The 57,671-nt window shown below is 33.8% G+C and carries 39 protein-coding genes and 1 tRNA gene (2 of these 40 only partly in view); 30 read left to right on the forward strand and 10 right to left on the reverse strand.

The window, feature by feature from the left end; all coding sequences use genetic code 11:
- On the reverse strand, positions 1 to 867 hold the beginning of the coding sequence (locus DMZ43_RS12950) for a T9SS type A sorting domain-containing protein (protein WP_131508797.1). Its footprint begins 1,722 nt before the window's first position; the window shows 867 of its 2,589 coding nt (coding positions 1-867); the start codon lies at positions 865 to 867; the stop codon falls past the left edge of the window.
- A gap of 126 nt (positions 868 to 993) precedes the next feature.
- On the opposite strand from DMZ43_RS12950, the gene DMZ43_RS12955 reads away from it, so the two are divergent.
- Positions 994 to 2,940 carry a histidine kinase dimerization/phosphoacceptor domain -containing protein gene (locus tag DMZ43_RS12955; RefSeq protein WP_131508798.1) on the forward strand — a complete coding sequence of 649 codons (1,947 nt, stop codon included), beginning with the start codon at positions 994 to 996 and terminating at the stop codon, positions 2,938 to 2,940.
- Here the strand turns inward: DMZ43_RS12955 and DMZ43_RS12960 are convergent.
- The 4 genes from DMZ43_RS12960 to DMZ43_RS12975 form a co-directional block, all read right to left on the reverse strand.
- Complete coding sequence (locus DMZ43_RS12960; RefSeq protein WP_131508799.1) at positions 2,921 to 3,535, reverse strand: response regulator; 615 nt, start codon at positions 3,533 to 3,535, stop codon at positions 2,921 to 2,923. The genes DMZ43_RS12955 and DMZ43_RS12960 overlap by 20 nt on opposite strands.
- 70 nt (positions 3,536 to 3,605) lie before the next feature.
- Positions 3,606 to 4,613, reverse strand: coding sequence for an isoaspartyl peptidase/L-asparaginase family protein (locus DMZ43_RS12965; RefSeq protein ID WP_131508800.1), 1,008 nt, complete (start codon positions 4,611 to 4,613; stop codon positions 3,606 to 3,608).
- Entirely contained in the window at positions 4,610 to 5,920 is a 1,311-nt protein-coding gene (locus tag DMZ43_RS12970) for a sugar MFS transporter (protein WP_131508801.1), read from the reverse strand. The genes DMZ43_RS12965 and DMZ43_RS12970 overlap by 4 nt, the downstream gene beginning before the upstream one ends.
- 19 nt (positions 5,921 to 5,939) lie before the next feature.
- A complete protein-coding gene (locus DMZ43_RS12975) occupies positions 5,940 to 8,888 on the reverse strand; it encodes a GH92 family glycosyl hydrolase (protein WP_131508802.1) in 2,949 nt (982 codons plus the stop codon).
- Positions 8,889 to 9,000: 112 nt separating this feature from the next.
- On the opposite strand from DMZ43_RS12975, the gene DMZ43_RS12980 reads away from it, so the two are divergent.
- Positions 9,001 to 10,236, forward strand: a complete 1,236-nt coding sequence (locus tag DMZ43_RS12980; RefSeq protein ID WP_131508803.1) for a metallophosphoesterase — start codon at positions 9,001 to 9,003, stop codon at positions 10,234 to 10,236.
- 140 nt (positions 10,237 to 10,376) lie between these two features.
- On the forward strand, positions 10,377 to 10,673 hold the full coding sequence (locus DMZ43_RS12985; protein WP_129760948.1) for a co-chaperone YbbN: 297 nt from the start codon (positions 10,377 to 10,379) through the stop codon (positions 10,671 to 10,673).
- Here DMZ43_RS12985 and DMZ43_RS12990 read toward each other — a convergent pair.
- Both DMZ43_RS12990 and DMZ43_RS12995 read right to left on the reverse strand, forming a co-directional pair.
- On the reverse strand, positions 10,670 to 11,311 hold the full coding sequence (locus DMZ43_RS12990; protein WP_131508804.1) for a polysaccharide deacetylase family protein: 642 nt from the start codon (positions 11,309 to 11,311) through the stop codon (positions 10,670 to 10,672). The genes DMZ43_RS12985 and DMZ43_RS12990 overlap by 4 nt on opposite strands.
- 17 nt (positions 11,312 to 11,328) lie before the next feature.
- Positions 11,329 to 14,691, reverse strand: a complete 3,363-nt coding sequence (locus DMZ43_RS12995; RefSeq protein WP_131508805.1) for a DUF2723 domain-containing protein — start codon at positions 14,689 to 14,691, stop codon at positions 11,329 to 11,331.
- 150 nt (positions 14,692 to 14,841) lie between these two features.
- On the opposite strand from DMZ43_RS12995, the gene DMZ43_RS13000 reads away from it, so the two are divergent.
- Positions 14,842 to 14,914: transfer RNA gene (locus DMZ43_RS13000), tRNA-Gln, on the forward strand.
- Between the two features lie 51 nt (positions 14,915 to 14,965).
- Here DMZ43_RS13000 and DMZ43_RS13005 read toward each other — a convergent pair.
- A complete protein-coding gene (locus DMZ43_RS13005) occupies positions 14,966 to 15,790 on the reverse strand; it encodes a universal stress protein (protein ID WP_129760951.1) in 825 nt (274 codons plus the stop codon).
- A gap of 151 nt (positions 15,791 to 15,941) precedes the next feature.
- On the opposite strand from DMZ43_RS13005, the gene rimP reads away from it, so the two are divergent.
- From rimP to infB, 3 genes are read left to right on the forward strand one after another with little or no spacing between them, the layout of a single operon-like run.
- Complete coding sequence (gene rimP, locus DMZ43_RS13010; RefSeq protein ID WP_129760952.1) at positions 15,942 to 16,406, forward strand: ribosome assembly cofactor RimP; 465 nt, start codon at positions 15,942 to 15,944, stop codon at positions 16,404 to 16,406.
- A gap of 12 nt (positions 16,407 to 16,418) precedes the next feature.
- The gene (gene nusA, locus DMZ43_RS13015) at positions 16,419 to 17,657 is read left to right on the forward strand and encodes a transcription termination factor NusA (protein ID WP_129760953.1); all 1,239 of its coding nucleotides are present in this window, start codon (positions 16,419 to 16,421) and stop codon (positions 17,655 to 17,657) included.
- A gap of 30 nt (positions 17,658 to 17,687) precedes the next feature.
- On the forward strand, positions 17,688 to 20,429 hold the full coding sequence (gene infB, locus DMZ43_RS13020) for a translation initiation factor IF-2 (protein WP_131508806.1): 2,742 nt from the start codon (positions 17,688 to 17,690) through the stop codon (positions 20,427 to 20,429).
- Between the two features lie 71 nt (positions 20,430 to 20,500).
- On the opposite strand, the gene DMZ43_RS13025 is transcribed toward infB, so the two are convergent.
- Complete coding sequence (locus DMZ43_RS13025; RefSeq protein WP_129760955.1) at positions 20,501 to 20,875, reverse strand: SPOR domain-containing protein; 375 nt, start codon at positions 20,873 to 20,875, stop codon at positions 20,501 to 20,503.
- 310 nt (positions 20,876 to 21,185) lie between these two features.
- On the opposite strand from DMZ43_RS13025, the gene DMZ43_RS13030 reads away from it, so the two are divergent.
- The 11 genes from DMZ43_RS13030 to queG all read left to right on the forward strand — a co-directional run bounded on the left by DMZ43_RS13030 (position 21,186) and on the right by queG (position 36,202).
- Complete coding sequence (locus tag DMZ43_RS13030; RefSeq protein WP_131508807.1) at positions 21,186 to 22,475, forward strand: cytochrome c3 family protein; 1,290 nt, start codon at positions 21,186 to 21,188, stop codon at positions 22,473 to 22,475.
- Between the two features lie 35 nt (positions 22,476 to 22,510).
- Positions 22,511 to 25,624, forward strand: coding sequence for a TAT-variant-translocated molybdopterin oxidoreductase (locus tag DMZ43_RS13035; protein ID WP_131508808.1), 3,114 nt, complete (start codon positions 22,511 to 22,513; stop codon positions 25,622 to 25,624).
- A gap of 35 nt (positions 25,625 to 25,659) precedes the next feature.
- The gene (nrfD, locus tag DMZ43_RS13040; protein WP_131508809.1) at positions 25,660 to 27,390 is read left to right on the forward strand and encodes an NrfD/PsrC family molybdoenzyme membrane anchor subunit; all 1,731 of its coding nucleotides are present in this window, start codon (positions 25,660 to 25,662) and stop codon (positions 27,388 to 27,390) included.
- Positions 27,391 to 27,399: 9 nt separating this feature from the next.
- The gene (locus DMZ43_RS13045) at positions 27,400 to 27,936 is read left to right on the forward strand and encodes a DUF3341 domain-containing protein (RefSeq protein ID WP_129760959.1); all 537 of its coding nucleotides are present in this window, start codon (positions 27,400 to 27,402) and stop codon (positions 27,934 to 27,936) included.
- Between the two features lies 1 nt (position 27,937).
- Positions 27,938 to 28,495: a cytochrome c gene (locus DMZ43_RS13050; protein WP_129760960.1), complete on the forward strand. Its 558-nt coding sequence runs from the start codon at positions 27,938 to 27,940 to the stop codon at positions 28,493 to 28,495.
- A gap of 24 nt (positions 28,496 to 28,519) precedes the next feature.
- A complete protein-coding gene (locus DMZ43_RS13055; RefSeq protein WP_131508810.1) occupies positions 28,520 to 29,917 on the forward strand; it encodes a quinol:cytochrome C oxidoreductase in 1,398 nt (465 codons plus the stop codon).
- Positions 29,918 to 29,945: 28 nt separating this feature from the next.
- Positions 29,946 to 31,001, forward strand: a complete 1,056-nt coding sequence (locus tag DMZ43_RS13060; protein ID WP_129760962.1) for a cytochrome c oxidase subunit II — start codon at positions 29,946 to 29,948, stop codon at positions 30,999 to 31,001.
- A gap of 36 nt (positions 31,002 to 31,037) precedes the next feature.
- A complete protein-coding gene (locus DMZ43_RS13065; protein WP_131508811.1) occupies positions 31,038 to 32,831 on the forward strand; it encodes a cbb3-type cytochrome c oxidase subunit I in 1,794 nt (597 codons plus the stop codon).
- Between the two features lie 84 nt (positions 32,832 to 32,915).
- On the forward strand, positions 32,916 to 33,938 hold the full coding sequence (ruvB, locus tag DMZ43_RS13070; RefSeq protein WP_129760964.1) for a Holliday junction branch migration DNA helicase RuvB: 1,023 nt from the start codon (positions 32,916 to 32,918) through the stop codon (positions 33,936 to 33,938).
- The gene (locus tag DMZ43_RS13075; RefSeq protein ID WP_131508812.1) at positions 33,939 to 35,279 is read left to right on the forward strand and encodes a cytochrome P450; all 1,341 of its coding nucleotides are present in this window, start codon (positions 33,939 to 33,941) and stop codon (positions 35,277 to 35,279) included.
- Complete coding sequence (gene queG / locus DMZ43_RS13080) at positions 35,279 to 36,202, forward strand: tRNA epoxyqueuosine(34) reductase QueG (protein ID WP_131508813.1); 924 nt, start codon at positions 35,279 to 35,281, stop codon at positions 36,200 to 36,202. Before DMZ43_RS13075 ends, queG begins: the two co-directional genes overlap by 1 nt.
- Positions 36,203 to 36,212: 10 nt before the next feature.
- On the opposite strand, the gene DMZ43_RS13085 is transcribed toward queG, so the two are convergent.
- Positions 36,213 to 37,241: a LacI family DNA-binding transcriptional regulator gene (locus DMZ43_RS13085; RefSeq protein WP_131508814.1), complete on the reverse strand. Its 1,029-nt coding sequence runs from the start codon at positions 37,239 to 37,241 to the stop codon at positions 36,213 to 36,215.
- A gap of 229 nt (positions 37,242 to 37,470) precedes the next feature.
- Between DMZ43_RS13085 and DMZ43_RS13090 the strand changes: the two genes are divergently transcribed.
- From DMZ43_RS13090 to DMZ43_RS13145, 12 genes are all read left to right on the forward strand, one after another.
- Positions 37,471 to 40,041 carry a TonB-dependent receptor gene (locus DMZ43_RS13090; protein WP_238155821.1) on the forward strand — a complete coding sequence of 857 codons (2,571 nt, stop codon included), beginning with the start codon at positions 37,471 to 37,473 and terminating at the stop codon, positions 40,039 to 40,041.
- A 130-nt stretch (positions 40,042 to 40,171) separates the two neighbouring features.
- A complete protein-coding gene (locus tag DMZ43_RS13095) occupies positions 40,172 to 41,473 on the forward strand; it encodes an MFS transporter (protein ID WP_131508816.1) in 1,302 nt (433 codons plus the stop codon).
- Between the two features lie 3 nt (positions 41,474 to 41,476).
- Positions 41,477 to 42,640 (forward strand): amylo-alpha-1,6-glucosidase, encoded by a 1,164-nt coding sequence (locus DMZ43_RS13100; protein ID WP_131508817.1) that lies wholly within the window; start codon positions 41,477 to 41,479, stop codon positions 42,638 to 42,640.
- A 1-nt stretch (position 42,641) separates the two neighbouring features.
- Complete coding sequence (locus DMZ43_RS13105) at positions 42,642 to 43,553, forward strand: carbohydrate kinase family protein (protein ID WP_131508818.1); 912 nt, start codon at positions 42,642 to 42,644, stop codon at positions 43,551 to 43,553.
- Positions 43,554 to 43,706: 153 nt separating this feature from the next.
- The gene (locus DMZ43_RS13110) at positions 43,707 to 46,004 is read left to right on the forward strand and encodes an NADP-dependent malic enzyme (RefSeq protein ID WP_131508819.1); all 2,298 of its coding nucleotides are present in this window, start codon (positions 43,707 to 43,709) and stop codon (positions 46,002 to 46,004) included.
- Positions 46,005 to 46,058: 54 nt separating this feature from the next.
- On the forward strand, positions 46,059 to 46,640 hold the full coding sequence (gene ruvA, locus DMZ43_RS13115) for a Holliday junction branch migration protein RuvA (protein WP_129760968.1): 582 nt from the start codon (positions 46,059 to 46,061) through the stop codon (positions 46,638 to 46,640).
- 5 nt (positions 46,641 to 46,645) lie between these two features.
- On the forward strand, positions 46,646 to 53,869 hold the full coding sequence (gene sprA / locus DMZ43_RS13120) for a cell surface protein SprA (RefSeq protein ID WP_370450277.1): 7,224 nt from the start codon (positions 46,646 to 46,648) through the stop codon (positions 53,867 to 53,869).
- Positions 53,870 to 53,962: 93 nt separating this feature from the next.
- Positions 53,963 to 54,343: a glycine cleavage system protein GcvH gene (gene gcvH / locus DMZ43_RS13125; RefSeq protein WP_129760969.1), complete on the forward strand. Its 381-nt coding sequence runs from the start codon at positions 53,963 to 53,965 to the stop codon at positions 54,341 to 54,343.
- Complete coding sequence (locus DMZ43_RS13130) at positions 54,336 to 54,698, forward strand: VanZ family protein (RefSeq protein WP_131508821.1); 363 nt, start codon at positions 54,336 to 54,338, stop codon at positions 54,696 to 54,698. The genes gcvH and DMZ43_RS13130 overlap by 8 nt, the downstream gene beginning before the upstream one ends.
- A gap of 65 nt (positions 54,699 to 54,763) precedes the next feature.
- Positions 54,764 to 55,486 (forward strand): energy transducer TonB, encoded by a 723-nt coding sequence (locus DMZ43_RS13135; protein WP_129760971.1) that lies wholly within the window; start codon positions 54,764 to 54,766, stop codon positions 55,484 to 55,486.
- Positions 55,487 to 55,757: 271 nt separating this feature from the next.
- Positions 55,758 to 56,396, forward strand: a complete 639-nt coding sequence (locus tag DMZ43_RS13140; RefSeq protein WP_161566757.1) for an energy transducer TonB — start codon at positions 55,758 to 55,760, stop codon at positions 56,394 to 56,396.
- A gap of 164 nt (positions 56,397 to 56,560) precedes the next feature.
- Positions 56,561 to 57,671, forward strand: the 5' portion of a protein-coding gene (locus tag DMZ43_RS13145; protein ID WP_131508823.1) for a gliding motility protein RemB. The gene runs 1,004 nt beyond the window's last position; only the first 1,111 of its 2,115 coding nucleotides appear in the window; it begins with the start codon at positions 56,561 to 56,563; its stop codon lies beyond the right edge, outside the window.

Below are 57,671 nucleotides of genomic sequence, written 5' to 3' on the forward strand. Positions count from 1 at the left end.
TTGAGTGTTTGTTGTAAGGTTGATGTTTTCTGCATTTAAACAATTGTCATTAAGGCTAAACTCATAAGCTTGAACAGTAAAACTTAAACCGAGATGCGAAAGGGTTGCTGTTTCACTTCTAAAAATGCGTAGTTTATAGTTTTGCCCTTGTGTTAAAGTTGTTAGTGTTTGTGATTGGTTAAAGCATACTATTTCATTGCCACCACAAGCATCATATAATACAAAGTTGTTAAATGAAGAGTTACTTTCAATGTTGAAATAACCAGTAACAGGCATTGTAAAATCAAACCATACATCAGTATAATCGTCAGGAGAGTCTCCATTACAGGCAGCCTCATTGTTTATTACAGCACCTCCTATATTAAAGTCTACTGATTGAACAGTGTTATCAACAATAATCGTTTCAGAATTATTACAGGTGTCATTTGCTGGAGTTTCGTAGGCTCTTATTAAAAAAGATTGATTATTACCATCGTTGTGTGGCAGCCATCTACGAACTCTTAATATATAGGAGCTTCCTTGTATAAGGTCATCAATAAGCTTGTTGCTGGTAAAACAGTGCAATTCTGTACCATTACAGCTATTATAAATATTAAATCTGTTTTTAGTAACTGAACCATTAATGTAAAGTTTACCTGTAACAGGCATTATAAATTGATACCAAACATCTACATAGTCATCTGCCGGATCTCCAGAGCAACCAGATTCATTATTGACAGTTGCGTTAGTTAAATCAAAATCAATATTTTGAAATGATGTGTTTATAGTAATAAATTGTGCGCTAGTACAGGCATCATTACTCGGTTGTGCAAATACTGCTATTCCAAAAAGAACATAAAAAGCCAAAAAAGTAAATCTTGTTTTCATAAGTAATAAAGTTGTGATTAATATAGCGTTGCTAAATTCTTATAATACAGGCAACTCTATTTCATACTTTTGGGTGATTTTTTGAAGAAATGGTTTTGTAAATTTGTTTCACTAACTTGAAAATCAATGTGTAAATTTTTTAGTTTTTGCCTTTTCGTAACCTTAAGCGGTTTGTGTTCGTATGCTCAAGATGCCAAACCAGACGCTTATCAGGATAGTTTGCAAACAATTATTGATAGCAACGTCTCTAAAACTTTAAAAAAGGACGCGCTTTTTTTGCTAGGTGAGCATTTGGTACAGCGTGATCCTGATAGAGCTGAAAACATAGCAAGTAAACTTCAGGAGGCTTATATTAAATCAACTGATAGTAGTGCTGTAATACGCAATAACTACATTTTTGCCGCTAGTCATCGTTGGCAAGGTGATTATAAAACGGCTTTAGATTATTATCAGTCTATTTACAATTATTCCAAACGAAAAAAAGATTCTATTGACATGGCTAAAAGCGGTCATTTTATAGGAACTATAAATATGTTTTTGGGTAATAATGTTATTTCTCAAAACCACTTGATTGAGGTTGCTAGCATTTATGATAAGCTTGGAACTGCCGAACAAAAAGCTGATATCAATAACTCTTTGGCTGGGTTTTACCTTAATATGGATCAAATTGAAAAAGGTAAAGACAAATACCTTTTAGCTTTAGAACAATATGAGAAGCTCAATGACAGTGCTGGTATGGCAAGTGCTAATGCCAATTTAGGGATGCTTTATACTGAATTGGGTGAGTTTGATAAAGCTGAAATGCATCTAATGAAACAAAAAGCGCTGAATGCAGTGTTTCCTACGTTGCGAGAAATGGGCTTTCATTATGATTTTTTAGGTGTGTTAAGGCAAGAACAAGGTAGGTTAAACGACGCTTACCAAGAACATTTAAAAGCTTTAAAAATTCGAGAAAACTTAAGTAGCACCTATAATTTGTGCGAATCAAAGCTAAATATGGGTGAAGTACTCATTAAGCTGAAACGTTATCCTGAAGCTATTTCACATTTAAAAGATGTATTTAGCTATGATGAGCATCAATCATTGTATCAGCAACAAGCGGCTTATCAATTACTATCTGAGGCTTATGAAAAAAATGGCGATTATAAATCGTCTTTAACCAATTTTAAAGCCTTTAAAAGGTTGAGTGATTCAATTTATTCGGAAGAATCTATCGAGATTATAGCCGAAAAAGATGCGCGCTACAATCAGCAAAAAAAGGATGCTGAAATTACATTGCTCAATAAAGAAAAAGAGCTTTCTGAAACTAAATTATCACGATCAAAATCTATTCAACTCATATCGCTTGTAGCCTTGCTATTGTTGAGTATTGCAGCCATTGCTTTATATCAACTTTATCGAAAAATTAAAAGTAAAAACAACACCATTTCCAAGGCGTTAAGTGATAGAGAATTGTTGCTTCATGAAACACATCATCGTGTAAAGAATAATTTACAGATGATATCTAGCTTACTCAATTTACAGTCTAAATATGTAGAAGACCCGAAAGCGCTTGAGGCACTTCAAAATGGAAGAAATCGCGTTCAGTCTATGGCAATTCTTCATAAAAATTTATACACTGGCGAAGATTTAACAACAGTTAATATTCAAAGCTATTTTGAAGGATTGGTTGATAGCATTTTTAGTTCGTATCACAAAACAGGAAAAGAAATTACTGCGACAGTAAAAGCAAAAGATATCGTGCTAGATATTGAAAAGGTAATTCATATTGGGCTTATTGTGAATGAGTTGGTGACCAATTCTTTAAAACACGCTTTTAATAATGTAGAAGCAAATTTAGAACCAAAAATTCAGATTGAAATGACTGAAACAGCAATGAACTATAACCTTGTTGTTTTTGATAATGGTGTTGGTATTTCAGAAAAAATAATAAAAAGAGGTAAAGAAGAAACCTTCGGACAACGATTAATACGCTCGTTAACGCAAAAGTTGAAAGCAACTATTGAGACTAATAATACTCACGGAACGCATATAAGTATAACAATTCCTAAAACTAATAAAGCAGCTCGTTAAGAAGTGTAATAGTTTCTGACCGTGTATGTGTATTCAGTTTTTCGTAAATATTTTTAATGTGGGTTTTAATAGTATTGACACTTACAAATTGCTCATCGGCTAGTTGCTGATTTGTTTTTCCGCTGTAAAGTCCTTTTAGCACATCAAATTCTTTTTGCGTTAAAGGTGTTGTTATTAAATTATTTATTGTGTCGCGATTAAGTGCTACAGGAAGTACAAACTTTGAAAAATTATGTAAGGCAATTTCAATGCTAGAAAATAGTTCACGCTCATTAAAAGGTTTAACAATATATCCCATAGGGAATGTGTTTTTTGCGCGCTCAATAATGTTTTTACTAGAGTACGAAGTCAGATATAAAAACGGGATTTTACGTGTTTTATTTATATGTTCAGCAATTTCAAAACCTTCATATTCACCTTCTAAATTTATATCTAAAAGTATTAAGTCAGGTTGCAATTCATCTACTGCTTGTAAAGCGTCATTTTTATCATAGGCAATACCAACCACAAAATAATCTGCACTAGTAAGCATATCTTTTATGTCATCAGAAATGATTGGGTCGTCCTCAATAATAAGTACACGAATGGCTGACATAAGGCATTGTTTTATAATTTAAAGATAGCAATACCTATTTTAATTAAAGGTTAAGTTGTTAAAAAAGTGCTTATTCTGTTTTAATAAAATGATTAGATGTTTGATTGGTATTCTCTCCATCTTGAAATTTTGTCATACTAAAACCGTTATGAATAGAGTAACTTCCTGTTTCTCCTTGTTTGTTTACTGCAATGTACCCAACCTGAAAATCCTTGTAATTACTATTAGGTTTACTAACAATACGATTTATAGCTTCTTCACAAGCTTCTTGCGGCGATTTGCCTTGACGCATCAATTCAACCACCAGAAAGCTGCCAACTGTTTTTACAACTTCTTCACCCAATCCAGTAGCCACACAAGCACCAATTTCGTTATCTACAAATAAACCAGAACCAATTATTGGGCTATCACCAACACGACCAGCCATTTTATAAGCAAGACCACTTGTTGTACAGGCACCAGAAATATCACCATTTTCATCAATAGCAAGCATACCAATAGTATCGTGGTTTTCAATGTTAATGATAGGCTTATACTCGCTTTTTACTTTCCATTCCTCCCAAGCTTTTTTTGATGATTCCGTTAGTAAGTTGTCCTTTGGCATTCCTAATTCATAGGCATATTGTTCAGCGCCTTTTCCAGCAAGCATAACATGTGGTGTGTCTTCCATAACTTTACGGGCTACTGAAACAGCATGTACAATATTTTCAAGATATACTACCGATCCACAATTACCATGCTTGTCCATAATGCAAGCGTCTAACGTTACGTGACCATCACGATCTGGTAAACCACCTTTTCCTACGGAAGTATTATTGACATCAGCTTCTTCAACCATGCAGCCTTTTTCAACGGCATCTAATGCAGAACCTCCATTTTTTAGAGTTTCCCAAGCTTTTGAAGTAGCATTAGGTACATTCCAAGTAGCAATAACCAATGGAAGTGATGCTTTCGGGTTTGCAACAACTGAAGTTTTTTCGGTTTTTGAATTCTCTTGAGCACATGCAATTAATGATGAACCAACGGTTAATCCAACTCCAGTAAGTGAAGCGTTTTTTATAAAGTGTCTGCGTTTCATAAATTAAAAGTTTTTTTAGAGTTTCTGTAGCCATAATACAAGATGTATGCATAAGCACAAATCACTAAAAATAAAGCAGGTTTAAATCCGATGTTATCTGTTAGAAATCCGTATGCAGGCGGAATAATAGCACCACCAACAATAGCAGTACATAAAAGCCCTGAACCTTTTGGTTTTAATGACCCAATACCATCAATAGCCAATGTGAAAATGGTAGGGAACATAATAGAATTGAATAATCCTACCGCTAAAATACTCCACATTGAAACCAATCCTGTTGTACTAATAGATATCAAGATTAAAGCAACAGCACAAGTAGCAAATATACCAAGTACTTTTCCTGGGTTAATGATTTTAGTTAAGTACGAACCTATAAAACGACCAATCATAGCACCTGACCAATAAAAGGTAACAAATACACCAACAACTGCTTTGTCATCTTTTTCAGCTAAACCAGAATTTAATAGCGATTCAGCGATTGATTTCATAAACCCTTCTTCTTTGATGAGTGATACTAAATTCATATCCATGAAATAATTTACCAAGTAACTACCTATAGCAACTTCGGCTCCTACATAACAGAAAATGCCAAATACACCAAGCATAAGGTTTTTCTGTTTTAAGGCATTTTTATAAGTTCCTGTTTCGGTTTCGCTAATAAGTTTTGGGAGTTTAGCAAAAAAGAAATAGATAGCAATAAGCACGATAAACAATGCTAGACCAATAAAAGGTGTTTGAACAGCTGAAGCTTCAGCAATTAAATATTGTTCTTTAGCAGTGCCAACCAAAGCATCTATTTCGTCTTTAGTTTTAATTTTATCACTTAAAATGAATAATGCGCCAATGGCAGGAGCAATTGCAGTTCCTAATGAATTGAAGGCTTGCGATAAATTTAATCGACTAGATGCACCATCTTCAGAACCCAAAACTGCAACATACGGGTTTGCTGCTACCTGTAAAATGGTAATGCCTCCAGCTAAAATAAAATAAGCCAACATAAATATTCCGAATACACGATAGGATGCTGCAGGATAAAACAACAAGCAACCTAATGCCATAGTAACCAAGCCTAGAATAATTCCTTTTTTATAACCAATTTTTGAGAGGATATAACTCGCAGGAATTGACAGTAAGAAAAAGGCACCAAAAAATGCAAATTGAACCATGCCTGCTTGGAAGTAGGTGAGCGTGAAAAGCTCTCTTAGTCGAGGTATAAGTGAATCGACTAAAACTGTTATAAATCCCCAAAGGAAAAATAATACAGTAAGTAGAATGAATGATGAGCGATAGGATTTTTGTTGGGTCATGATTAAATGTTAGTTAGTTTTATTTAATTGTAATTTCATCAGCAAATAGCCAGCTTCTTCCGTCGTGTTCGTAACCTAAATGCCATTCAGGAAGTTCACCTAGTGTTTTGGCTTTTATTTTTATATAACGGTATTTTTTTGGCACTTGTTTAAAGTGAAATTGTTTGATTTCTACGTTTTCATTTGGAGAAATGTTTTCTGATACGCGAGGTGAATCAATAGGTGTAAATGTTTTACCATCATTGGAACCAAAACAAGTAACTTCAGTAGGATAAAATATCCAAGAGCGTTGATCTTCCAGAAAGTTTATGGTAACCAGATTAACAAGGGTTTCTTTTCCTAAATCTACTGTTGCTATTAAATCAGTGTTATGATACCCTTGCCAAGTACCAGTTCTGAAATCTTGGGTTCCAAGAATACCATCAATTAAGGCATCGTTACCACCACCATTGTATTGGTTGGCGTATTCGGTTTCAAGAGTAATAGAAAGGTTAGGGTCTATTTTATAAAACTTGGTTTCAACCGTTGCGCTTTTGATTTTGTTTTTTTCTGAATACACTTTTAAGTTTGTAGCTTCTGAAATTTTAAAAGGCGCATCGTATAATTTGAAATCTTCATCATTCAAACTATAAAAAATGGAAGCGCTTTCATCTACATTTTCTAGAACAACTTCGGTTTCACCTTTAAAAGCGACATCGCCTTCTGCAATGAAAGGCACAGGAACAACGAGGTGTTCGTCAATGCTTTTTTTAGGCTCTTGTCCTTCTCGACTTCCCCAAACAGCAGGATTGTCGGTCATTTTAAATTCCAATGTGCCACCTTCTGCAATTTCGTGATGATAAATAAATGTTCTGTCAAGCGATTTTCCGTTGAGGTAAACATGCTCAATGTAAATGTTTTTATCATTTAGATTGGTAGCAATAACATTAAATTGCTTGCCATTTTCCATATTGATTGTGGCTTTGTCAAATAAAGGTGTGCCAATAATATACTCATTACTTGCTGGAGTCACAGGATAGAATCCCATTGATGAAAACACATACCATGCGCTCATTTGTCCACAATCCTCATTACCCGAAATACCATTAGGTGTGTTAGTGTACAATTCGGTTAAAATTTGGTGTACGCGTTCTTGAGTTTTATGTGGCCTATTTACAAAATTATAAAGGTAAGCCATGTGGTGACTTGGCTCATTACCATGTGCATATTGTCCAATTAAACCTGTAATATCTACTTGATGACGTCCAGAAGTTTTGTCATTGGCAGTAAATAAGGTGTCTAATTGGGTTTCGAGTTTATCTTTTCCGCCTAATAAATTCATAAACCCAGAAATGTCTTGAGGCACATAAAAACTGTATTGCCAAGAATTGGCTTCAGTATAATTGAAGTTCACTTCATAAGGATCAAAAGGCGCAAACCATGTATTTCTAAAACGACCACGCATAAATTTGGTTTCTGGGTCGTAACTGTTTTTATAATATTGCGCACGTTCCGTATAAGTTTTGTAGTCTTCGGTTTTGTTCATGGCTTTTGCCATTTGGGCAATGGTCCAGTCGTCATAAGCATATTCCAAAGTTTTTGAAACCGATTCGCTTTCTTCTTCTACAGGAATAAATCCAAATTCTTTGTAGCTTTTCAATCCTAATTTATCTCTTGTTGCACTGTGTTTCATGGCTTCAAAAGCTTTTTCGGTGTTGTACTCACGAATCCCTTTTAAGTAAGCGTCAGTAATTACAGGAACTGCGTGATAACCAATCATGCAACCCGTGTAATTAGCGCTTAAATCCCAAATTGGCATGATGCCGCCTTCATCATATTTTGCTAAAAATGTATTGATGAAATCGTTTGTTCGGTCTTCTTCAATAATGGTGTAAAGCGGATGCGCTGCACGATAGGTATCCCAAAGTGAGAACACTGTGTAATACTCAAAATCTTTGGTTTCATGAATTTCCAAATCCATACCACGATATCTTCCATCAACATCTTGATATAAGTTTGGCGCAATCATGGTGTGATATAATGCTGTGTAAAAGTTTGCTTTGTAATCGTCGTTTTGGCTTTCAACCACAATTTTTTCTAGTTGCTGCTCCCAAGTGTTTTGAGCTTCGGTTTTAATATCGTCAAAAGTTTTGTCTCCTATTTCAGTTTCCCAATTATGTTTTGCGCCAGCTTCATCAACTGCTGAAATACCTATTTTAATATAAATAGGATCATTGTTTGGGTTTTTGAATTTTATTGCTGCCTTTTTGCTTTGGTATTTGTAGTTTTTTGAAACTTCAGTGTCATTTTCAACATAAGAAATACTTTCAATAGGTTTTGAAAAATACATGTCAAAAAACAAACGTTGGTCTGTTGCCCAAGCTTTGGAATGTCTGTAACCTTTAATCGATTGACTATCGACCATCTGAATTTTATAGTCCAAAAGTTGGTCGCGATGGTCTAAATCTAAAATCACATATTGATTTTCAGAAGAAGGAAATTGGTATTTATGTATACCACTTCGTTTGGAAACAGTGAGTTCTACATCAATTTCTGTAGAATCTAAATGTACTTTATAATAACCAGGTTCAGCAATTTCGTTGTCATGAGAAAAATGTGCTCTGTAACCTGATTTTCCGTTAGCTCCATTATTAAAAGCAACCTTGTTTGTTGGCATTAATAAAATGTCACCATAGTCAGAAACTCCTGTTCCGCTTAAATGTGTATGCGAAAAGCCATAGATATATTCATCTGAATAATGATATCCAGAGCAACCATCCCAACCATCAAGTCGCGTATCTGGAGACAGTTGCATCATACCAAAAGGTATAGTTGCTCCAGGATAGGTATGGCCATGACCACCAGTACCAATAAACGGATTAACATAAGAAATTAAAGATTTGTCTTTTTGAGCAGGTTCAAATGGTTTGTTTTCAGTGCATCCGAAAAAAAAGGATGTCAATAAAACAATAAAAAAGCAACGTTTCATGCTGAGGTATTAAATTGGAGGCAAAAGATACTAAATCTTAACATATAGTTAAATATAAAATGATTGAAGATAAAAGATTTTAAATTCGGTTATCTTTGATTAAATTTAGTTTATGTCGAGATGGATTATTAGGCTTGTGATACTTTCAGCTATTATTTTGGTAGCTGAAATTTATACTTTTCAAGCCTTAAAAACGGTTACTAAAAGTCGTGTTGTTAAATGGAGTTGGCTAGGTGTTTCTGCATTAGTTTATGCCAACTTAATATATGTAATGTTTTCTACTCCAAGAAGTTTAGGGCAAACCATGCAATTTCAGTATGCAGTTGGCTTTATGCTTACAATTCTTATCCCAAAAGCAATATTAATTATAATGATGTTTGGCGAAGATATTGTACGAGTTATTCTAAAACTTGTTTCAGTATTTTCAAGTGGAGAAACGCAATCTTTTGTTGGTAGGCGTGTTTTTGTTTCTAAGCTGGCTTTAGGGTTGGCAGCCATCCCATTTGCTTCATTTTTATACGGAATTATTCAGGGAAGATATAACTACAAGGTTTTAAAATATCAATTGTCTTTTGAAGATTTACCTGAGGCTTTTGATGGTTTAACCATTACACAGATTTCCGATATACATTCAGGGAGTTTTACCAATAAGAACAAAATACAGTATGGTGTTGATTTAATTAACGAACAAAAATCAGACATTATTCTTTTTACTGGTGATATTGTAAATAATAAGGCTGATGAAATGGATACTTGGGTTGATGTTTTTAAACAGCTAGATGCACCAATGGGTAAGTTTTCAGTATTAGGAAATCATGATTATGGCGACTATGTTGATTGGTTAACAAAAGAAGATAAGGTTAACAATTTTAAAGCGGTAAAAGACATTCATCCAAAAATAGGATTTGAATTATTACTGAATGAGAACCGTTACATAGAAAAAGACGGTCAGAAAATTGCTATTGTAGGTGTTGAAAACTGGGGAAAAGGGTTTAATCAATCAGGTGATTTGGTTAAAGCTTCCGAAGGAATAAATAAAGACGATTTTAAAATATTGCTATCTCACGATCCATCTCACTGGGAGTACAAGGTAAAGAAAGACGATTTTAATTATCAACTTACGCTTAGTGGTCACACTCATGGATTGCAGATGGGAATTGAAATTCCAGGGATTTTCAAATGGAGTCCTTCTCAGTATGTTTATAAACAATGGGCAGGTTTATATGAAGAGTTTGGAAGATATATAAATGTTAATAGGGGTTTTGGTTATCATGCCTTTCCAGGACGAGTTGGTATATGGCCAGAAGTAACCGTTATAGAGCTCAAAAAAGGAACAAAAAACGCTTAATTGCAAGGAAATGTTATATTTACTCTTAAAATTGCTTATTTTTATAAATAAGTAAGAGTGAATCTACTAGATGATATTAGTTAAATCATACCTAAAATCATCTAGGTTTAATAACAACATTTGACTAAAAACTTTAAAGTATGTCAAAATTTGGGGAATTAATAGATGTTAACATTCCTGTTCTGTTAGACTTTTTTACAGAATGGAATGAGCAATCCAAGGCAATGCATGCTGTATTAAGAGACGTTGCAGCTGCTCTTGGTGATAAGGCTAAGGTCATTAAAATTGACGTTGATAAAAACAAAGAGCTTGCTGAAGCTTTAAGAGTTAAAGGCTTACCAACGCTAATTATCTACAAAGGTGGTGAAATGAAATGGCGTCACAGTGGTGAGCAAGACGCTAATACTTTAATAGGTATTATTCAAGAGTATATCTAATCAGATATAACTATATTCTTAAAAGAAAATCCAAGATTGCTATAGTGTTCTAAAACTTTAGGTAAAGCATATTGCAGATTTGAAGCAGCTTTGAGGCTATCATGAAAAACAATAACGCTCCCTTTTTTTGTTTTGGAGATTACATTTTCTAAACAAGCTGCATTAGATATTGTAGCATCCCAATCAAAAGACAATACATCCCACATTATAATTTTATAACCCATTTGAATTAACTCGTTAGCTTGCTTGGGTTTTATTTTTCCATAAGGAGGACGAAATAACTTAGATGTTTGTTGTTGTTCTATTAAAGATTGGGTTTTTAAAACATCGTCTATATATTCTTTTTTTTGGGTTTTCCAGCCTTTTAAATGGTTGTAGGTATGGTTACCAATGCTATGACCTTCATTGATTATATCCTGAAAAATATCAGGATGCTTTTCAATATTACTACCAATACAAAAGAACGTCGCTTTTGCATTGTATTGTTTTAATGTGTTTAGAGTCCAATGCGTTATTTCAGGTGTTGGACCATCATCAAAAGTGAGATAAATTGTTTTTTGTTCAGTAGGAATGTCCCAAATGTAATTTGGAAACATCTTCTTTACCACCAAAGGTGTTTTAGTAGGAGTTATTTTCATACGAAAACCCTAACAATTTATTCCATATTAAAAAGACTATCAACCGAGTCGTTTGATATAATATCTAAGTCATCCATTAAAGGCTGCTCATCATCTTCTGGTTCGTCTCCAGCAAAGTGATTGAAAAGCTTAAGATAATTGTTAAACCTTTCAGTTTCTTCTAAAGCAAAATCACCATCTTTATAAATCACTAATATATCTACTAAAGCACGGTAGCGTTCAATATCAGTAACAATTTCGTCAAGATAACGTGTTTGATTTTCTATAGATAATCCACTGTAATAGGTTAAACTTTCCTGGTATTTTTTACTTACCTTTTTAAATAGGTCTCTACCTTTTTCAACTTTGTCTACTTCGTAGTAAGCACTAATGTATGGTTCTAAAAGTGTGTAATACCCAAAAATATCAACAGGCATTTTTTCCATAGCTAAATCAGCTACTTTTTCAGCTTTATCGTACTCCTCTTCATTAATTAGTTGCTCCACCAAACGCGCAAGATTACCTCTGTAAGTTATCCCATTCTTTCTAGATTCGGTATCGTGGTATACGTTTTCGTTACCACTATTTCCCCAATCCCAAGCCATAACTTTTTCGTACATTAATTCGCTATCTACACGTCCCATATCAAAAGGGTTTGCTCTGTCAACAGGTGTTTTTATTGGCACAAGTTTGTAGCATAAACCGTCTAGTTGCAGGTAGTCTTTCATCCAGATATAATCATCGTCACCAAATGCACCTCCAGTAAAATAAATTGGACGTTTCCAATTGTTGTTAGCTACTATATCTAACATCAGTAATCTGTTTTTATATAAAGCGCCTCCTTTTATTTCAACGTCTAAATAAGGTAGTATTTTATCAGCATCTTTAGGTTTTACGATACCATGTTCTAAAACAGAAGCCTTGTCAACAGGAACTCTAATGTGAGATGTTGGAAAATAGTTAGAGTTTAATAAATTACTTGGGTAGTAGCTAAGGTCTTCACCTTCTCGTTGAAGAATATATTTTAGCTTGTATCTAGGATCGTCACTACTTACAAAGTTCATAAAGTCTTTTATCATCAGCGTGTCTTTGGTAATTTCCCTTCTCATGATATAGTCTCTTGTTCCAAACTTATATTGGTCATGCGTTAGTTGAGAAGGAATTGGGTCGCTCTCATACGCTTTTCGTTTCATTTGATCGATATACCAATCGGTTTGGAATAAACTAGTATTTACAACTCTTACGTCAGTTCGTATTCCTTCAATTTCTTGAGCATACCAAAGCGGGAATGTATCATTATCACCAATAGTAAATAAAATGGCATTTGGCGCACAAGATTGTAAATACTTAATAGCCATTGCATGGGCTGTTTCTCTTTCAGACCTGTCATGGTCATCCCAATTGTTTGCCGCAAGAATTCCTGGTACAAGAATTAAACATACAAGGGTTATTGATGGCGCTAAGAATTTTGAAGACGAATACTTTTTTAAGCCTTCAAAAATAGAGTATACTCCAAAACCAATCCAAATGGCAAACACATAAAACGAACCAACAACCGAATAGTCTCTTTCTCTAGGCTCAAAAGGTCGAATATTTGTATAGAATTGAATTGCTAAACCTGTAAACAAAAAGAAAACTAGCATAGTCCAAAACAGTTTTTTGTCTTTACTGAGTAAAAATAAAAACCCTATAAGCCCTAAGATAAGCGGTAAGAAATAGTAGGTGTTTCGTGCTTTATTGTTTTCTACATCGCTTGGTAAGTTTTTTTGCGACATGCCTAAATGCATTTCGTCAATAAAATCAATGCCACTTATCCAGTTACCGTGTAAATCGTCATACTTTCCTTGAATATCGTCTTGCCTTCCTACAAAGTTCCACATAAAATAACGCCAATACATATAACCTAATTGGTACTCTAACATGTATCCAGCATTTTGAAGTAATGACGGTTTTTCAATGTCTAAAAACTCTTGACCGTATCTTTTAAGGAATAAATGGTAATCTTCATAATCAATTCTACCTTCAGCAACTTGCTGTCTAAAATCATTAACCAAAGCTCTTACTTGGTTTTCCATTTGATATTCTGGCTTGATTTTAAAATCTAGTAGGCCAGTAAACATCATATAGTTTTCGGCATGCTCTGTACTCCACATTCTTGGTAAAATAGAAGCTTGCTCAGAATTGTAGTTTTGTTTGGCGTTTTTCCAATCGTTTACAACAATATACTTTCCAGACTTTTCGTCTTTTTCGTATTTAGGTTTATCATCAATAAAAGGTTGATTGGCATCATAACCAGTGTATTGCTCTGTAAACAATGGTCCATAGAACAAATGAGTTTCTGGGTATTGCTCTAAGTTATAATATGCTAAAAGTTCTCTGGCACTAGAAGGGTTGTTTTCGTTAATAACAACTTGAGCATTGGCTCTAATTGGTAGCATCAACCATGAAGAAAAACCAATGATAATAAACGTTAAACAAAGAATTCCTGTGTTTAAATGCTTGTAGTTTTTTTGACGTGTGTATTTTAATCCGAAATAAATAATAGCAATTAAAACAATACCAGCAATAATTGAACCTGAGTTAAAAGGTAATCCTATGCTATTTACAAAAAACAATTCCGAAGCACTAAACGCTCTCATAATGTTTGGAGCTAATAGTTTAAACACAAAAAGTAATATAGCTACTGCTACTACATTGGCAATAATGAAGTTTTTAACCGTTATTTCTTTGTAGTTTTTAAAGTAATAGATAAGTCCTATAGCAGGTATGGTCAATAATCCCATAAAGTGAACACCAAAAGACATACCTATAACAAAAGCTATTAAAATTAACCATCTGTTACCTCTAGGAGTATTCATGTCTTGTTCCCAACGTAACCCTAACCAGAACATAATAGACATAATTAAGGCAGCCATTGCATATACTTCTGTTTCAACAGCATTAAACCAAAATGAATCGGTAAAAGTAAAAGCTAAACTCCCTACAAGAGCACTTCCTAAGATGGCAACGTTTTGTTGTTTAGACAATAAAGTAGTGTCATATTCATCATTGATAGCCTCTTTTTTAGGTAGTGAAGCAACTGCTAGTTTCCTTAAAAGTAGGCTTATGGTCCAAAACATAAACAAGATTGTAAATGCACTTGCTACAGCACTCATCATATTTAACATCATGCCAACTTGAGAAGGTTCAAGAGCAAACATTGAGAAAAATGCACCCATCATTTGAAAAAATGGAGCTCCAGGAGGATGCCCAACTTGTAGCTTAGAAGAAGTTAAAATATACTCTCCAGCATCCCAAAAGCTAACTGTTGGTTCTATGGTTAGCGCATATGTAATAAGGGCTACGGTAAAAGCAAACCATCCTAAAATGGTATTCCATTTCTTGAAGTTGAAATGTGTCATATGTGTTAAGTATTGTTGCGGGCGAATTTAATAATAAATATGATAAACACTAAGGTTTTTAAGTAAACGTTAAGGTTTTTAAATTATTTTCTTGATTTTTTTTTGTGCAAATGAAACTTTGTTATAAATTTGCATCCTCATTTGAAATGATGGCCTATGGTGTAACTGGCAACACGTCTGGTTTTGGTCCAGAAGAGTCTAGGTTCGAGCCCTAGTAGGCCAACAAAAAAAGTCTTCCACAATTGGAAGACTTTTTTGTTTTAGGGTTTTGAGATTATATCTTAAACGTAATCACAGGTCTTTTAGCATGATTCACAAGGTCTTCACTTATACTGCCGTTAAAAAAATGAGCAATTCCTTGTCTCCCATGAGTGCTTATTCCTATTAGGTCTGCGTCAATATCTTTAGAGAAGTTTAAAATGCCACTTTCCACAGTGGTGTCGTTGTATATGTTTAGCGTGTAATTGTCAAATTCATAATCTTTTATAAAATCTAATATTCGTTCTTTAGCTTTTGCTGTAGTTGTAAACGTATTTGCGGTATTTACCATGAGTAAATGTATTTTTGAACCAAATGCACTGGCAAAATCGGTTGCTTGCTTATAGGTTTCTTTGTTGTCGTTTTTAAAATCAGAAGCAAACACAAAATTTTTAACATTAAAGCTAGTGTGCTCGTTTTTAATCACCAATACAGGAATATCAGACGTTCTTACAACCTTTTCAGCATTTGAACCAACAAACATTTCTTTAAAACCACTAGCACCATGTGAGCCCATAACAATTAGGTCTATGTTTAACTCATGACACTTGTCAATGATGTTGCCAAAATTGGTGTCAGATTTTACAGTTTCGTGTACAGTAATCCCTTCTAAATAATCACTAGCCATAAGGTTTTCAAATTTTTGATGCGCTAATTTCATGAAGAACATTGCTTCGGGTAATGCGCTATGAGAACTCATGGCATCAACTTCCTGTAATGGAAGTTCTAACATGTGAAGTAGGTAGATTTCACTATTCTCTTTTTTGGCTAATTGAGCAGCAACTTTTAATGCGTTTTCTGCTTCTTTAGAAAAGTCGGTTGGTACAAGAATTTTTTTCATATTGATGACGTTGAATGTTATTACATAAATTTAATAATAAAAATCGACTTTACCCTATTTGCAGAAATCAATTAATTTGTTGTATATTTGCAGCGTTGTAAGGAAAAAGAAAATACGAGGGGACGGGAAGTCCCCTCTTTTTATACTAAAAATGTTTAGAGATACCGTAAAAGAATTACTTGATAAAGCCTTAGAAGAACGACAAGATTTGTTCTTGATTGATTTTGAGGTGTTAGACAATAATGCCATTAAGATTATTATAGATGGCGACAACGGAGTACTTGTTGAAGATTGCATATTTGTAAGTCGTGCAATTGAGCATAATCTAGACAGAGAAGATCAGGATTTTTCTTTAGAAGTAATGTCGTCTGGTGCTACAACACCATTAAGCCATATAAGACAATACAAAAAAAATATAGGTAGAGTTTTAGGTGTAAAGACAAAAGCTAGCGAAAAATTTGAAGCAACACTTGTTAATCAAGATGAAGAAGGGATAATGCTAGAGTGGAAAGCAAGAGAACCTAAGCCAGTAGGTAAAGGAAAAGTTACTGTTAAAAAAGAAGCCAAGATAAAATACGATGATATTTTAGAGGCAAAAGTTATAATAAAATTTTAATTCATAATAGATATGGAAAATGTTGCGTTAATTGATTCTTTTTCAGAATTTAAAGACGATAAGTTAATAGATCGTGTAACGTTAATGGCGATTTTAGAAGATGTGTTAAGAAATGCATTAAAAAAGAAGTATGGAGATGACGATAACTTTGATATCATTATAAACCCAGATAAAGGAGATTTAGAGATATGGAGAAATAGAATTGTTGTAGCAGATGGAGAAGTAGAAGAACCAAACCAAGAAATTGAATTAAGTGAAGCACGTAAAATAGAACCAGATTTTGAAGTAGGAGAAGATGTAGCAGAAGAAGTTAAACTTATAGATTTAGGAAGACGATCTATCTTAGCATTAAGACAAAATTTAATTTCAAAAATACACGAACACGACAATACTAATATCTATAAGCAATTTAAAGATTTAGAAGGTGAAATTTATACAGCCGAAGTACACCACATTCGTCACAGAGCAATTATTTTGCTAGATGATGAGGGTAACGAAATTATTTTACCAAAAGACAAACAAATTCCTTCTGACTTCTTTAGAAAAGGGGAAAATGTAAGAGGAATTATTGAAAGTGTTGAGCTTAAAGGAAATAAGCCAGCAATTATCATGTCAAGAACAGCTCCTGTTTTCTTAGAGAAGTTATTTGAACAAGAAATACCAGAGGTTTTTGATGGATTAATCACCATAAAAAATGTAGTAAGAATTCCAGGTGAAAAAGCAAAAGTAGCTGTAGATTCTTATGATGATAGAATAGATCCAGTTGGAGCATGTGTAGGTATGAAAGGATCTAGAATACACAGTATTGTAAGAGAATTGGGTAACGAAAACATTGATGTAATCAACTTTACCAACAACTTACAATTATACATTACAAGAGCATTAAGTCCAGCAAGAGTAACATCAATAAAAATTGATGAAGAAGCAAAACGTGCCGAAGTACTTTTAAAACCAGAAGAAGTAAGTAAAGCTATTGGTAGAGGAGGTCATAACATACGTTTAGCAGGACAATTAACAGGTTATGAAATTGACGTGTTTAGAGAAGGAACTGAAGAAGATGAAGATGTAGAATTAACTGAATTCTCTGATGAAATCGAAGGATGGATTATTGAAGAATTCAATAAAGCAGGTCTTGATACGGCTAAAAGTATTCTAGAGCAAGATATTGAAGACCTTGTGAAGAGAACAGATTTAGAAGAAGAAACAATAATTGATGTTATCAGAATTCTTAAGGAAGAATTTGAAGAATAACATATATTTAAGTTATATTACAAGCAATTTATGGCGCAAACAATTAGATTAAATAAAGTATTAAGAGAACTCAATATTTCTATTGACCGTGCAGTTGATTTCCTAGAATCAAAAAACGTGGAGATAGAAAAAAGTCCTAATACAAAAATATCAGAAGACGTTTATGCAATTCTTTCCAACGAGTTTCAAACAGATGCAAGTAAAAAAGTAGCGTCTCAAGAAGTTAGTGAAGCAAAGCTTAAGGAAAAAGAAGAGTTGCGTGAACAACGTGAGCGCGAGCTTGAAGAAAAGGCGAAAAAAGAAGAACGAGCTAAAGTCGTTAAAGCCAAAGCTGAATTAAGCGGTCCGAAACAAGTAGGTAAAATTGATTTAGACAAACCTAAAACCGAACCTAAAAAAGAGACTCCTAAAGTAGAGGAGGCTCCTAAAGTTGAAAAAACTGAAAAGGTAGAAAAAGTAGACAAGGTTGAAAAGGTAGAAAAAGTCGAAAAAGTCGAGGTTAAAAAAGAGACTCCTAAAGTAGAGGAAACTCCAAAAGTCGAAAAACCTGAACCTAAAAAGGAAACTCCTAAAGCTAAAGAAGTTCCAACCGAAGGTGCTGTTGGTGATGACAAACTAAAAACGCAATACCAAAAACTTTCAGGACCTAAAATAGCTGGTGATAAGATCGATTTATCTCAATTCAATAAGCCTAAGAAGAAAAAAGAAGATAAAAAACCTGCGGCTTCATCTGATAGAGACACCAATAAAAAGAAAAGGCGTCGTATTAGTAAACCAGGATCAGATAATAACTTTAACAGAAACAATAACCAAAGAGGCGGTTTCAAAGGTAAAGGAAAACGTCCAGCTGTTGTTAAAGAAGAACCAAGCGAAGCAGAAGTTCAAAAGCAAATTAGAGAAACTCTAGAAAAGCTTCAAGGTAAATCCAACAAAGGTAAAGGAGCTAAATACCGTAGAGAGAAAAGAGAACAACATAGAGAACAAACTGAAAAAGACTTACAAGCTGAAGCAGCAGAAAGTAAAATTCTTAAAGTAACCGAGTTTGTTACTGCAAGTGAAGTTGCTACTATGATGAATATTTCTGTTACCGAAATTATTTCGGCATGTATGTCGTTAGGTATGATGGTAACAATGAACCAACGTTTAGACGCTGAAACACTATCGGTTGTAGCAGATGAATTTGGTTATGAAGTTGAGTTTGTAACTGCTGATATAGAAGAGTCTATTGAAGAGGTAGAAGACAAACCAGAAGACTTAAAATCTCGTGCACCAATTGTAACTGTAATGGGTCATGTAGATCATGGTAAAACATCGTTGCTAGATTACATTCGTGAAGAAAACGTAATTGCAGGTGAGTCAGGTGGAATCACACAGCACATTGGAGCTTATGGAGTTACTTTAGAAAGCGGACAAAAAATCGCATTTTTAGATACTCCTGGTCACGAAGCCTTTACAGCTATGCGTGCTCGTGGTGCTCAAGTAACTGACTTGGCAATTATTGTTGTAGCAGCTGATGATGATATCATGCCTCAAACCAAAGAAGCAATTGCACATGCGCAAGCAGCAGGTGTTCCAATTGTATTTGCAATTAATAAAATTGACAAACCAACAGCAAATCCTGATAAGATTAAAGAAGGATTAGCAAACATGAATTTATTGGTTGAAGATTGGGGAGGAAAAATTCAATCGCATGATATCTCTGCAAAAACAGGACAAGGTGTTAATGAATTACTTGAAAAAGTATTGCTAGAAGCTGAATTATTAGAGTTAAAAGCAAATCCAAATAAACCTGCAAACGGAACTGTTGTTGAAGCATTCTTAGACAAAGGAAGAGGTTATGTATCAACAATTTTGGTACAAGCCGGAACACTCAAAATTGGAGATTATGTACTTGCTGGTAGAAACAGTGGTAAGGTAAAAGCTATGCATGATGAGCGTGGTAATGACATTACTGCTGCAGGACCATCAACTCCTGTATCTATTTTAGGTTTAGATGGAGCACCACAAGCAGGTGATAAATTCAACGTATTTGAAGATGAACGTGAAGCTAAACAAATTGCAGCTAAACGTACACAATTACAACGTGAGCAATCTGTAAGAACACAGCGTCATATTACCTTAGACGAAATTGGACGACGTATTGCACTTGGAGATTTCCAAGAGTTGAACATAATCTTAAAAGGTGATGTTGATGGATCTGTTGAAGCCTTAACCGATTCGTTCCAGAAATTATCTACCGAAGAAATTCAAGTTAATATCATACATAAAGGTGTTGGAGCCATTACCGAAAGTGATGTGCTTTTAGCAACTGCTTCTGATGCAATTATTATCGGATTTAACGTAAGACCAATGGGTAATGCACGTCAAATTGCAGATAAGGAAGAAATCGATATCAGAATGTACTCTATTATCTATGATGCTATTAATGACCTTAAAGATGCAATGGAAGGTATGTTATCTCCAGAACTTAAAGAGGAAATTACTGGTACTGCAGAGATAAGAGAACTATTTAAAGTGTCTAAAATTGGTACTATTGCGGGATGTATGGTAACTAACGGTAAAATATATAGAAACTCAGGAATAAGATTAATTAGAGATGGAGTTGTTGTTTATACAGGAGAGTTAGCATCGCTTAAACGTTTTAAAGATGACGTTAAAGAAGTATCTAAAGGATATGACTGTGGATTGCAAATCAAAAACTACAACGACATTAAAGAAGGTGACGTTTTAGAAGCATTCCAAGAAGTAGAAGTGAAGAAAAAATTGAAGTAATTACTCTTTCAATTAGATATAAAAAAAGCGACTTATTTAAGTCGCTTTTTTGTTTGATATAATCTTTCGTTTTAGCTTTTATCTCTTTTAGGTTTAAAAATAAAAGCATTGTTGTAGTTCTTTTTAATTTTAAGTAAAGCCTTGTCAGCTTCAAGTCTACTTCTAAAATTTCCTACCCAAATCTTGTAGTTTGGTGTCTCATACTCCATGCTTACAGGCCATTCGCTGTAAGTTTTCATAAAATCAGCCTCAGCTTTTTGAGCTCCAGAGTGATTTCCTTGATAAACTTGTATTTTATACAAGTCAACAGTTTTAGCATCTTTTTTAAACTGTAATAACTTTTCAATGTCTTTGTCTTGTTCAACAGTAACAACACCATCTTGAGCATTTCCTATTGAGGAAAATCCAATAAAAATTAAAAAGGCGAGTAGTGATTTTATGTTCATTTTTGTCATACGTATCTATTATTAAGAGTATTAAAATTTTCAAACGCAAATACTAAACCATTTAGTATTAACAACTTTTCAATTCGGTAAAATTAAAAAATTTATTTCAGCAAAAGTATATCTGTGTTTAATTAAGTAAAATGCAAGCTTCAATATTATTTAGAATCTTTATAAATTACCAATTAACACTTCTGTAACATTTCTAAAATGGACTTTAAGTATTATTTTTGCGTGAGATTTTATAACTGTATTTTTTTCTTTTTAAATGAAAAAATCATACCAAAGTTTGGAAGATAATTCAACTAACAATATGAAACAGGTGATATACCGTAAATTAACCGCTAATATACTTCAATTAGGGTTTATTCTTTTACTCACGTTTTCAACAACACTTAACGCTCAAGAAGGTGATCCTGCTAAGGGTAAATCTATTTTCAATACCAATTGTGCTTCTTGTCATAACCTAGATCGAAAGATGACTGGTCCTGCGTTACGTCATGTAGAGCAAAGATTAGCAGATGACCATGGTTTGGATAGAGAGTGGATTGCTGCATGGATTCGTAACAGTGCTGGAGTTGTTAAATCTGGCGATGCCTATGGTAACCAAATATTCAATGAATATAGTGGTACGCCTATGACGGCTTTCCCGCAATTAACTGATCAAGACATTTCAGATATCTTAGCGTATACAGCCCAAGAAGCTGTGGTAAAGAAACCTGAAACTCCAGAGAATCCTAATAGTGAAGGTGCTACAAATGGAGGAACTTCTAACAAAATAATCCTTTGGGCATTAGCATTGTTATTTGCATTGTTGGCTTTTGCTTTAGTGTTGGTAAGACGTACACTAAATAGATTTGCTGAGGCTAAAGGAATCGAGATTCCTCAAAAAGACAAAGGATTACCATTATGGAAAGCGTTTGTGCAAAATCAATTTTTAGTATTGGTTACTGCAATCTTCTTTTTATTGACTAGTGGTTATTTTGTGTATGGTTATTTAATGCAAGTAGGTGTTGATCAAGGATACCAACCAGTACAACCAATACACTTTTCTCATAAAATACACGCAGGAGATAACGGTATCGATTGTAAATACTGTCACTCATCTGCAAGAGTAAGTAAAACTTCAGGAATTCCTTCATTAAACGTTTGTATGAACTGTCATAAATCAGTTGTTGAATATACAGGTGAAACTACTGCTGAGTATAGCAAAGAGTTTTATGATGGAGAAATTCAAAAATTATATGCAGCAGCAGGATGGAGTGATGCAGATCAAAAATATACTGGTCAAGCACAACCTGTAAAGTGGGTTAGAATTCACAACCTGCCTGATTTTGCATACTTTAACCACTCACAGCACGTGTCTGTAGCAGGAATTCAATGTCAAACATGTCATGGTCCTGTAGAGGAAATGGAAATTATGTATCAACATGCTCCACTTACAATGGGATGGTGTATTAACTGTCATAGAGATACAGAGGTTAAAGTTCAAGATAATGGCTATTATGAAAAAATTCATGAGCAGTTATCTAAGAAATATGGAGTTGAAAAATTAACGGCTGCTCAAATGGGTGGACTGGAATGTGGTAAATGCCATTACTAATTTAATATTAATAAAGAGTAATTCAATTATATAATATGTCATCAAACAAGAAATACTGGAAAAGTGTTGAAGAGCTAGACCAAAACAGCTCTGTTGTTGAGACGCTAAAACAGAACGAGTTTGTTCAAGAAATTCCAACTGATGAGTTTTTAGGAGATAAAGCCTCATTAGAAAGTTCTTCTACAACACGTCGTGACTTCTTAAAGTACGTTGGTTTTAGTACAGCTGCAGCGTCATTAGCTGCCTGTGAAGGACCAGTGATAAAGTCAATCCCTTATGTGGTACAACCAGAGGAAATTATTCCTGGTGTTGCTAACTACTATGCAACTACAATTGCTGACGGATTTGATTTTGCAAGTGTTTTAGTTAAAACTCGCGAAGGTCGTCCAATTAAAATCGAAAACAACACAATGGCAGCTACCAATGGTAGTGCTAATGCTAGAGTTAATGCTTCGGTTTTAGGGTTATATGATAGCCTTAGAGTTAAAAAACCAATGAAAGGCGACGCTGAAATTTCTTGGGAACAATTTGATGCTGAAACCAATCAAGCCTTAACAGATGCAATGAATTCTGGTAAAGAAATTGTGTTATTTACACAAACATTTGCTAGTCCTTCAACATCTAGATTGATTGCTGATTTTAAAGCAAAATATGGTAATGTACGTCATGTACAATACGATGCTGTTTCTGAGTCGGCTGCATTAGATGCTTTTCAAGCAAAATATGGAGAACGTGGATTAGCGGATTACGATTTTTCTAAAGCAATGACAATTGTATCTGTAGGAGCAGACTTTTTAGGTGATTGGCAAGGTGGTGGATTTGATTCTGCATATGCTAAAAAGAGAATTCCAGATCATGGAAAAATGTCTCGTCACATTCAGTTTGAATCAAACATGTCTCTATCAGGAGCTAATGCTGATAAAAGAGTACCAGTAACTCCAACACAACAAAAAATGGTATTGGCTAAGCTTTATGCCGAAGTAGTTGGTGGTTCTGTTTCTGTTGATTTACCAGAAAATATTTTACAAGCCGTTACTAAAACAGCGTCTGAGCTTAAAAACGCTAAAGGAAAAGCTGTAGTTGTAACTGGACTTAACGATATAAATGCACAAACCGTTGCATTAGAAATTAATGAGTACTTAAACAGTGAAGCATTCAATACTGCTTCACCAATAAAAACTAGACAAGGTAATGACAAAGCTGTATCTACTTTGGTTAGTGATATGAAAGCAGGAAAAGTTGGAGCAATTATAATGAGTGGAGTTAATCCATTATATACATTACCTAACGCTGCTGACTTTGCTGAAGGATTAAAAAATACTACAGTGTCTATCGCTTTTTCTATGAAAGCTGATGAGACGTCAACTAACTGTACATATATTGCTGCTGCACCACATTACTTAGAATCTTGGGGTGATGTAGAAATGAAAAAAGGACATTATGCATTAATGCAACCAACAATTCGTCCTTTGTTTGATACAAGACAATTTCAAGATGCATTATTAAAATGGTCTGGAAGTGATGTATCGTATCATGATTATGTAAAAGATACTTGGAATTCTTCAATACTTAATGGAGGATCATTTAACCAAGCGTTACATGATGGTGTTTTTGTAAGTAATGTGTCAATTGATGTTGTTGAAGAAGCTACAACAGAAGAAGATACTGCTGAGGCACCTTCAACTAATGCAGCAAGGGCTTTAGCGTCTTCTGCAAAAGCTGGTTCAGGATTAGAACTTACATTATATAGTAAGACAGGAATGGGAGATGGTCAACAAGCCAATAACCCATGGTTACAAGAGTTCCCAGATCCTATTTCTCGTGTGTCTTGGGATAACTATTTAACTGTTTCTAAAGCTGATGCTGATAAACTTGGACTTAAAAATGTTCATGTAGCAACAGGAGCTTTAGATGGAAGTTATGCTGATGTTACTGTAAACGGAACAACTTTAAAGAATGTTCCTGTATTAATTCAACCAGGACAAGCTAATGGTTCTGTAGGTTTATCATTTGGGTATGGTCGTAAGGCTGGACTTAAAGATGAAATGAAAACAGGAGTTAATGCTTACCAATTATACAGTGATTTTAATAATATTCAAAGTGTAACTGTAGCTGCTGCTGCTGGAATGCATGAGTTTGCATGTGTTCAGTTGCACAATACATTAATGGGTCGTGGAGACATCATTAAAGAAACTACACTTGAAATATTTAATACTTACGATAAAGAAGACCACAAACACGGTTGGAATAAGATACCTGTTGTTTCTCTTAACCATGAGGAAACTCCAGTAACTTCTCCAGATGTTGACCTTTGGGACGAGTTTGATCGTTCAATTGGGCATCACTTCAACTTATCTATCGATTTAAATGCTTGTACAGGTTGTGGAGCATGTGTGATTGCTTGTCATGCAGAAAACAATGTACCTGTAGTAGGTAAAGAAGAAGTTCGTCGTAGTCGTGATATGCACTGGTTACGTATTGATAGATATTATTCTTCAGAAGACTCTTTTGAAGGCGATAATGAAAAGAAAGATAATATCTCTGGTTTAGGAAGCTCATTAAGTGAGTTTGGTGAGATGGAAAACCCATCAGAAAATCCTCAAGTAGCTTTCCAACCAGTAATGTGTCAACACTGTAACCACGCACCTTGTGAAACAGTTTGTCCTGTGGCAGCAACATCACATGGTCGTCAAGGTCAAAACCATATGGCTTATAACCGTTGTGTAGGTACAAGATACTGTGCTAACAACTGTCCTTATAAAGTACGTCGTTTCAACTGGTTCTTATATAGCCAAAACGATGAGTTCGATTATCACATGAATGACGATTTAGGACGTATGGTATTAAACCCAGATGTTGTAGTACGTTCAAGAGGTGTTATGGAAAAATGTTCTATGTGTATTCAAATGACACAAAAAACAGTTCTTGATGCTAAACGTGATGGTAGAGAGGTTAGAAAGGATGAGTTCCAAACAGCATGTTCAGCTGCTTGTAGTAGTGGAGCAATGATTTTTGGAGACATTAACAATAAAGAAAGTAAGGTAGCTCATCTTAAAGAAGATGACAGAGCATATCACTTACTTGAACATATTGGTACAAAACCAAACGTTGTATATCAAACTAAAGTTAGAAATACAACTGAAGCTTAACAAAAGAATTAATAAGAAACAATTATAAACAAATTATGGCGTCTCATTACGAAGCACCTATTAGAAGACCTTTAGTTACAGGTGAAAAATCATACCACGATGTTACTGTGGATGTGGCAAGACCTATTGAAGGTAAAGCAAATAAGCAGTGGTGGATAGTTTTTGGAATTTCACTGGTAGCTTTTCTTTGGGGAATTGGATGTATTTTATATACCATATCAACAGGTATTGGAACTTGGGGTTTAAATAAAACCGTAGGTTGGGCTTGGGATATCACCAACTTTGTATGGTGGGTAGGTATTGGTCACGCAGGAACACTTATTTCTGCAGTACTTCTTTTATTCCGTCAAAAATGGAGAATGGCAATTAACCGTTCTGCGGAAGCGATGACAATCTTCTCAGTAGTACAAGCAGGATTGTTCCCTATTATTCACATGGGTCGTCCATGGTTAGGATATTGGGTATTACCAATTCCAAACCAGTTTGGTTCACTATGGGTTAACTTTAACTCTCCATTACTTTGGGATGTATTTGCGATTTCAACTTATTTATCAGTATCATTAGTATTCTGGTGGACTGGTTTATTACCTGATTTTGCAATGATTCGTGATAGAGCTGTTAGACCTTTCCAAAAGAAAATATATTCTCTAATCAGTTTTGGTTGGACAGGACGTGCTAAAGATTGGCAACGTTTTGAAGAAGTATCATTGGTATTAGCAGGTTTAGCTACACCACTTGTACTTTCTGTACATACCATTGTATCTTTTGACTTCGCAACTTCAGTAATCCCAGGATGGCATACTACAATTTTCCCTCCTTACTTCGTTGCTGGTGCGATTTTCTCAGGATTTGCAATGGTAAACACACTTCTTATCATTATGAGAAAAGTGTGTAATCTAGAAGACTATATTACTGTACAACACATCGAGTTAATGAATATTGTAATCATGATTACTGGTTCTATAGTAGGTGTGGCTTATATTACTGAGTTATTTATTGCTTGGTATTCTGGTGTAGAGTATGAACAATATGCATTCCTTAACAGAGCAACAGGTCCTTACTGGTGGGCATATTGGGCGATGATGACTTGTAACGTGTTCTCTCCACAGTTTATGTGGTTTAAGAAACTACGTACTAGTATTATGTTCTCGTTCTTTATCTCTATTGTTGTAAACATAGGTATGTGGTTTGAGCGTTTCGTAATTATCGTTACATCATTACACAGAGATTACTTACCATCTTCATGGACAATGTTTTCTCCAACATTTGTAGATATAGGAATATTTATAGGTACTATTGGATTCTTCTTTGTACTATTCTTATTATACTCTAGAACATTCCCAGTAATCGCTCAAGCAGAGGTTAAGACTATTTTAAAATCTTCAGGTGAAAGATATAAGAGAATAAGAGAAGCTGGTGAAAGTTTATCAGGTACTGGAGCAGATGAAAGAACTTCAGGTAAAGCTGTTGAAGTAAAATCAGCAACAAAAGCTGAAGTAAAGGACAATACTGATAAAGTAAATAGCTTATTTGAAAGTATAGGTAAGTTCGACCCAAGTACTCAAACTGCTGATGACCTTAAGGTGATTAATGGTATTGGTCCAAAAATGGAAGACGTACTTAACAGTATAGGTATTTTTACTTATGTTCAGGTAAGTAAAATGACAAAGAGAGAATACGACTTGTTAGATGAAATTACTGGTTCTTTCCCAGGAAGAGCAGAACGTGATGATTGGTCTGGACAAGCTAAAAAACTAATAAACTAAAAGTAGCATATGGAATCTTCAAAAGTAATTCACGCTATTTATACAGATGATGATGTATTAATGTCTGCGGTTAAAAAAGTTAAAGCAGCAAAACATCATATTGAAGAAGTATACACACCTTTTCCAGTTCATGGATTAGACAAAGCTATGGGATTAGCACCAACACGTATTGCAATTGCTGCATTTATGTATGGTTGTGTAGGGTTAACTGTTGCTATTACCATGATGAATTTTATCATGATTAAAGATTGGCCTCAAAACATAGGTGGAAAACCAAGTTTTAGCTACATAGAAAATATGCCAGCTTTTGTGCCAATTATGTTTGAGTTAACAGTATTCTTTGCTGCCCATTTAATGGTAATCACATTTTATTTACGTAGTAGAATGTGGCCATTCAAAAAAGCTGAAAACCCAGATCCAAGAACTACTGACGACCATTTCTTAATGGAGATAGCTGTTCATGGAAATGAAGAAGAACTTGAGAGTTTACTTAAAGAAACAGGTGCAGTAGAAATTAATTTAGTAGATAAAGAAGAAGCACATTAATATGAAGAGCTTAATTAAAGTAGCAGTTATAGCATTAGTATTAGTAGCGTTTGTCTCTTGTAAAAAAGATTCAAGACCTAATTACCAATTCATGCCTAATATGTACGAGTCTGTAGGTTACGAAACATATTCAGAGTCTGATGCATTTAAAAACGGAAAAGAAGGTCAATTGCCTGTAGAAGGAACAATTCCAAGAGGACATACTCCTTTTGATATTGATAACACAACTGAAGGATATGAGCTTGCAAAAGCTACACTGACTAATAAATTAGATTCTACTCAAGTAGATTTCACTAGAGGAAAAGAACTTTATGATATTTATTGTGGTATTTGCCATGGTAATAAAGGTGACGGACAAGGTAACCTTGTAAAGCGTGAAAAGATACTAGGTATACCTAGTTATGATGATGTTGGAAGGGCAATTACCGAAGGTAGTGTTTACCATGTAATATACTATGGTAAAAACGCAATGGGTTCTTATGCAAACCAATTGAACGAAGAAGAGCGTTGGCAAGTAGTTGCTTATGTAATGAAATTAAAAGCTGATTTAGAAAAATAAGACAGATAAAGATTATATATAGATATGTACACATTTTCAAATAAATTAAAGACACTTTCTATTGCATTAATGATTATTGGGGCAATAGGCGTTGTTTATGGTTTTATGACATCTCATAAATCTTTTGAAGACGTTGAAACCATGTTAGTGGCTGAGTCAGCTTCACATCATGGTGGAGGTCATGGAGAAGATGCAGCGCATGCTTCACCTGCTCATGATACTCACAACACTACAGATGCTCATGCAACTAACGCTCATGCTAATTCAGATGTAAGTCATGGTGACGACCACAAAAAACATGTAGAGCATGTAATGCACCAAATACATAATAGACCTTGGGCAGCATTATACGTTGCAGCATTTTTCTTTTTCATGATAGCTTTAGGAGTACTTGCTTTTTATGCAATTCAATATGCAGCTCAAGCAGGATGGTCTCCAGTACTGTTTAGAGTTATGGAAGGGATAACATCTTATGTATTACCTGGTGGATTAATAGTATTAGCAATTGCAGTTGCTTCACACTATTTAGGACACAATAGTATTTTTGTTTGGATGAATGAAAATATGACTAACCCAGATCACGAAGATTATGACAAGTTAGTTGCAGGTAAATCAGGATTCTTAAATATGACAGGATTCATAATTCGTGGATTAATATTTATAGCTGGTTGGAGTATTTACCGTCATTTTGCTCGTAAGTTCTCAATAGCTCAAGATAATGCTGATATTAACGATAACAGTAACTTTAAAAAGACATTCCGTATTTCTGCTGCATTCTTAGTATTCTATATTTATACTGAATCTATGATGTCTTGGGATTGGATTATGAGTGTTGACCCTCACTGGTTCTCTACCTTATTTGGATGGTATGTTTTTGCAAGTATGTTTGTAAGTGGAATTACAGTAATTGCAATGATAACTATGTACTTAAAGTCTAGAGGTCACTTAGAGTTTGTAAACGATAGCCATTTACACGATTTAGCTAAGTTCATGTTTGCAATCAGTATTTTCTGGACATACTTATGGTTCTCTCAATTTATGTTAATCTGGTATTCTAACATTCCAGAAGAGGTAACTTATTTTGTAACGCGTTTCCAAGATTACCAATTACCTTTCTTAGGTATGGTAGTAATGAACTTTGTGTTCCCATTATTAGTATTAATGAATAGTGATTACAAACGTATTCCTTGGTTTGTAGTTATGGCTGGTATAGTAATTCTTTGTGGGCACTATTTAGACATATTCAATATGATTATGCCTGCAACAGTAGGAGATAGATGGTTTATTGGTGTATCTGAAATTAGTTCAATAATGTTATTTGCAGGACTGTTTATTTTCGTAGTATTCACTGCATTGACTAAAGCACCTTTACTTGCAAAAGGAAACCCATTTATTAAAGAGAGTGAACATTTCCATTATTAATTAAAATAAATAAAGAAGAGAAACGACAATGACTGCTTTTTTAACAACTATAATAGTACTTTTCATAGCTGTTGCAATTTGGCAAATGGTTAAAATATTTGACTTAGCTCAAGTAGGTAATACCAATAGCCAAGTAGCAAATGATAAAGACAATACAATTAATGGCTATTTAATGATAGGTTTCTTAATCTTCATTTATGTAATAACAATTGTTTGTTTTGTAAAATGGGGAGATTTACCTCTAATGTCCAATTCAGCTTCAGCTCATGGACCTCAAATAGATAACTTAATGATTATCTCAATGGTAATCATATTTATAGTTCAAACGATAACTCAGTTTTTGCTACACTACTTTGCTTACAAATACAAAGGAGAAAAAGGTAGAAAAGCATTATTCTATGCTGATAATAACACATTAGAGGCAATTTGGACTATTATTCCTGTAATTGTTTTAGCTGGTTTAATTATCTACGGATTATTTACTTGGACTAGCATTATGAATATTGATGAAGACGAAGATCCTTTAGTTATTGAGTTATATGCTCAACAATTTAATTGGACTGCTAGATATGCTGGAGACGATAATGTTTTAGGTATGGCTAACGTTAGATTAATTGATATTGATAAAGCTAATGTTTTAGGTATTGACGAATCTGACCCTAACGGACACGATGATGTAATTGTTAAAGAATTACACCTTCCTGTAGGTAGACCAGTATTATTTAAAATGCGTTCTCAAGATGTATTACACTCTGCATACATGCCTCACTTTAGAGCACAAATGAACTGTGTTCCTGGTATGATTACTCAGTTTGGATTTACACCAACTATTACAACCGAAGAAATGAGACAAAACCCTGATATCATTGATAAGGTTGCTCACATTAATGAGATAAGAGTTGAAAACAGCGAAGCTGTTGAAGCTAGAGGACAAGATTTAAGATATGAGTTTGACTATTTATTATTATGTAACAAAATTTGTGGTAAGTCGCATTACAACATGCAAATGAAAATAATAGTAGAAACTCAAGAAGAGTATGATGCTTGGATGAAAGAGCAAAAAACATTCAAAGAATCTTTATAATAAACCAATTAAAAAGTATTAAAACGATATAAGATTATGTCAGCACACGCAGATATTCACGCACACGACGACGATCACGGACATCATCATAAAGAAACATTCGTGACTAAGTATATATTTAGTCAGGATCATAAAATGATTGCCAAACAATACCTAATTACAGGTACTATAATGGGTGTTATAGGTATTTTAATGTCTATGATGTTTCGTATGCAAATTGCATGGCCTGAAGAGCCAAATGTACTTTTTGAAGCATTATTAGGTAAATGGGCACCTGAAGGTGTAATGGATGCTGATATCTATTTGGCATTAGTGACCATTCATGGTACTATAATGGTATTCTTTGTACTAACTGCAGGTTTGAGTGGTACATTTAGTAACCTTTTAATTCCGTTACAAATTGGTGCTAGAGATATGGCATCAGGATTCTTAAACATGGTATCTTACTGGTTATTCTTTTTATCTAGTGTTATCATGGTGTTGTCATTATTTGTTGAAGCTGGACCAGCTGCAGCAGGATGGACAATTTATCCGCCATTATCTGCATTACCAATGGCTCAAGGTGGTTCAGGTGCTGGTATGACTTTATGGTTAGTATCTATGGCAATATTTATTGCGTCATCATTATTAGGATCGTTAAACTATATTGTTACAGTACTTAATCTTCGTACTAAAGGAATGTCTATGACAAGATTGCCTTTAACTATTTGGGCATTCTTTATTACAGCTATTATTGGTGTAATTTCATTCCCAGTATTATTATCAGCTGCTTTATTATTAATAATGGATAGAAGTTTTGGTACATCATTCTTCTTATCAGATATATTTATTCAAGGTGAAGTACTGCATTATCAAGGTGGATCTCCAGTATTGTTTGAGCACTTATTCTGGTTCTTAGGTCACCCTGAAGTGTATATTGTATTATTACCAGCATTAGGTATTACTTCAGAAATTATAGCAACTAACTCACGTAAACCTATCTTTGGTTATCGTGCCATGGTAGCCTCTATTTTAGCAATTGCATTCTTATCTACAATTGTTTGGGGTCACCATATGTTTATTTCTGGTATGAATCCATTCTTAGGGTCTGTATTTACATTTACAACTTTATTAATCGCGATTCCTTCAGCTGTTAAAGCATTTAACTACATCACTACGTTGTGGAAAGGTAATCTGCAAATGAATCCAGCAATGCTGTTTTCAATAGGATTAGTTTCTACATTCATTACAGGAGGTTTAACAGGAATCATCTTAGGAGATAGTGCACTTGATATTAACGTACACGATACGTATTTCGTTGTAGCACACTTCCACTTAGTAATGGGTATTTCTGCACTTTACGGAATGTTCGCTGGTATTTACCACTGGTTCCCTAAAATGTTTGGACGTATGTTAAACAAACGTTTAGGTTATATTCACTTCTGGACAACTGCAGTATGTGCTTATGGAGTATTTTTCCCAATGCACTTTATAGGTATGGCAGGTTTACCAAGACGTTATTATACCAACTCTGCATTCCCATTGTTTGATGACTTAGCAGATGTAAACGTTATTATTACTGTATTCGCATTAGTAGGTGGTGTATTCCAGTTGGTATTCTTATACAATTTCTTCTCTAGTATTTTCTTTGGTAAGAAAGCTGAGAAAAACCCATGGAAATCTAACACATTAGAATGGACTACTCCAGTTGAACATATACATGGTAACTGGCCAGGAGAAATTCCTCATGTTCACCGTTGGGCTTACGACTATAGTAAACCAGGACATGATGAAGATTTTGTGCCTCAAAACGTGCCAATGAAAGATGATGAAGAAGAACTTCAACATTAATGAATTCTTGATAGAGCAAGAATCTTAAAAGATATTAAAAAGCCTTTCTGAAATAGAGAGGCTTTTTCTTTATATTTGTTTAGTATGAACGAAAACCTAGATCCAACAAACGAAAACTTCACACCAGAAGAGCTGGATGTTGAAAAGAAATTAAGACCCTTATCTTTTGAAGATTTTACTGGTCAAGATCAAGTATTGGAAAACCTTCAGGTCTTTGTTAAAGCAGCTAATTTGCGTAACGAAGCATTAGATCATACACTATTTCATGGACCTCCTGGATTAGGGAAAACAACTTTAGCACATATTTTATCTAACGAGCTTAATGTTGGTATCAAAGTAACTTCAGGACCTGTGTTGGATAAACCAGGTGATTTGGCTGGTTTGTTAACCAATTTAGAAGAGCGTGATGTACTGTTTATTGATGAAATTCATAGATTGAGTCCCATTGTTGAAGAGTACCTTTACTCAGCAATGGAAGACTACAAAATTGATATTATGATTGAGTCTGGACCCAATGCAAGAACAGTACAAATCAATCTTAATCCGTTTACATTAGTTGGTGCAACCACTCGTTCAGGGTTATTGACTTCTCCTATGCGTGCGCGTTTTGGTATTAGTAGCAGATTACAATATTATAATACCGAATTATTAACAACCATTGTACAGCGTAGTGCATCAATATTAAATGTGCCAATTTCTATGGAAGCTGCTGTAGAAATTGCAGGTAGAAGTAGAGGAACTCCTAGAATTGCCAATGCTTTATTACGAAGAGTTAGAGACTTTGCTCAAATAAAGGGTAATGGAACAATTGACATTAAAATTGCACGATTTGCTTTAGAAGCTTTAAATGTGGATGCGCATGGACTCGATGAAATGGATAACAAAATTCTATCCACTATCATTGATAAGTTTAAAGGTGGACCAGTTGGTATCACTACTTTGGCTACTGCAGTAAGTGAAAGTGCCGAAACTATTGAAGAAGTTTACGAACCCTTCCTTATTCAACAAGGATTTATAATGCGTACACCAAGAGGACGAGAAGTGACTGAACAAGCCTATAAACACCTTGGAAGAGTAAAAGGCAATATACAAGGTGGTTTATTTTAGATGAGTGTTGTAAAAAACATACCAGAGGTTTCAACCTTTACTTTTTTAAGGCAAGCAATATCTATACTTAATAATCCGCTACCATTTCATCATAAAAACTTTGAGCGTTATGGAGACACATTTAAACTAAATGTGGGGCCCAAAAGTTATGCTATATTTTCTCGTGATGCTGAACTAGCTGAATATGTATTGCAGAAAAACTGGAAGAACTATAAAAAATCACCTATTCAAACTAAAGATCTTGCAAAGTATTTAGGTCAAGGATTACTCACAGCCGAAGGTGACCATTGGCGAACACAACGAAAACTTATTCAGCCAGCATTTCATAAAAAGCACATTGAACATTTACTAACAGTCATAAAACAAACTATTGTAGATGAATTAGCGTCAATTAAACCTAATAAGGATATTGATGTTTTACCAATGTTTAGCAATTTAGCGTTTAAAGTAGTTGTAAAGGCATTGTTTAGCAATGCAGCATCTGATAGTGAAATTAAACTACTCCAAGGTGTAACAGAAGAAAATCAAGAAATGTTAGTAAAAGAGTTAAGACAACCTTACTTGGCTTGGTATTTTAAACATTTCGGAATTATTGAAAAACACTTATCTCGCTCAAAAGCTTCAAGAGATGTTTTGCAAACTATTATTGATAAGCGTAGGAATTCTTCTATAGAGTATAACGATTTGTTAGATATGCTCTTGCAGACACGTTATGACGATGGTTCTCAAATGAGTGACGAACAACTTATAGATGAGATTTTGGTTTTGTTTGTTGCAGGACATGAAACAACAGCAAATGCCCTAAGCTTTGCAGTACAATTATTAGCACAACATCCTAACTGGCAAACAAAAGTAGTATCGCAGTATAAACAAATATTAGAGCAACATGATACAGATATAATGTCTGCAATTGCTATGTCAGCTTATGCTAAACAAGTGGTTGAAGAAACTTTAAGACTGTATCCACCAGCATACTTTATAGATCGTGTTAATATTGAAGATGATAGTTTTAAAACCTATCAGTTTAAAAAAGAGAGTAGTATTTTATTATCTATTATAGAAATTCATAAACATAAAGACCTGTGGGAAAACCCAGAGGAGTTTAATCCTAATCGTTTTTCTCCTGAAAAAGCTAAAAGCTACTCCTCACAGTATTTTCCTTTTGGAGCTGGACCAAGAAAATGCATAGGAAATAATTTTGCTATGTATGAAATGATTATAGCCATTTCAGAAGTATTACTTAGGTTTGAAATTCTTCCAACTAAAGATACTATTGAAATAAACCCATTAATAACGCTTAAGCCTAAAAATGCCATTGTTAGGCTTCAACCGAGAGCTTAATGAACAACCAAACTTCAAAATACACAAAGCTTATAAAAGAGGAATCTAAAAGGCTAGGTTTTTTATCGTGTGGTATAAGCAAAGCAGAGTTTTTAGAAGCAGAAGCACCTCGTCTTGAGAAATGGTTAAACGCGAATATGCATGGTGAAATGCGTTATATGGAAAATCATTTTGACAAACGTTTAGACCCAACAAAACTAGTGGATGGTTCTAAAAGTGTAGTATCATTACTACTTAATTATTTCCCTTCCCAAACTCAAAACACCGAAAGCTATAAATTGTCAAAATACGCTTACGGAACCGATTACCATTTTGTAATAAAAGATAAATTAAAACAACTATTACAATTCATTCAAGACGAAATAGGTGAAGTGTCAGGACGTGCGTTTGTAGATTCAGCACCAGTTTTAGATAAAGCTTGGGCAGCAAAAAGTGGATTAGGTTGGATAGGTAAACACAGCAATTTACTAACCCAAAAAGTAGGCTCGTTTTATTTCATTGCTGAATTAATTATCGATTTAGAATTAGATTACGATACACCAACTACAGACCATTGTGGGAGCTGTACTGCCTGTATAGATGCTTGCCCAACAGAAGCCATTGTAAGACCATATGTGGTGGATGGCAGTAAATGTATTTCGTATTTAACCATTGAGTTAAAAGATAATATACCATCAGACTTTAAGAATAAAACCGACGATTGGATGTTTGGTTGCGATGTGTGTCAAGATGTATGTCCATGGAATAGATTTTCAAAACCTCACAATGAACCATTGTTTAATCCACATCCAGAACTATTGGAAATGACCAAGAAGGACTGGGATGAAATTACAGAAGACACTTTTAAAAAGGTGTTTAAAAAATCTGCAGTAAAACGAGTAAAATTTGAAGGACTGCAGCGAAATATCAAATTTCTAAAATAACTTTTTTTATTCAAGTTTTTGTTGATTCTCTTATCACCAATTCGGTATCTAAAATTAAATTTTTATAATTAATAGGTTTGTTTTTCTTACGATCTTTAATTTCTTTATACAACAATTTAAAAGCATTTTTTCCCATTTCATAACCTGGTTGATTAATAGTAGTTAAAGTAGGAGAAATAACTGATGACATAAACCAATTGCTAAACCCTACAATTGAAATATCTTCAGGAATTTTAACACCACTTCTATTAAACTCTGTTAAAGCTCCAATAGCAACCATATCAGTGTTAATAAAAATTCCATCAACATCATTATGGTCTTCTAATAGTTTTTTAGCATTTACTCGACCTTCCTCAAAACTCTTATCACTACAGTCACATAAGTAAACTAAAGAAGCATCGTAAGGCATATTGTTATCTATTAATGCTTTTTTATAACCAAGAAATCTGTCAATAGAGTTTTGAGGTAACATAGGCCCTCTAAAATGAGCAATACGTTTACAACCAATATCAATTAAATGCTGTGTTGCTATGTATGCTGCTTTTCGGTCATCAATAATAACTTTTGAGCAATTTACTATTTTGGCAATTTTATCAAACATTACCAAAGGCGTTTCAAGTTCAATAATATTATTCAAGTGTTTATAATCTGCAGTTCCATTAGCTAAAGAAATTAATATACCATCTACACGTTTACTTAAGAGTAGATCTAGTTGTTTTTTTTCTAATTCGTAGGATTCGTTAGATTGAAGAATAATAACTAAATATCCCTTTTTTTCTGCTTGAGCAATAATACCTTTAATAACACTAGAAAAGAAATGATGAACAACCTCAGGAATAATTAAGCCTATGGTTTTAGACTCTTTAGTTCTTAAGTTAACAGCAAAAGAATTTGGTTTGTAGTTTAGAGTTTCAGCAGTTTCTCTAACAAGTTTTCTCGTTTTTTTACTTACATCAGGATAATCCTTTAATGCTTTTGAAACAGTTGTTATTGAGATATTTAACGTTTCGGATATTTGTTTGAGGGTAACAGGTTTCATTACAGTGATATTTAAAAATAAATTTAACACATTATAATGATAAAAAAAATAAAATCGAAAACGTTTTCGGAAAATCGAAAACGTTTTCGATTTTATTTTAATATTTTTTAAGGGTTTAAAATGTAGATTAGCTAATAATTAAACAAAATAATTGATAAATTATTAAATAAATTAAAAAATGAATACAGCTAATTTTTTTTACAGTTTATTATTTCTTCTAGTTTTTTCTATGCCAAAGATTATGGCTCAATCTTCTATATCAGGTAAAATTTCTGATGAAAATGGTATGCCTTTAGGGGGAGTAAATGTAATTTTAAAAGGAACATCTCAAGGGTCTGTTTCAGATTTTGATGGAAATTATACAATTTCAAATGTTGAAAATGGAGAATATATTTTAAATGCTTCATATTTGGGATATGCTAAGTTTTCAAAAAGTATTACAGTTCAAGATGAAGATTTAAACGTTGATATTGTAATGACTGAAGACGCTGAATCATTAGATCAAGTTATTGTTACTGGAGTTACTAACCCTAAATCTAAAATAGAATCTAGTGTTTCTGTTACAACAATGCAACCAAAATTTATTGAACAGTCTGCGCCGAGAACAACTGCTGAAATTTTTAGAACAATACCAGGTATTCGTTCAGAGTCATCAGGAGGTGAAGGTAATTCAAATATAGCAGTTCGTGGTGTTCCGGTTTCATCTGGAGGATCTAAATATGTTCAGTTACAAGAAGATGGTTTACCTGTTTTATTGTTTGGCGATATGTCTTTTGCAACTGCAGATATCTTTACAAGATTTGATTCTAATGTTTCTAGAGTAGAAGCAATAAGAGGAGGGTCAGCTTCAACTATGTCTTCAAATTCCCCAGGAGCAATCATTAATTTAATAAGTAAGACAGGTAAAACGGAAAAAGGGTCCTTAGGAACAAGTTTTGGATTAGATTACAGTTCTTTTAGAACAGATTTTGATTATGGTTCGCCTATAGGGAAAAACTTATATTTCCATATGGGAGGTTTTTATAGAGTTGGTGAAGGTATTAGAGAAACTGGTTTTACTGCAAACAATGGAGGACAGTTTAAATTCAATATAACTAAAGAGTTTGAAAAAGGTTATGTTAGAATGTACGCTAAGTATTTAAATGATAAAGCTGTAGGTTACTTGCCAATGCCTATTGCAGTGTCAGGGACTAATAGTGATCCAAACTGGAGTGATGCTCCTAATTTTGATGCAACTTCAGGATCTTTACATTCGCCATATTTAAGCCAAAATATAGGTCTTGGAGCTGATGGTCAATTAAGAAGATCTAAAGTGTCTGATGGAATGAATCCGGTATCAACATCTTTAGGTTTTGAAGCTAAATTTGATTTAACTGGTGGTTGGAGAGTTAAAAATAATGGACGCTTTTCTTTCAATAAAGGAAGCTTTGTTTCACCTTTCCCTGCTGAAGTAGGAACAGCGTCATCAATTGCTGAATCATTTGGAACAGGTTCAACACTAACTTATGCAACAGGTGGTTCTTTGGTAGATGCAAATAGTTTAATTGCTAGGATTCATATGTTTGATACTGAGTTGAATAATTTTAACAATTTCATGAATGATTTTAGGTTAACTAAATCTTTTGAAAATGTAGATTTAACTTTAGGATACTTCAAGTCTATTCAAAATGTATCAATGTCATGGTTATGGAATTCCTACCTACAAGAAGTTGAAGACAATAATGCAAGATTAGTTGATGTTTTAGATGCAACAGGAAATCAGCTTAGTGAAAATGGACTGTATGCATATGGAGTCCCTTTTTGGGGTAATTGTTGTACAAGAAATTATGATACTCAATATAATGTTTCTGCACCATATGTTAATATAGCTGTTGAGATTTCAGAAAAGTTAAATTTAGATGCAAGTGTACGTTTAGATAAAGGTAAAGTTGATGGGGCATTTGCAGGTACAGTACAAACAACATACGATGTTAATAATGACGGAAATATATCAGTGCCTGAACAAAGTGTTTCGGCTATTGATAATGCAAATGCGACGACAGTAAATTATGATTATGATTATGTATCATACTCGTTAGGTGTTAATTATAAGATTAAAGATAACCAAGCAGTTTTTGGAAGATACAGTAGAGGAGCCGCTGCAAAAGCCGACCGTATTTTGTTCTCAGGCTTAGATTACACTAATAGTAATAGAATTAATGCATTAGATTTTATTAACCAAGCAGAAATAGGTTATAAGAGAGGATTTGCAAAAGGAGCTCTTTATGCAACTTTGTTTTATGCTAAAACAATTGAAGAAGGAGGTTTTGAAGCGACATCTAATAGTATTATTGAAAATGATTACAAATCTCTTGGAGTAGAAATTGAAGGGATATACAGATTAAACAATAGCTTTAGCTTTAGAGGGGGTTTAACGTTTACAGATGCAGAAATTGATTCAGGAGATAATAAAGGAAATACACCAAGAAGACAGCCCGATTTTATATATAACTTAATTCCAACATACAGTTTTGGAGGAGATAAACAAAACTCTATAGGGTTGAGTTTTATAGGGCAAAGCAAAGCATATGCTCAGGATTCTAATGAATTAGTTATGCCTGGTTTTGTTATTGTGAATAGCTTCATTAATGTAGAGGTTACAAAGCATCTTAATGCAAACCTTTCAGCAAATAACTTGTTTGATTCATTAGGTATAACTGAGTCTGAAGAAGGTAGTATTGTTGAAGGTCAAGTGAATTATGTTAGAGCAAGACCAGTACCAGGAAGATCTATTTCATTAGGTCTGACATACAATTTTTAAATAATTAACAAAGATTAATAGCAATTATTTAAGTTTTTGATTGATTTTTGTATTAAAGAGTCAATGTGATTACATTGACTCTTTTCTCTAATTTCAATATTGTTTAGAACTCACTTTTAAGTTTTTAAATATGAAATTCAAAAGGCCAAAGTTAAGTTTCTGGAAGATTTTAAATATGAATGTGGGTTTTTTTGGAATTCAATATAGTTTTGGTTTACAACAAAGCGCTGTTACACCTATTTATGATTTTCTAGGAGCAAGTCCTGATCAAATTCCAATACTACATTTAGCAGGACCGGTTACAGGTTTAATTGTACAACCATTAGTTGGTGCTTTAAGTGACAAGACTTGGCATCCTAAGTTAGGTAGACGTAAGCCTTTCTTTTTAATAGGAGCAATATTATGTAGTATAGCTTTGTTAGCTTTTCCGTTTAGTAGTTCATTATGGATGGCTGCTGGTTTATTATGGATTTTAGACGCAGGTAACAATACTGCTATGGAGCCTTACCGTGCTTTGATTGCAGATAAATTAAGCGAAGAGCAACAACCGCTTGGTTTTCAAATGCAAAGCTTTTTTACAGGATTTGGACAGACATTAGCTAATTTATCTTTATTTATTTTTCCTCTTATTATAGTTGGTACCACAGGTTCATTACCTTCATGGGTATATGCATCTTTCTTTTTAGGATCTATATGTTCTATCGGATCTATTTTGTGGAGTATGAGTAAGACTAAAGAAGATCCACCAACAAAAGAAGAATTAGAGTTAATAAGAAGCAATGATAAAGGAATTTTTCATCCATTATTAGAAATAATAGAAGCTATTAAAGATATGCCAAAAGTAATGTGGCAATTAGCTTTAGTATATCTATTTCAGTGGTATGCATTATTTTGTTATTGGCAAAACTCTTCAAAAAGTGTAGCGCTTTCTGTGTGGAATGCTACACCAAGTTCTAATCCAGATGCATATGCAGAAGCAGTTGGTTGGACAGGATTAATCAACGGTTGGTATAATATTATCACATTTTTAGTTGCTTTTGGTTTAGTATATCTAACAAAAAAAATAAAACCAAAACATGTACATGCTATCTGTTTACTTGTAGCAGCAGTTGGTTTTTTTGCATTTCCAATTATAGAGAATAAAAATTTATTGTTTGTAGCAATAACAGGATTTGGTATTGGATGGGCAAGTATGATGGGTATTCCTTATTTAATTGTTGTATCAGACATACCAAAAGAAAGATACGGAGTTTATATGGGAATTATCAATATGATGATAGTTATACCAATGATTATTCAAACATTGTCGTTTGGATACATACTTAAACACTTTTTAGGTAATGATCCAAGAAACGCAATAACTTTTGCAGCAGTACTATTGGTTATCAGTGCTGCGCTAACATTAATTATTAAAACAAAAAATAAAGCTTAATATATGCACTACGAAAAGTCCATAGAGTTACTTTTAAAATGCAGTACAGAAAAAGGATTTGTTGCAAGCGCTCAAGATATTTCAAATTATAAACGTGTTTGGGCTAGAGATGGAGTAATATGTGGTTTATCTGCTTTAGCTTCTGGACATAGAGAGTTAATAAAAACATTTAAAAACACATTACTTACACTAGCAAAGCATCAACACGAAGTAGGTACAATACCTTCTAATGTAGGTGTTTCAGAAAAAGATGAATCTGTAAGTTATGGTGGATTAGCAGGTCGTGTAGATGCTGCTACTTGGTTTGTAATTGGTGTTTGCCAATACGCTAACTATACTAATGATTTTGCTTTTTTTAATGATTTAAAACCAAAAATATACAAAGTATTACAGCTTTTAAATGCTTGGGAATTTAATAATAAACACCTAATGTATATTCCGTTATCGGGTAATTGGGCTGACGAATATATTACCGATGGATATGTCTTATACGACCAATTATTAAGGTATTGGGCAATACAATCTTTTAATTATTTAGAAAACGATCAAAGCTTAAGTAGTAAGCTTATTCAAATAAAAAATCAAATTAAAGCAAACTTTTTTCCTAACTCTAATAAAGAAAAATTTCATGATCGTGCCTATAATGCAATAAAGATAGATTCATTTTTACCATGTTCATTTTCTCCATCAGGATATAAAACTAACTACGATGCGTTTGCAAATGCATTGCTGTTAATTTTAGATTTTGGAGATAAAAAATTTAAAAACAAACTAATAGATTACAGTTTAGAATTAGCAGAATCTACAAATTTAGGTTTGCTACCTGCTTTTTGGCCAGTTATAAAACCAAACGATCAACATTGGGATTTGCTTAAAGACAACTGTAAATATGAATTTAGAAATTACCCATACGAGTTTCATAACGGTGGTAGTTGGGCAATGGTTAATGGTTTTTTTGGATTAGGACTCCTTAAACAAGGAAAAACAGAACAAGCAAAAAAAATACTTAAAAATATAGATAAAGTTAATCAAGTTGAAGATTATAAGTTTTACGAAAACTTTAATACTAAAACAACAGAACCTAACGGAGTGCCTTATTGCGCATGGAGCGCAGCAGCATCTGTATTACTTACTCAGTCTATAAAACAACAAATAAAATTTATTTAAATTGAAAACTATAGATATTTTATGCGTTGGTGAAGTATTGTTAGATTTTATTGGAGAAGAGGCTAATAAAACGGTACAAACAACAAGCGCATATAAAAGATACTTAGGAGGATCTCCTACAAATGTTGCAGTAAATGCAGTAAAGCTAGGCTTAAAATCAGCATTAGTTGCTACTTGTGGTAAGGATGGATTAGGACGTTTTGTAGAAGATAAATTAACCAAAAGCAATGTAGATGTAAGTGCACTAAATAAAACTGAAGAGTATCCAACATCTATCATTTTAGTGTCAAAATCTACAGAAACTCCAGATTTTTTACCATTTAGACAAGCAGATTTTCATATAAATGAAAGTCAAATTTCAGAACAATTAATAGAGTCTTCAAAAATTTACCATACAACTTGTTTTGCGTTAAGTAAAAACCCGGCAAGAACAACAATTCTAAATAAAGCAAAAAAAGCAAAAGAAAAAGGATTGTCACTTAGTATAGATATAAATTATTCAGAAAAAATTTGGCCAAACACAGAAGAGGCAATTTCTGTAATCAAAGAATATCTAAAACTAGATCCCTTAGTAAAATTAAGTTTAGATGATTGTAAGCGATTATTTAAAGAGGATAAAAAAGACCAATTTATTTTTGATTATTTTCATTCTTTAGGTGCATCAGTAGTATGTTTAACAAAAGGCAGTAATGGAGTTGTGGTGTCTGATAAGTCAGGAGAGTTAATAGAAAAAGCAAGCTTAAAAATAGAAAATATTAAAGACGCAACAGGTGCTGGTGATGCTTTTTGGACAGGCTTTTTATATAGTCAATTAAATAATAAAAACTTAGAGGATAGTGTTGATTTTGCTCAAAAAATAGCAAAACAAAAATTACAACACGTTGGTGGGTTGCCTAATCAAGTTATATTTTAAAAAACATATGCATTTATAGTTTTAAAAAAGCTACCTTTTTTATGGTAGCTTTTTTATTATCTAATTTTATGCAAACAATTATATAGCTTACATTTGCAATTCAATTTAAACTTAAAAAACTTTTCCGCGTAAGCAGAAAAACAATATATCTCTATGAGTAAACAAAGCAAACGTCGTGAGGCTTTGGTGTATCACGCCAAACCAACTCCAGGAAAAATTAAGGTTGTACCTACCAAAAAATATGCAAGCCAAAGAGATTTGTCATTAGCATATTCACCAGGTGTTGCAGAGCCTTGTCTTGAAATTGCAAAAGATAAAAACAACGTCTATAAATATACTACTAAAGGTAACCTTGTTGCCGTAATCTCTAATGGAACAGCGGTTTTAGGACTTGGTAATATTGGTCCTGAGGCTTCTAAACCTGTTATGGAAGGTAAAGGCTTACTGTTTAAAATATTTGCCGATATTGATGTATTTGATATTGAGGTAGACACCGAAAATATTGAAGAGTTTATTGAAACGGTTAAAAATATTGCACCAACCTTTGGAGGTATTAACCTTGAAGATATCAAAGCTCCCGAAGCCTTTGAAATTGAACGTCGTTTAAAAGAGGAGTTAGATATTCCTGTAATGCACGACGACCAGCATGGAACAGCTATTATTTCTGCTGCTGCATTAATAAATGCATTGGAGCTAGCAGAAAAGAACATTGAAGATGTTAAAATAGTTATTAGTGGAGCAGGAGCTGCTGCAATATCATGTTCGCGTTTGTACCAATCGTGTGGTGCAAATCTTGAAAACATGGTTATGTTAGATAGTAAAGGTGTTATCAGAAAAGACAGAGAAAACCTTACAAAAGAAAAAGCTGAGTTTGCTACGCATAGGAAAATTGACACCTTAGAAGAAGCAATGAAAGATGCTGATGTGTTTATAGGACTGTCAACATCTAACATCGTAACTCCCGAAATGCTTAAGTCTATGGCAAAAGATCCAATAGTTTTTGCTATGGCAAATCCAGATCCTGAAATTGCTTACGATTTAGCAATAGCTACTAGAGATGATATAATTATGGCTACAGGACGTAGCGATCATCCTAATCAGGTAAATAATGTACTTGGCTTCCCTTTTATTTTTAGAGGTGCTCTAGATGTAAGAGCTACCAAGATTAATGAAGAAATGAAAATGGCTGCTGTGCTTGCATTAGCACGTTTAGCAAAGGAGTCAGTACCAGAGCAAGTTAATATAGCCTACGGAGAAACGCATTTAACCTTTGGTAAAGAATATATCATTCCAAAACCTTTTGACCCAAGATTGATTGGAGAGGTTCCTCCTGCTGTAGCAAAAGCAGCTATGGAAAGTGGAGTTGCTCAAGAGTCTATCGATGATTGGGATAAATACAAAGAGTCACTATTAGAGCGTTTAGGAGCAGATAATAAGATTGTACGTTTACTTGTTAACAGAGCAAAATTAAACCCAAAACGAGTTGTGTTTGCTGAAGCTGACCAGCTAGATGTATTAAAAGCTGCTCAAATAGTTTATGATGAAGGAATAGCACACCCTATTTTATTAGGAAGACGAGATGAAATTGAAAAACTTAAAGAAGAAATTGAGTTTGATGCTGATGTTCCAATTATCGACCCTAAGTCAGATGAAGAGTTAGAGCGAAAAAATAAATATGCCGAAGTCTATTGGCAACAACGTAAACGACGTGGTGTTACATTATATTCTTCTCAAAAAATCATGCGAGAGCGAAACTATTTTGCAGCAATGATGGTTAATACAGGAGATGCTGATGCTTTAATTTCTGGTTACTCTAGAAGCTATCCGTCAGTAGTAAAACCTATGTTAGAGCTTATAGGTTTAGCTAAGGGAGCGTCGAGAGTAGCGACTACTAACTTAATGATGACACAACGTGGACCAATGTTTTTAAGTGATACCTCAATAAATATTGACCCTTCATCTAAAGACTTAGCAAAAATTGCTCAAATGACTTCTAAAGTAGTAAAAATGTTTGGGATGGAACCTGTAATGGCAATGGTGTCGTATGCCAATTTTGGTTCGTCAACAAATGAGCGCGCATCAAAAGTAAGAGAAGCAGTGTCTTATTTGCATCGTTACTACCCTGGTATGATTGTAGATGGAGAATTGCAAACCGATTTTGCTTTAAACAGTGAGATGCTACAAGATATCTTTCCGTTTTCAAAATTAGCTGGTAGAAAAGTAAATACACTCATTTTTCCAAATTTAGATTCTGCAAACATCACCTATAAACTGCTTAAAGAGCTTAATAAAGCGGACTCAATAGGACCAATAATGATGGGAATGCGTAAGCCTGTTCATATCTTACAATTGGATGCTAGTGTAGATGAAATTGTAAACATGACAGCTATTGCGGTAATTGATGCTCAGCAAAAAGAAAAGTGGGAGTTAGAAAACCAATCGACCAAGTAGATTTGTAATGCAAATAATTTTATTACATTTGAGAGGTTAATTAAGGATTAGTTAATGATTACACATATTCAAGGGAAACTTGTAGAGAAAAACCCAACTGATGTTACGATAGACTGTAATGGAGTGGGCTATTTGCTTAATATTTCGCTACACACATTTTCTCAAATTCCAGATAAAGAGCATCTTAAGTTATACACGCATCTTCAGGTTAAAGAAGATTCGCACACGCTTTTTGGATTTTCATCATTAGCTGAACGTGAAATTTTCAGATTACTTATATCGGTAAGTGGTATAGGAGCTAGTACTGCACGTACTATGTTGTCTTCGTTAACACCCAAACAAGTTAGAGAAGGAATAGCTATGGAAGATGTGGCTCTAATCCAATCTATAAAGGGTATTGGAGCCAAAACAGCTCAACGAGTTATTTTGGATTTAAAAGATAAAATTTTGAAAGTGTATGATATTGACGAACTTTCAGCTCCAAAAAGCAATACAAACAAAGATGAAGCGTTATCTGCTTTAGAAGTTCTAGGATTTGCTAAAAAACAGTCTGAAAGAGTTGTAGATAAAATTATATCCAATCAGCCAGATGCAAGCATTGAAGCAATTATAAAAGAGGCTTTAAAAAATTTATAATCAATTTGAGGACAACTAACTATACTTTTAAACCGACATTATTACAATACCTGCTTTTTAGTTTAGCTATGCTGTGCAGCACTTTTGCGTTTTCACAAGAAGATGCTGAAGAATCTGATACTACAAAAACAGGGTATGCCTTAGGAAATATAAAAATGCCAAATCCTAACAGCATTGTTTCAAAGTATACATACGATCCTTTAACTGACAGATACATTTACACTGAAAAAGTAGGCGATTTCAATATCAATTATCCAATTATTCTAACACCTGCTGAATATCAAAGATTAGTAATACAAGAGCAGTTAAGAAACTACTACAAACAAAAAATTGATGCTGCTGAAGGTAAAAAGGAAGGGACTGAAGAAGAACAAAAAAACTTATTACCAGAGTTTTATGTAGACTCAGGTTTTTTTGAAACTATTTTTGGTGGTAATACCATCGAGGTAGTTCCTCAAGGTTCGGTTGAAATGGATTTAGGAGTATTGTTTACAAAGCAAGATAACCCTTCATTTTCACCAAGAAATAGAAGTAATTTCACCTTTGATTTTGACCAACGTATAAGTTTAAGTTTATTAGGTAAAGTAGGTACAAGATTACAGGTAACTGCAAATTATGATACCGAGTCAACATTTGATTTTCAAAATTTAATAAAGTTAGAATATACACCAACCGAAGATGATATTGTAAGAAAAATTGAAGTTGGTAACGTAAGTATGCCGCTTAACAGTTCATTAATTACTGGAGCGCAAAGTTTATTTGGTGTAAAAACCGAACTTCAATTTGGTAAAACAAGAGTCACAGCAGTGTTTTCTGAACAGAAATCACAGTCGCAGTCAGTAGTAGCCCAAGGAGGAGGAACACTTGAGGAGTTCTCGTTTTTTGCAAGAGACTATGACGAAAACCGACACTTTTTCCTTTCGCAATATTTTAGGGAAACGTATGATGCGTCTATGATGCGTTACCCATACATAAATAATAATATTCAAATTACTAGAATAGAGGTTTGGGTAACTAACCGAAGCAATCAAACTGATAACGTAAGAAACATTGCCGCTTTTCAGGATTTAGGAGAGTCTGAAATTGTCGGTTCTGGTGTTAACATACTAAACCCAGGCGCACTGCCTGATAACAGTAATAATGGTTTTGACCCGACAAATATAGGTGGAGCTGGTTCTAACCTTAATGATTTAGTAAGAGATATTACCACTGTAGAGCAAGGTATTAATATTCCAGCAAACGAAGGTTTCGACTTTGGAAAGTTAGAAAACGCACGTAAGCTAGAAGAAGGATATGACTATACGCTAAACACACAATTGGGTTACATCTCATTAAATCAAAGGTTGCTAAACGATGAAGTGTTAGCAGTTGCCTTCCAATATACTGTAGGAGGTCAAGTATACCAAGTTGGTGAATTTGCTAACGATGGTGTTGAAGCTACAGGAGTAACAACTGATACAGGTTCAGGAAACCAAGTAGTTAGTAACAATAGCTTGGTTTTAAAAATGCTTAAAAGTGCAATTACTAGTGTTGAGGAACCTATATGGGACTTAATGATGAAGAACGTGTATGATACTGGCGCTTTTCAATTAAGTCAAGAGGATTTCAAACTAAACATTTTTTATACTGAAGCGTCTCCTGTTAACTACATTTTACCAGTTGAAGGAACAGCTTTTCCGTTGTATGATAACAATACAACCGATCCTACAGACGATTCAGTTATTAACGAAACACCTTTAATTAGACTATTTCATTTAGATCGACTTAATTACAATAATGACCCTCAATTGCATGGTGATGGGTTCTTTGATTTTGTTGAAGGTCAAACTGTTTTAATGCAAAACGGAAAAATAATATTCACTAAGGTAGAGCCATTTGGTAAGTACCTATTTGATGTGTTAGACGACCCAAGTAACCCTGGTGACTACGATGCTGATATCTATACCAACGCCAACCAAGAAAAGTATGTGTATGATATTCTTTATAAGAAGACTAAAACTGCTGCTTTAGATGAAATTGAAAAGAATAAATTCCAGATTAAGGGAAGTTATAAATCATCAGGAGGTGATGGTATTCCTCTAGGAGCATTTAATGTGCCAAGAGGTTCTGTAGTAGTAACTGCTGGAGGACGTACACTTGTTGAAGGTATTGATTATACAGTGAATTATCAATTAGGACGTGTTCAAATTTTAGATGAAGCACTTAAAGCATCTAACACTCCTATTAATGTGTCTGTTGAAAACAATGCTGTGTTTGGTCAGCAAACAAGACGTTTTGCAGGTGTAAATGTAGAACACCAGTTTAATGAGAATTTTGTGTTGGGAGCAACCTTTTTAAATTTAAGTGAACGACCAATAACACAAAAAGCAAACTACAATACTGAACCTATAAACAATACCATTTTCGGATTTAATGGAAATTATTCAACCGAAGTTCCATTCTTTACAAGATTAGTAAATAAACTTCCAAATATTGATACTGATGTGCCATCTAATTTATCGGTTAGAGGAGAATTTGCTTACTTAGCTCCTGGAGCTCCAAAAGGAACCGACTTTAACAATGAAGCTACAGCTTATGTTGATGATTTTGAAGGTACTCAAGGAGCAATAGATTTACTATCACCTCAATCATGGTTTTTATCGAGTAGACCAAGAACTGTAAATGGAGCTGCTGAAAGCGACCCTATTAACTCACCAGGTTTAGAAAATGGTTTTGATAGAGCCTTTTTAAACTGGTATACTATTGACCCAATTTTTTATAGTAGCCAAAGACCAAGTGGTATTTCAGATGATGATGTGTCAAACTTATACTCAAGACGTGTTTTTATTGACGAAGTATTTCCTCAGGTTGATATTGTACAAGGTCAAAGTACCATTATTAATACATTGGATTTAAGGTATTATCCAACCGAAAGAGGACCATACAATTTTGATCCTTCAACGACTGATGGAACTATTGATAACCCAGCACAAGCTTGGGCAGGAATTACCAGACAAATAACTTCAACTGATTTTGAACAAGCCAATGTAGAGTATATTGAGTTTTGGGTGCAAGATCCATTTTTAGATAACGAAAACAGTACAGGAGGAAAGCTCTATTTCAACTTAGGAAATATCTCTGAAGATATTTTAAAAGACGGTAAGAAGCAGTATGAAAACGGACTTCCTGAAAATGGTGATGTATCAGCATTATTAAACTCAGGAACCGATTGGGCAGTGCCACAGAACCAATCATTAATCTATACGTTTTCAACTTTAGGACAAGAAAGAACAAACCAAGATGTTGGTTATGATGGATTTGATGATGCTGAAGAAGCGCAACAATTTCCTGCATTTGCTGGATTAGAAGATCCTTCAAACGATAACTATACCTATTTCTTAAATACATCAGGAGATATTTTTGAGCGTTACAAGAAGTACAATGGTACACAAGGAAACTCTCCTGAAACCTTTACTGAAACAAACAGAGGTTCTACAACACAGCCAGATGTTGAAGATATCAATAGAGACAATACAATGAATACTATTGATAGTTATTATGAGTATGAAATTGATATTACTCCTGCGAGTTTAGTTGCAACTAATGAGCAAATTAATGATATAAAAACAAGAGATGTTGTATTGCCTAATGGAGATACAAGAGAAGTTAAATGGTATCAGTTTAGAATTCCAATTTCTGAGCCAACTTCAGCGGTAGGAGGAATTACAGATATTAGATCTGTACGTTTTGCAAGAATGTATCTTAACGGATTTACTGAAACTACAACATTGCGTTTTGCAACTCTAGATCTTGTACGTAGTGATTGGAGACGTTACACATTAGATTTAGATAACGACTCAAACAATAACAGTACTAACCCTGAGTTTAGTGTTGGTATAGTTGGTTTGCAAGAAAACGAAGGAAACTATGTGTTGCCTCCAGGAGTTGAGTTAGAACAGTTAAATAATAATAACAATATCATTAGACAAAATGAGCAATCATTAGTTTTAAATATTTGTAATTTAGAACCAACCGATTCTAAAGGAGTTTTCAAGAACATAAATGTTGACATGCGTCAGTATAAAAAACTGCGTATGTTTATGCATGCCCAAGATGGAGAAAGTGGAACTTTAGATGATGAAGAATTAGTTGGGTTTATTAGAATGGGTAATGACTTAACTCAAAACTTCTACCAAATTGAAGTGCCTTTAAAAGTATCAACAGGAAGTGTGTCTGCTACTGATGTTTGGCCTGAAGAAAATGAAATTAATATTCAGTTATCAGTACTTCAAGAAATAAAATCAAGAGGAATTTCAGCACAAACATTAAGTAACCTTGACCCTACATTCTACGATGTTATAAATGGAGAGTTAAGTGCAGATCCTGTTACTGAATTTTCACCACATACTTTAGGTCAACAGCGTGTGGCAATTAAAGGTAATCCTAACTTTGGAGATATTAGAGTGTTGATGGTTGGTGTTAAAAACATCAATCCTAACGAAGATGTTTGTGGAGAGGTTTGGGTAAATGAATTGCGTTTATCTGATTTAGAAAACGAAGGTGGTTGGGCAGCTATTGCTAGTGTTGATACCAATTTTGCAGATTTTGCAAACATTAGTGCAACAGGAAGACAGAGTACTTCAGGATTTGGTTCAGTTGAGCAACGTCCTAATGAGCGTAGTAGAGAAGATGTGCAACAGTATGATGTGGTTACCAATGTTCAGCTTGGTCAATTATTACCTAAAAAATGGGGAATTCAAATACCATTTAATTATGCTCAGAGTGAAGAGCTTATTACACCAAAATACGACCAGTATTATAACGACCTTACACTAGAGTCAAGAATAGATGCTGCAGAAACTGAAGAAGAACGTGAGCAAATTAGAGTACAATCAGAAAATTACACTAAGCGTAAGAGTATTAACTTTATTGGTGTTAAAAAGCAACGTTCAGCTGAAGCTAAACCACATTTTTATGATGTTGAAAATTTAACGTTCAACTATTCATACAACAAAGTTGAGCATAGAGATTTTGAAATTGAAAGATCTTTAGACCAAAACATTAGAGCAGGTGTTAACTACAACTACAGTTTTACACCAAAACCTATTGAACCTTTTAAAAAGAACGATTCATTATTTAGAGGGAAATACTGGAAGATACTTAAGGATTTCAATTTTAATGTGTTACCAACAACATTCTCTGTTAATACTGATATTATTAGACAATTCAACAAGCAAAAGTTTAGAGATGTTGAGTTGGGAGGAGATAACATAGGAATTGAAGAGTTATTTAGAAGAAATTACACGTTCAACTTCCAATACGCTATTAACTATAATATCACTAATGGTTTGAATTTAAACTTTAGTGCTGCAAATAAAAATATTGTAAGAAACTATTTTATTGATGACCAAATTAACGGAAGTCAAGACCCAACTCTAGATGTTTGGGATGGTTTCTTTGATCTTGGAGATCCAAATATTCAAGCACAGGATTTACAGATTAACTATGACATTCCATTGTATAAAATACCAACATTTAGTTTCTTAAAGGCAACGTATTCTTATACAGCAAATTTCCAGTGGCAAAAAGGTTCTGATCTTAATACCGATTTTGAGTATACTGATGATAACGATGTAACTAGAACCTATAACTTAGGTAATTCAATACAAAACGCCAATACACATTCTATAAATTCTACATTAAATATGGAGAATCTATATAGATATGTAGGGTTGGTTAAAAAGCCAACTCGTACAAGAGCAAGAACTAGAGCAACACCTGCAGCAATAGGAAAAGATGGTAAACCAGCCCAAAATCAAAAAAATAATAGTTCTACTTCTAAAACAGGAGCAGGAACCAAAATACTTAACGCAGGAATAGACCTTTTAACAAGTATAAAACGTATTCAAATTAATTATACTGAAAATAACGGAACATTCTTACCAGGTTATTTAAGAACACCAGGATTTGTAGGAACACTTAAGCCTACGTTTGGATATACCTTTGGTAGTCAAAGAGACATTAGAGATGTAGTTGCAAGAAATGGATGGTTAACTGTATTCCCTGAGTTTAACCAACAATATATGGCTACTACCAATAAAATATTGGATTTAGCAGCCAATATGGAACCTATTAATGATTTAAAAATTGACTTTACTGGAAGCAGAACTTACTCTGAAAGTATGACTGAGAATTTTAGAGTTGAAGATTTAGATAATGATGGCGAGTTAGACTATAATTCATTAATTCAAAATTCATATGGTAACTTTAATATTTCTACAGCATTAATTAAAACAGCGTTTAGTAAGAGTGACGAAAATCAATCAGAAGCTTTTGATAATTTTAGAGAAAACAGACTTGTAATAGCTAATAGATTGGCGAGAAACTTTTATGGTAACTCAACTTATGATGTAGATGATGAAGGTTATCCATTAGGATTTGGTAAAAATAGTCAAGCTGTATTATTACCAGCATTCTTATCGGCATACCAAGGTACTAATCCTGATAATGTTAAATTAGGAGCGTTTAGAGATGTTCCAATTCCAAACTGGCAGTTAAAGTATACAGGTTTCATGAAGTTTAACTGGTTTAAAAAGCGCTTTAAACGTTTTTCTGTAACGCATGGTTATAGGTCTAGTTATACAATCAATCAGTTTAGAACTAACCTAGACTATCAAGCTGCTGACCCAACTATGGATTATGCTAACCAAGATCCAAATGTGTTAGACCAATCAGGAAACTTCAAGAATAGAACAGTATTTAGTAATATAAACTTAGAAGAACAATTCAGTCCGTTAGTAAGAGTGGATTTTGAAATGAAAAACTCAATAAAAATACTAGCCGAAATTAAAAAAGACAGAGTACTGTCATTAAGTTTTGATAACAATCTACTTACTGAAATTCAAGGTAAAGAATACATTATTGGTTTAGGATATAGAATAAAAGATGTTAGAATACGCTCTAAACTTGCAGGACCAAAACAAATTATTAAAAGTGATTTAAATATGTCGGCAGATATCTCGATAAGAGATAATAAAACCATAATTAGATATTTAGACTTAGATAATAATCAAATAACTTCAGGTCAAACCATATTAGGGTTTAAGTACAATGCAGATTATGCGTTTAGTAAAAACCTAACAGGAATATTCTATTTTGATTACACGTTTTCTGAATATGCTATTTCTACAGCATTTCCACAAACCACAATACGATCTGGTATTACTCTAAGGTATAATTTTGGTAACTAGACATATAATGGCTGTTAATAAAAAATAAGAGAAAACACCTGAAATTCTTTATTTAAAAAATTACATTTGCTGTAATTAATATTTTTATACAAGATGAATATACCATCAGATTTAAAGTACACTAAAGACCACGAGTGGGTTAAAATTGAAGGCGATGTAGTAACTGTAGGAATTACAGACTTTGCTCAAGGCGAATTAGGAGATATTGTTTATGTTGAAGTTGAAACTTTAGACGAAACTCTAGAAGCCGAAGAAATTTTTGGAACAGTTGAAGCTGTAAAAACAGTTTCTGATTTGTTCTTACCTGTATCAGGAGAAATCATTGAATTTAATGAAGCTTTAGAAGACCAACCAGAAACAGTAAATACGGATCCTTATGGAGACGGTTGGATGATAAAAGTAAAGTGTTCAGACGTTTCTCAATTCGATAATTTAATGTCTGCCGAAGATTATAAAACACTAATAGGTGCTTAAAAAATTCGCATTAATTTTATTTGGCGGTTACGTTATAGCTTTAACAATACTTAGCCTTATAAATGTTAATGGATTACCAAGCTTAGGCTCATCAATGGATGATAAGTTTTATCACATCGCAGCCTATGTTGTGTTTACCTTACTTTGTTTTAATTACCTACGCACATTAAGCCTTAACTATAAAATAGGTGTAACAATTGCTGTGGGAGTAATTTATGGCATTATAATTGAGGTATTACAAAATACAATTACAACTTTAAGAACATTAGATTTTTATGATGTAGCAGCCAATGCAATTGGTATCCTAATAGGAGTAGTCATTATAAAGTCTAGTAAAAGCTTAAAGTTAAAATAAAAAAATCACTTGCTTTTTTAACAATTAATTGGTTATTTTAGCAATCCTTTTAAACCTTTTAAGATATGGAACCTAAAAAGAGTACTAAAGCAGATGTAAGTAGAAATAGTTCAATCTATTTCGCTGTAGGTCTTGCTTTAATGTTATTGTTTGCTAATGTGGCAATTAACTATAAAACATATGATAAGTCTGATATTGATATAGGTCAATTAAACTTAGATGAAGAATTAGAAGAAGAAATTCCAATTACTGAACAAATACAAACCCCTCCACCTCCACCTCCACCACCTGCAGCTCCTGAAGAGATTGAGATTGTAGAAGATGAAGAAGAAGTTGAGGAAACTGTAATTGAATCTACTGAAACCGATCAAGAAGAAGAAATCGTTGAAGTAGAAGAAGTAGAGGTTGAAGAAGTAGAAGAAGACATCGAGGTTCCGTTTGCTGTAATTGAAAACGTACCAGTTTTTCCTGGTTGTGAAAACGAAAGTGGAAACAATGCTAAAAAACAATGTATGTCTGAAAAAATCAGCAAGTTTGTAAACAAGAAATTCAACACTGACTTAGCTGGAGAATTAGGTTTATCAGGAAGACAACGTATTAACGTAATTTTCAAGATTGATAAAAGTGGAAACATTACTAACATTATGGCTAGAGCTCCACATCCAGGATTGGAAAAAGAAGCTAAGCGTGTAATTGGATTGCTTCCTAAAATGAAACCAGGTAAGCAAAGAGGAAAAGCAGTAACAGTTCCATATTCGTTACCAATCTTATTCCAAGTACAAGACTAAAAAACAGTTTTAATATAGATTTAAAAATCCCGTTCAAATTAATGAGCGGGATTTTTGTTTTTGGTATGCTTATTGTGTTTTTATCATAATATTAACATTTTAAATTTAAAGTATTATGAAAAATTTTAACGAAACACACAGTAATGCTGGTCAGAGCACTACCAATGTGAAAAAACCACAAAAGCATGATGCAAATTTACAAAAAAATTCAGCCTTGTATTTTCAGGTTGGACTCATTCTTTGTTTGCTGGGAACTTACCTGCTTTTTGAAATGAACTTCGCAACACATGTTCCAAAAATTGATCAAGCTTTAGTTGCAATTGATGATGAAACCGAAATTATTGTCCCTGAGTTCAAAATCTATGAAGAACAAGCGCCTAAAGAAGAGGTCAAACAAAAACAGAGAAGGATTGTAGATAAAGAACCTACAATCGTTGAAGACGACTTCAGTGAAAAGCAGGTAACCGAAACTATAATTACTGAACCTGTGGCGACATCAACTCCTGTTGATCCTGGAGATATAGTGATTGATAAGGTTGTTGAAGATATTCCTGTGCCTTTTTTCAGAATAGAAAAAGCACCAATTTATCCTGGTTGTGAAAATGAAACAACTAATGAAGCACGTAAAAAATGTATGTCTGAGAAAATTACCAGATTAGTAAATAAAAAATTCTCTACAAGTATAGCTTCAGAATTAGGGCTGAGTGGTGTTCAAAAAATTTATGTTGAATTTAAGGTGGATAAATCTGGTAAGGTTTCAGATATTAAAACTAGAGCACCACACAAAGGACTTGAAAAAGAAGCTGAGCGTGTGGTGAAAAAAATCCCAGAAATGACTCCAGGTATGCAAAGAGAAAATCCTGTAGAGGTAATCTATACCTTCCCAATCATTTTTCAAGTGATGGATTAGTAAACCTTAAAATTTATTAATACATAAACCGTTATCATTTACTGATAGCGGTTTTTTAATTATAAATGAATTTCAGTTTTATACCTTTATCAAGAAATTCTTTTATTGTCCGCATTTTGAAAAAAATAGTATCTTTCGCCTAATAAAAAGGTAGTTACCATCTTATGAAACAACTCTTCTTGTTTATTTTCGTTTTAACACAATCCATAGTATTTTCTCAAACTAGCGATACTTACGAAAAATCACCTGTTTTTCCAGGTTGCGAATCTCAACCAATAGAGAATTTAAAATCTTGTTTTAATAATAAAATAAACAACCATATTTTTAATACTCTAAAAGTACCACAAGTAGCTATTGATGATGAGTACAAAGGTGATGCAAAAGTGTTGTTTGAAGTAGATAAAGAAGGGACAATACATGTGCTTTATGTAGATGCGGTTTATGATGAGTTAAAGGATGAAGTAAAGCGTGTTTTTAATGAATTACCAAAGGCAACACCTGGAACTTATAATGGCAATCCAACCTATTATCAATATTCCTTGACTATAAAAATACCTTTGGTAAATCCTCATGAGGTTACTCCGCAAACAGCTAAAGAAACTGTAGTTGATGTTAAAAAAACGGTCGATTTAAATGAGGTTGTATCTAATGAGTACGATAGCATTAATGATAACATTGTAAAGTATCAAAAGTTAGAATATAAAAGCCAACTTAACATTCCATTTACGCATACCTATTATGCAAGGTTTGATAGAGAAATGAATGAGCTTGGTACCAATAGTCATACTGCAGCAAAACCGTTTATGTTTGATGAGGTTTCAAAGTATTATGATTTTGAAGCTGAGAAAGAAGCTTTAGTAAAAGACTCTGAAAGTTGGTGGGCAAGAAAACTGTGGAATGAGCACTTAGTACAAGTTCAAGGAGAAGATTATTGGTTTACTATTGATCCGGTTTTTGACCTTCAGGTAGGTAAAGATACTGATGCCGATTTTAGCACAACATATAATAATACTAGAGGATTTTATATTCAAGGAGGATTAGGGAAAAAGTTCAACTTCTCAGCTTCAGTTTATGAAAGTCAAGGTCGATTTGCTCAATATTTTAATGAGTATTCCGAAAGCTTAAAAGCCTTTGGTCCAGATCCTGCAATAATTCCTGGTCGTGGTATTGCAAAACGGTTTAAAACCGATTCTTATGATTATCCAGTAGCTGAAGCATATTTATCCTATTCACCAGCAAATTTTATAAATGTACAATTTGGTCATGGTAAAAATT

It is taken from the genome of Meridianimaribacter sp. CL38, from assembly GCF_004328055.1.
GTDB classification, from domain to species: Bacteria; Bacteroidota; Bacteroidia; order Flavobacteriales; family Flavobacteriaceae; genus Gaetbulibacter_B; species Gaetbulibacter_B jejuensis.

Bases quoted from the DNA above. Each gene is read 5' to 3' on its own strand.
- DMZ43_RS12955 (WP_131508798.1), top strand. From the start codon at position 994: ATGTGTAAATTTTTTAGTTTTTGCCTTTTCGTAACCTTAAGCGGTTTG.
- DMZ43_RS12960 (WP_131508799.1), bottom strand. From the start codon at position 3,535: ATGTCAGCCATTCGTGTACTTATTATTGAGGACGACCCAATCATTTCT.
- DMZ43_RS12965 (WP_131508800.1), bottom strand. From the start codon at position 4,613: ATGAAACGCAGACACTTTATAAAAAACGCTTCACTTACTGGAGTTGGA.
- DMZ43_RS12970 (WP_131508801.1), bottom strand. From the start codon at position 5,920: ATGACCCAACAAAAATCCTATCGCTCATCATTCATTCTACTTACTGTA.
- DMZ43_RS12975 (WP_131508802.1), bottom strand. From the start codon at position 8,888: ATGAAACGTTGCTTTTTTATTGTTTTATTGACATCCTTTTTTTTCGGA.
- DMZ43_RS12980 (WP_131508803.1), top strand. From the start codon at position 9,001: ATGTCGAGATGGATTATTAGGCTTGTGATACTTTCAGCTATTATTTTG.
- DMZ43_RS12985 (WP_129760948.1), top strand. From the start codon at position 10,377: ATGTCAAAATTTGGGGAATTAATAGATGTTAACATTCCTGTTCTGTTA.
- DMZ43_RS12990 (WP_131508804.1), bottom strand. From the start codon at position 11,311: ATGAAAATAACTCCTACTAAAACACCTTTGGTGGTAAAGAAGATGTTT.
- DMZ43_RS12995 (WP_131508805.1), bottom strand. From the start codon at position 14,691: ATGACACATTTCAACTTCAAGAAATGGAATACCATTTTAGGATGGTTT.
- DMZ43_RS13005 (WP_129760951.1), bottom strand. From the start codon at position 15,790: ATGAAAAAAATTCTTGTACCAACCGACTTTTCTAAAGAAGCAGAAAAC.
- rimP (WP_129760952.1), top strand. From the start codon at position 15,942: ATGTTTAGAGATACCGTAAAAGAATTACTTGATAAAGCCTTAGAAGAA.
- nusA (WP_129760953.1), top strand. From the start codon at position 16,419: ATGGAAAATGTTGCGTTAATTGATTCTTTTTCAGAATTTAAAGACGAT.
- infB (WP_131508806.1), top strand. From the start codon at position 17,688: ATGGCGCAAACAATTAGATTAAATAAAGTATTAAGAGAACTCAATATT.
- DMZ43_RS13025 (WP_129760955.1), bottom strand. From the start codon at position 20,875: ATGAACATAAAATCACTACTCGCCTTTTTAATTTTTATTGGATTTTCC.
- DMZ43_RS13030 (WP_131508807.1), top strand. From the start codon at position 21,186: ATGAAACAGGTGATATACCGTAAATTAACCGCTAATATACTTCAATTA.
- DMZ43_RS13035 (WP_131508808.1), top strand. From the start codon at position 22,511: ATGTCATCAAACAAGAAATACTGGAAAAGTGTTGAAGAGCTAGACCAA.
- nrfD (WP_131508809.1), top strand. From the start codon at position 25,660: ATGGCGTCTCATTACGAAGCACCTATTAGAAGACCTTTAGTTACAGGT.
- DMZ43_RS13045 (WP_129760959.1), top strand. From the start codon at position 27,400: ATGGAATCTTCAAAAGTAATTCACGCTATTTATACAGATGATGATGTA.
- DMZ43_RS13050 (WP_129760960.1), top strand. From the start codon at position 27,938: ATGAAGAGCTTAATTAAAGTAGCAGTTATAGCATTAGTATTAGTAGCG.
- DMZ43_RS13055 (WP_131508810.1), top strand. From the start codon at position 28,520: ATGTACACATTTTCAAATAAATTAAAGACACTTTCTATTGCATTAATG.
- DMZ43_RS13060 (WP_129760962.1), top strand. From the start codon at position 29,946: ATGACTGCTTTTTTAACAACTATAATAGTACTTTTCATAGCTGTTGCA.
- DMZ43_RS13065 (WP_131508811.1), top strand. From the start codon at position 31,038: ATGTCAGCACACGCAGATATTCACGCACACGACGACGATCACGGACAT.
- ruvB (WP_129760964.1), top strand. From the start codon at position 32,916: ATGAACGAAAACCTAGATCCAACAAACGAAAACTTCACACCAGAAGAG.
- DMZ43_RS13075 (WP_131508812.1), top strand. From the start codon at position 33,939: ATGAGTGTTGTAAAAAACATACCAGAGGTTTCAACCTTTACTTTTTTA.
- queG (WP_131508813.1), top strand. From the start codon at position 35,279: ATGAACAACCAAACTTCAAAATACACAAAGCTTATAAAAGAGGAATCT.
- DMZ43_RS13085 (WP_131508814.1), bottom strand. From the start codon at position 37,241: ATGAAACCTGTTACCCTCAAACAAATATCCGAAACGTTAAATATCTCA.
- DMZ43_RS13090 (WP_238155821.1), top strand. From the start codon at position 37,471: ATGCCAAAGATTATGGCTCAATCTTCTATATCAGGTAAAATTTCTGAT.
- DMZ43_RS13095 (WP_131508816.1), top strand. From the start codon at position 40,172: ATGAAATTCAAAAGGCCAAAGTTAAGTTTCTGGAAGATTTTAAATATG.
- DMZ43_RS13100 (WP_131508817.1), top strand. From the start codon at position 41,477: ATGCACTACGAAAAGTCCATAGAGTTACTTTTAAAATGCAGTACAGAA.
- DMZ43_RS13110 (WP_131508819.1), top strand. From the start codon at position 43,707: ATGAGTAAACAAAGCAAACGTCGTGAGGCTTTGGTGTATCACGCCAAA.
- ruvA (WP_129760968.1), top strand. From the start codon at position 46,059: ATGATTACACATATTCAAGGGAAACTTGTAGAGAAAAACCCAACTGAT.
- gcvH (WP_129760969.1), top strand. From the start codon at position 53,963: ATGAATATACCATCAGATTTAAAGTACACTAAAGACCACGAGTGGGTT.
- DMZ43_RS13135 (WP_129760971.1), top strand. From the start codon at position 54,764: ATGGAACCTAAAAAGAGTACTAAAGCAGATGTAAGTAGAAATAGTTCA.
- DMZ43_RS13140 (WP_161566757.1), top strand. From the start codon at position 55,758: ATGAACTTCGCAACACATGTTCCAAAAATTGATCAAGCTTTAGTTGCA.